The 57,054-nt window shown below is 56.7% G+C and carries 52 protein-coding genes (2 of these 52 only partly in view); 28 read left to right on the top strand and 24 right to left on the bottom strand.

What is annotated here, in order from left to right; translation table 11 throughout:
* Positions 1 to 234 carry the 5' portion of a hypothetical protein gene (locus tag HMJ29_RS03720; RefSeq protein WP_171590228.1) on the bottom strand. Its footprint begins 171 nt before the window's first position, so the window shows 234 of its 405 coding nt (coding positions 1–234); the start codon lies at positions 232 to 234; its stop codon lies beyond the left edge, outside the window.
* A gap of 191 nt (positions 235 to 425) precedes the next feature.
* Here HMJ29_RS03720 and HMJ29_RS03715 point away from each other — a divergent pair, with 191 nt between their 5' ends.
* A complete protein-coding gene (locus tag HMJ29_RS03715; protein ID WP_171590227.1) occupies positions 426 to 851 on the top strand; it encodes a hypothetical protein in 426 nt (141 codons plus the stop codon).
* A gap of 116 nt (positions 852 to 967) precedes the next feature.
* The gene (gene amaB / locus HMJ29_RS03710) at positions 968 to 2,563 is read left to right on the top strand and encodes an L-piperidine-6-carboxylate dehydrogenase (protein ID WP_171590226.1); all 1,596 of its coding nucleotides are present in this window, start codon (positions 968 to 970) and stop codon (positions 2,561 to 2,563) included.
* Between the two features lie 72 nt (positions 2,564 to 2,635).
* Here amaB and HMJ29_RS03705 read toward each other — a convergent pair whose 3' ends face one another.
* Positions 2,636 to 3,166 carry a hypothetical protein gene (locus tag HMJ29_RS03705; protein WP_171590225.1) on the bottom strand — a complete coding sequence of 177 codons (531 nt, stop codon included), beginning with the start codon at positions 3,164 to 3,166 and terminating at the stop codon, positions 2,636 to 2,638.
* Between the two features lie 319 nt (positions 3,167 to 3,485).
* Between HMJ29_RS03705 and HMJ29_RS03700 the strand changes: the two genes are divergently transcribed.
* The 5 genes from HMJ29_RS03700 to HMJ29_RS03680 all read left to right on the top strand — a co-directional run bounded on the left by HMJ29_RS03700 (position 3,486) and on the right by HMJ29_RS03680 (position 7,457).
* Positions 3,486 to 4,055, top strand: coding sequence for an RNA polymerase sigma factor (locus HMJ29_RS03700; RefSeq protein WP_171590224.1), 570 nt, complete (start codon positions 3,486 to 3,488; stop codon positions 4,053 to 4,055).
* Positions 4,056 to 4,174: 119 nt separating this feature from the next.
* A complete protein-coding gene (locus HMJ29_RS03695; RefSeq protein ID WP_171590223.1) occupies positions 4,175 to 4,939 on the top strand; it encodes a hypothetical protein in 765 nt (254 codons plus the stop codon).
* A 3-nt stretch (positions 4,940 to 4,942) separates the two neighbouring features.
* Positions 4,943 to 6,193 (top strand): DUF4097 family beta strand repeat-containing protein, encoded by a 1,251-nt coding sequence (locus HMJ29_RS03690; RefSeq protein ID WP_171590222.1) that lies wholly within the window; start codon positions 4,943 to 4,945, stop codon positions 6,191 to 6,193.
* Positions 6,194 to 6,321: 128 nt separating this feature from the next.
* Positions 6,322 to 6,870 (top strand): PPC domain-containing DNA-binding protein, encoded by a 549-nt coding sequence (locus HMJ29_RS03685; protein WP_171590221.1) that lies wholly within the window; start codon positions 6,322 to 6,324, stop codon positions 6,868 to 6,870.
* A 74-nt stretch (positions 6,871 to 6,944) separates the two neighbouring features.
* The gene (locus HMJ29_RS03680) at positions 6,945 to 7,457 is read left to right on the top strand and encodes a PaaI family thioesterase (RefSeq protein WP_171590220.1); all 513 of its coding nucleotides are present in this window, start codon (positions 6,945 to 6,947) and stop codon (positions 7,455 to 7,457) included.
* A 78-nt stretch (positions 7,458 to 7,535) separates the two neighbouring features.
* Here HMJ29_RS03680 and HMJ29_RS03675 read toward each other — a convergent pair whose 3' ends face one another.
* On the bottom strand, positions 7,536 to 9,092 hold the full coding sequence (locus tag HMJ29_RS03675) for a DNA integrity scanning protein DisA nucleotide-binding domain protein (protein WP_171590219.1): 1,557 nt from the start codon (positions 9,090 to 9,092) through the stop codon (positions 7,536 to 7,538).
* 171 nt (positions 9,093 to 9,263) lie between these two features.
* Positions 9,264 to 10,052, bottom strand: a complete 789-nt coding sequence (locus tag HMJ29_RS03670; RefSeq protein ID WP_171590218.1) for an energy transducer TonB — start codon at positions 10,050 to 10,052, stop codon at positions 9,264 to 9,266.
* A gap of 123 nt (positions 10,053 to 10,175) precedes the next feature.
* Between HMJ29_RS03670 and HMJ29_RS03665 the strand changes: the two genes are divergently transcribed.
* The 8 genes from HMJ29_RS03665 to HMJ29_RS03630 all read left to right on the top strand — a co-directional run bounded on the left by HMJ29_RS03665 (position 10,176) and on the right by HMJ29_RS03630 (position 20,599).
* Entirely contained in the window at positions 10,176 to 10,607 is a 432-nt protein-coding gene (locus HMJ29_RS03665; protein WP_171590217.1) for a RidA family protein, read from the top strand.
* Positions 10,608 to 10,786: 179 nt separating this feature from the next.
* Entirely contained in the window at positions 10,787 to 12,631 is a 1,845-nt protein-coding gene (locus tag HMJ29_RS03660) for a MutS-related protein (RefSeq protein ID WP_171590216.1), read from the top strand.
* Between the two features lie 190 nt (positions 12,632 to 12,821).
* Complete coding sequence (locus HMJ29_RS03655; RefSeq protein ID WP_171590215.1) at positions 12,822 to 13,790, top strand: bestrophin family protein; 969 nt, start codon at positions 12,822 to 12,824, stop codon at positions 13,788 to 13,790.
* Between the two features lie 206 nt (positions 13,791 to 13,996).
* Positions 13,997 to 14,350: a hypothetical protein gene (locus tag HMJ29_RS03650; RefSeq protein WP_171590214.1), complete on the top strand. Its 354-nt coding sequence runs from the start codon at positions 13,997 to 13,999 to the stop codon at positions 14,348 to 14,350.
* 84 nt (positions 14,351 to 14,434) lie between these two features.
* The gene (locus HMJ29_RS03645; protein ID WP_171590213.1) at positions 14,435 to 15,997 is read left to right on the top strand and encodes an FAD-dependent oxidoreductase; all 1,563 of its coding nucleotides are present in this window, start codon (positions 14,435 to 14,437) and stop codon (positions 15,995 to 15,997) included.
* A 62-nt stretch (positions 15,998 to 16,059) separates the two neighbouring features.
* Entirely contained in the window at positions 16,060 to 16,953 is an 894-nt protein-coding gene (locus HMJ29_RS03640; RefSeq protein ID WP_171590212.1) for a cyanophycinase, read from the top strand.
* Positions 16,954 to 17,108: 155 nt separating this feature from the next.
* Positions 17,109 to 19,259, top strand: a complete 2,151-nt coding sequence (locus tag HMJ29_RS03635) for an FUSC family membrane protein (RefSeq protein ID WP_171590211.1) — start codon at positions 17,109 to 17,111, stop codon at positions 19,257 to 19,259.
* A gap of 53 nt (positions 19,260 to 19,312) precedes the next feature.
* Positions 19,313 to 20,599 (top strand): MFS transporter, encoded by a 1,287-nt coding sequence (locus HMJ29_RS03630; RefSeq protein WP_171590210.1) that lies wholly within the window; start codon positions 19,313 to 19,315, stop codon positions 20,597 to 20,599.
* Here the strand turns inward: HMJ29_RS03630 and HMJ29_RS03625 are convergent.
* On the bottom strand, positions 20,596 to 22,527 hold the full coding sequence (locus tag HMJ29_RS03625; RefSeq protein ID WP_171590209.1) for a sensor histidine kinase: 1,932 nt from the start codon (positions 22,525 to 22,527) through the stop codon (positions 20,596 to 20,598). The two genes, HMJ29_RS03630 and HMJ29_RS03625, sit on opposite strands and share 4 nt — an antisense overlap.
* Before the next feature lie 143 nt (positions 22,528 to 22,670).
* Positions 22,671 to 24,725, bottom strand: a complete 2,055-nt coding sequence (locus tag HMJ29_RS03620; protein ID WP_171590208.1) for a S9 family peptidase — start codon at positions 24,723 to 24,725, stop codon at positions 22,671 to 22,673.
* 216 nt (positions 24,726 to 24,941) lie between these two features.
* On the opposite strand from HMJ29_RS03620, the gene HMJ29_RS03615 reads away from it, so the two are divergent.
* From HMJ29_RS03615 to HMJ29_RS03590, 6 genes are all read left to right on the top strand, one after another.
* The gene (locus HMJ29_RS03615; RefSeq protein WP_171590207.1) at positions 24,942 to 25,835 is read left to right on the top strand and encodes a LysR substrate-binding domain-containing protein; all 894 of its coding nucleotides are present in this window, start codon (positions 24,942 to 24,944) and stop codon (positions 25,833 to 25,835) included.
* A 101-nt stretch (positions 25,836 to 25,936) separates the two neighbouring features.
* Positions 25,937 to 26,962 (top strand): YeiH family protein, encoded by a 1,026-nt coding sequence (locus HMJ29_RS03610; protein WP_171590206.1) that lies wholly within the window; start codon positions 25,937 to 25,939, stop codon positions 26,960 to 26,962.
* A gap of 392 nt (positions 26,963 to 27,354) precedes the next feature.
* The gene (locus HMJ29_RS03605; protein ID WP_171590205.1) at positions 27,355 to 29,970 is read left to right on the top strand and encodes a hypothetical protein; all 2,616 of its coding nucleotides are present in this window, start codon (positions 27,355 to 27,357) and stop codon (positions 29,968 to 29,970) included.
* A 12-nt stretch (positions 29,971 to 29,982) separates the two neighbouring features.
* Positions 29,983 to 31,251, top strand: coding sequence for a hypothetical protein (locus HMJ29_RS03600; protein ID WP_216634085.1), 1,269 nt, complete (start codon positions 29,983 to 29,985; stop codon positions 31,249 to 31,251).
* 49 nt (positions 31,252 to 31,300) lie between these two features.
* Positions 31,301 to 31,582 (top strand): hypothetical protein, encoded by a 282-nt coding sequence (locus HMJ29_RS03595; protein ID WP_171590204.1) that lies wholly within the window; start codon positions 31,301 to 31,303, stop codon positions 31,580 to 31,582.
* A 46-nt stretch (positions 31,583 to 31,628) separates the two neighbouring features.
* Positions 31,629 to 32,897, top strand: coding sequence for a hypothetical protein (locus HMJ29_RS03590; RefSeq protein WP_171590203.1), 1,269 nt, complete (start codon positions 31,629 to 31,631; stop codon positions 32,895 to 32,897).
* An 83-nt stretch (positions 32,898 to 32,980) separates the two neighbouring features.
* On the opposite strand, the gene HMJ29_RS03585 is transcribed toward HMJ29_RS03590, so the two are convergent.
* Positions 32,981 to 33,163 (bottom strand): hypothetical protein, encoded by a 183-nt coding sequence (locus HMJ29_RS03585; protein ID WP_171590202.1) that lies wholly within the window; start codon positions 33,161 to 33,163, stop codon positions 32,981 to 32,983.
* Positions 33,164 to 33,309: 146 nt separating this feature from the next.
* On the opposite strand from HMJ29_RS03585, the gene HMJ29_RS03580 reads away from it, so the two are divergent.
* From HMJ29_RS03580 to HMJ29_RS03565, 4 genes are all read left to right on the top strand, one after another.
* The gene (locus HMJ29_RS03580) at positions 33,310 to 33,555 is read left to right on the top strand and encodes a hypothetical protein (protein WP_171590201.1); all 246 of its coding nucleotides are present in this window, start codon (positions 33,310 to 33,312) and stop codon (positions 33,553 to 33,555) included.
* 38 nt (positions 33,556 to 33,593) lie between these two features.
* On the top strand, positions 33,594 to 34,328 hold the full coding sequence (locus tag HMJ29_RS03575; RefSeq protein WP_171590200.1) for a glutathione S-transferase family protein: 735 nt from the start codon (positions 33,594 to 33,596) through the stop codon (positions 34,326 to 34,328).
* Between the two features lie 32 nt (positions 34,329 to 34,360).
* Positions 34,361 to 35,581 (top strand): SHOCT domain-containing protein, encoded by a 1,221-nt coding sequence (locus tag HMJ29_RS03570; RefSeq protein ID WP_171590199.1) that lies wholly within the window; start codon positions 34,361 to 34,363, stop codon positions 35,579 to 35,581.
* Between the two features lie 83 nt (positions 35,582 to 35,664).
* Entirely contained in the window at positions 35,665 to 36,723 is a 1,059-nt protein-coding gene (locus tag HMJ29_RS03565; RefSeq protein WP_171590198.1) for a DUF3089 domain-containing protein, read from the top strand.
* An 88-nt stretch (positions 36,724 to 36,811) separates the two neighbouring features.
* On the opposite strand, the gene tsf is transcribed toward HMJ29_RS03565, so the two are convergent.
* The 4 genes from tsf to rplM form a co-directional block, all read right to left on the bottom strand.
* Positions 36,812 to 37,651 (bottom strand): translation elongation factor Ts, encoded by an 840-nt coding sequence (gene tsf / locus HMJ29_RS03560; protein WP_171590197.1) that lies wholly within the window; start codon positions 37,649 to 37,651, stop codon positions 36,812 to 36,814.
* Between the two features lie 141 nt (positions 37,652 to 37,792).
* Positions 37,793 to 38,560, bottom strand: a complete 768-nt coding sequence (gene rpsB / locus HMJ29_RS03555) for a 30S ribosomal protein S2 (RefSeq protein ID WP_171590196.1) — start codon at positions 38,558 to 38,560, stop codon at positions 37,793 to 37,795.
* A gap of 21 nt (positions 38,561 to 38,581) precedes the next feature.
* Positions 38,582 to 38,968 (bottom strand): 30S ribosomal protein S9, encoded by a 387-nt coding sequence (rpsI, locus tag HMJ29_RS03550; RefSeq protein ID WP_171590195.1) that lies wholly within the window; start codon positions 38,966 to 38,968, stop codon positions 38,582 to 38,584.
* Positions 38,969 to 39,005: 37 nt separating this feature from the next.
* Positions 39,006 to 39,458 carry a 50S ribosomal protein L13 gene (gene rplM / locus HMJ29_RS03545; RefSeq protein WP_088844202.1) on the bottom strand — a complete coding sequence of 151 codons (453 nt, stop codon included), beginning with the start codon at positions 39,456 to 39,458 and terminating at the stop codon, positions 39,006 to 39,008.
* Between the two features lie 204 nt (positions 39,459 to 39,662).
* On the opposite strand from rplM, the gene HMJ29_RS03540 reads away from it, so the two are divergent.
* A complete protein-coding gene (locus HMJ29_RS03540; RefSeq protein WP_171590194.1) occupies positions 39,663 to 41,168 on the top strand; it encodes a glycosyltransferase family 39 protein in 1,506 nt (501 codons plus the stop codon).
* Positions 41,169 to 41,247: 79 nt separating this feature from the next.
* On the opposite strand, the gene HMJ29_RS03535 is transcribed toward HMJ29_RS03540, so the two are convergent.
* From HMJ29_RS03535 to recA, 5 genes are all read right to left on the bottom strand, one after another.
* Complete coding sequence (locus HMJ29_RS03535; RefSeq protein WP_171590193.1) at positions 41,248 to 41,961, bottom strand: RluA family pseudouridine synthase; 714 nt, start codon at positions 41,959 to 41,961, stop codon at positions 41,248 to 41,250.
* A gap of 117 nt (positions 41,962 to 42,078) precedes the next feature.
* Positions 42,079 to 43,161 carry a sensor histidine kinase gene (locus HMJ29_RS03530; protein WP_171590192.1) on the bottom strand — a complete coding sequence of 361 codons (1,083 nt, stop codon included), beginning with the start codon at positions 43,159 to 43,161 and terminating at the stop codon, positions 42,079 to 42,081.
* Between the two features lie 157 nt (positions 43,162 to 43,318).
* Positions 43,319 to 44,017: a response regulator transcription factor gene (locus HMJ29_RS03525; RefSeq protein ID WP_244679353.1), complete on the bottom strand. Its 699-nt coding sequence runs from the start codon at positions 44,015 to 44,017 to the stop codon at positions 43,319 to 43,321.
* 249 nt (positions 44,018 to 44,266) lie between these two features.
* Positions 44,267 to 45,094, bottom strand: coding sequence for a DUF3108 domain-containing protein (locus tag HMJ29_RS03520; RefSeq protein WP_171590190.1), 828 nt, complete (start codon positions 45,092 to 45,094; stop codon positions 44,267 to 44,269).
* Positions 45,095 to 45,296: 202 nt separating this feature from the next.
* Positions 45,297 to 46,385 (bottom strand): recombinase RecA, encoded by a 1,089-nt coding sequence (gene recA, locus HMJ29_RS03515; RefSeq protein ID WP_171590189.1) that lies wholly within the window; start codon positions 46,383 to 46,385, stop codon positions 45,297 to 45,299.
* Between the two features lie 200 nt (positions 46,386 to 46,585).
* Between recA and HMJ29_RS03510 the strand changes: the two genes are divergently transcribed.
* Positions 46,586 to 47,755 carry a lipid A deacylase gene (locus HMJ29_RS03510; protein ID WP_171590188.1) on the top strand — a complete coding sequence of 390 codons (1,170 nt, stop codon included), beginning with the start codon at positions 46,586 to 46,588 and terminating at the stop codon, positions 47,753 to 47,755.
* Between the two features lie 31 nt (positions 47,756 to 47,786).
* Here the strand turns inward: HMJ29_RS03510 and HMJ29_RS03505 are convergent, their stop codons facing one another.
* Positions 47,787 to 48,365 (bottom strand): GNAT family N-acetyltransferase, encoded by a 579-nt coding sequence (locus HMJ29_RS03505; protein ID WP_171590187.1) that lies wholly within the window; start codon positions 48,363 to 48,365, stop codon positions 47,787 to 47,789.
* Positions 48,366 to 48,557: 192 nt separating this feature from the next.
* Here HMJ29_RS03505 and HMJ29_RS03500 point away from each other — a divergent pair, with 192 nt between their 5' ends.
* A complete protein-coding gene (locus tag HMJ29_RS03500; RefSeq protein WP_171590186.1) occupies positions 48,558 to 49,442 on the top strand; it encodes an SDR family NAD(P)-dependent oxidoreductase in 885 nt (294 codons plus the stop codon).
* Between the two features lie 97 nt (positions 49,443 to 49,539).
* On the opposite strand, the gene HMJ29_RS03495 is transcribed toward HMJ29_RS03500, so the two are convergent.
* The 7 genes from HMJ29_RS03495 to HMJ29_RS03465 form a co-directional block, all read right to left on the bottom strand.
* A complete protein-coding gene (locus HMJ29_RS03495; protein ID WP_171590185.1) occupies positions 49,540 to 49,977 on the bottom strand; it encodes a hypothetical protein in 438 nt (145 codons plus the stop codon).
* Positions 49,978 to 50,082: 105 nt separating this feature from the next.
* On the bottom strand, positions 50,083 to 51,051 hold the full coding sequence (locus HMJ29_RS03490; RefSeq protein ID WP_171590184.1) for an AAA family ATPase: 969 nt from the start codon (positions 51,049 to 51,051) through the stop codon (positions 50,083 to 50,085).
* 121 nt (positions 51,052 to 51,172) lie between these two features.
* Positions 51,173 to 52,561: a peptidylprolyl isomerase gene (locus HMJ29_RS03485; protein ID WP_171590183.1), complete on the bottom strand. Its 1,389-nt coding sequence runs from the start codon at positions 52,559 to 52,561 to the stop codon at positions 51,173 to 51,175.
* A gap of 264 nt (positions 52,562 to 52,825) precedes the next feature.
* Entirely contained in the window at positions 52,826 to 55,147 is a 2,322-nt protein-coding gene (locus HMJ29_RS03480; RefSeq protein ID WP_171590182.1) for a peptidylprolyl isomerase, read from the bottom strand.
* A gap of 181 nt (positions 55,148 to 55,328) precedes the next feature.
* Entirely contained in the window at positions 55,329 to 55,742 is a 414-nt protein-coding gene (locus tag HMJ29_RS03475; RefSeq protein ID WP_171590181.1) for an ATP-binding protein, read from the bottom strand.
* A 23-nt stretch (positions 55,743 to 55,765) separates the two neighbouring features.
* On the bottom strand, positions 55,766 to 56,095 hold the full coding sequence (locus HMJ29_RS03470; RefSeq protein WP_171590180.1) for an STAS domain-containing protein: 330 nt from the start codon (positions 56,093 to 56,095) through the stop codon (positions 55,766 to 55,768).
* Positions 56,096 to 56,109: 14 nt separating this feature from the next.
* Positions 56,110 to 57,054: the 3' portion of a GAF domain-containing SpoIIE family protein phosphatase gene (locus tag HMJ29_RS03465; RefSeq protein WP_171590179.1), read on the bottom strand. It continues 1,155 nt past the right edge of the window; the window shows 945 of its 2,100 coding nt (coding positions 1,156–2,100); its start codon lies off the right edge, out of view; its stop codon occupies positions 56,110 to 56,112.

Here is a 57,054-nt window from a genome sequence, read left to right as displayed (position 1 = left end):
AAGCTGAGCGGCCTCCGGAAAAAATAGGTGGGTGGTCCAGTGGCCTAGCTCCGGGGCAAGCTGGTCGCGCCGCCGTACATCCAGCAGCCACCGCCACACATTATGCTCTTGAGCCGTGGCTAGCAGAGCGGAAAAATCACGCTGCAGCTGCGGATAGGGGGCATTTTCGGCCCAACGAGCCACCAGAATACCCAGGTCGGGGCGGGGAGTAAGAGTGAAAGATTCGGTGGGCATAGGGAGGCAATTGAAAGAGGCGTCAGCGGTTGGAAAGCACGGCTACTGGAAAATCAGGTGGCCATGAAGTGGCGAAATTTGCATAAGTAGCAGCACCGGGCAAGGGCAGAGCAGTAGGCCAGTGACGCCGAAACCTGCAACCACGGCTGGTACGTTAGCAAAAATTAACCAAGTCCCCTCAGCTGTACAATATGCGAGTTTCTAAACATACAGATTTACGTGACGGCAGTAGCTGCGAGCTGGAGTTTAATGAAGAGGAGGGGTGGCTGCGAGCAATTTGGTTAGGGCACGTTGATCCCATGGAGGCCTATAATGGCGCCGAAATGTTCTTGAGCACCATGCAGAACTTGCACTGCCCATATCTGCTTAATGATAACAGCCGGCTCTCAGGGCCCTGGTTTGACTCGGTGGAATGGCTGCGCAGCGTATGGATGCCACGGGCCCTGCACTTGGGACTGCGCTACATTGCGCACGTGGTGCAACCTCATGATTTGCTGGACCAAGCCGCTACATTGGGTGACTGCTCACCCAACGACGAGTTGCGCCTGCAGCTTTTTGATGATGTGCCTACCGCCGAGGAATGGTTACGCTCGGTGCGCATCAGGCAAGAGGCCTAGGGTGCGAAACAGGTGGCGTATGTAGCGGAGGAGCATAGAAAGGGGGCCAAGCCTATTTTAGTAGCTTTGCCAAAGAGTTTCCTTCGCTTTCCCACCCATCCCCATATCCTTCTAGCATGAAACAAGCCCTCGAAGAAGCGGCCGCCACTGGCACCGACGTACAGGACCACGACCACCACGGCATCCGGCAGGTACTGCAGGAGCTGGGCGTAGAAGCCCAAAGCGCCGCCTGGAGCACTGGCCTACGCTGGGGTAGCAGCACCGAAAATGCCCGTGCCATTCACTCCCCCACCGATGGCCGCCTGATTGGCTCCGTGGCCTTTGCTACCACCGCCGACTACGACCAGGTGGTGAAAACCGCCCAAGAAGCGTTCCAAACCTGGCGCCTGGTGCCCGCCCCCAAGCGCGGCGATATTGTCCGGCAAATTGGCAACAAGCTTCGCCAGTACAAGGAGCCCCTGGGCAAACTGGTAAGCTATGAGATGGGCAAGATCCTGCAGGAAGGTCTGGGAGAAGTTCAGGAGATGATTGACATCTGTGACTTTGCCGTGGGCCTCTCGCGCCAGCTCACCGGCTACACTATGCACTCAGAGCGGCCCGCCCACCGCATGTATGAGCAGTATCACCCGCTGGGCGTGGTAGGCATCATCTCGGCCTTTAACTTCCCGGTGGCCGTGTGGAGCTGGAATGCGATGCTGGCCGCCGTGTGCGGTGATGTGTGCATCTGGAAACCCTCTGAGAAAACGCCGCTGGTAGCCGTGGCCGTGCAGCACATCCTGAAAGAAGTGCTTCAGGAAAATGAGCTGCCGGAGGGCATTTTTAACCTGATTATTGGCGATGCGGAAATTGGCGCCGCCATGGCCGCCGATGGGCGCGTGCCGCTGGTATCGGCTACGGGCAGCACCCGCATGGGCAAAAAAGTAGGCGAAGTAGTAGGTGGCCGCCTCGGGCGCGCACTGCTGGAGCTGGGCGGCAACAACGCCATCATCCTCACTGAGCACGCCGACCTGGACATGGCCATGCGCGCCGTGGTGTTTGGCGCGGTGGGCACGGCCGGGCAGCGCTGCACCACCACTCGCCGCCTCATCATCCACGAGAGTATTTTTGAGGATGTGAAGGCCCGCCTGCTAAAAATCTATCCTAACCTGCCCATCGGCCACCCCCTGCAGGACGGTAACCTGGTGGGCCCGCTCATTGATAAAGCAGCAGTAGAAGGCTTCACCAAAGCTCTGGAAGCTGTGCAGCAGGAAGGTGGCAAGCTCCTGATTGGCGGCGAAGTACTGGAAGGCGCTGGCTACGAAACCGGCACCTACGTGAAGCCTGCACTCGTAGAAGCCCGCAACGAGTACCACACGGTGCAGGAAGAAACCTTCGCGCCCATCCTGTACCTCATCAAGTACAGCGGCGGGGTGGAAGAGGCCATTGCGGTGCAAAATGGCGTACGCCAAGGCTTGTCTTCGAGCATCTTCTCGCTGAACATGCGCGAAACGGAAACCTACCTCAGTCACGCCGGCTCCGACTGCGGCATTGCCAACGTAAACATTGGCACGAGTGGTGCTGAGATTGGTGGCGCCTTCGGGGGCGAGAAGGAAACCGGCGGCGGCCGTGAGTCTGGCTCCGATGCCTGGCGCATTTACATGCGCCGCCAAACCAATACCATCAACTATTCCAATCAGCTCCCGCTAGCTCAGGGTATCAAGTTTGACGTGTAAAGTGGCTTAGTGGCCTAGAAACAAAACGCCCGGCTGGTTTTCCAGTCGGGCGTTTTGTTTCTAGGCCACTTTCTAAGAGCCAATCTTAATGTCGCCGTGGCCTTTTAGGTACAGGATTGCCGGAGCCTTTTGGTAAATGAGGTAGTACACCCGGTACGTGGTATTGGGCTGGAATTTATCGGCGGGAAAATCAAAGCCGAAGAGCACTTCGGAAACGCTGAAGGGGCCATACTCGAGCTTCTCCACCACTTTATAGTTTTTGTCAACAAAAACCATAGACCAGGTAGCTCCATTAGGAATGCCATAAAAGCCGTAGGCGCCTTTCTTAGTAGTAGTGGGGTTGGGGAAAAACTCTCGCGGCTGAATGCGCAGCGGGAATGGTGCATTTAAGTTGAAGGGAACAGTAAAGAGCTTTTGTTCCTCTTTAGTCCAGGTCTCGTCGGCGGTCCAGTCAGTGGTATCAATGGTGCCGTAGAGGCGGTTACTGGCGTCGCGTTGGGTAATACCATCATGGGGGCCAAAGTCGATGGTTGGCTTGGCGTCTTTTTTATCACACGCAGTTACACTGGCCAGAAGGCATGCGCTAAAAATACGTTTTTTCATTAGCTGATATAAGTAGGTAACGGGGCAGTAAGATGCGCCAGAAAACATAAATATTTAATTGGCGGGCCATCTTATTGATCAATACATCAACGGCTGAGCCCATCTGCCAGAAAAGTGGCAATGCTACACCGCCTGAGGTGAGCAGCGCTGGCCAATGAACAATCTTGAATTGACGGGTGTCTTGGAAAGAGAGTGCAACCTCGCGGGTCTAGGCCTGTCTTTCACCTGCTTACCCGATAGTACTCGCCGATTTAGCCCGGAAAAGTTGGATATTTACGATTCACACCTTTCCGAATCCCCGCCAACCCAGACCCAACCCATGGAGGCATTTGCATACACTGACATCAACGCTCCACTGGTGGAGCGCTGCCGCCTGGGTGACCGGCGGGCACAGGCTGAAATCTACAAGCGCTACTCAAAAGCCATGTTCAACGCTTCGTTGCGCATCACCGGCAACTTTGCTGAGGCCGAGGATGTGTTGCAAGAGTCTTTCCTGAGTGCCTTCCGGGAGCTGCACAGCTACAAGGGCGACTCATCGTTTGGCTCCTGGCTGAAGCGCATTGTTATCAACAAAAGTATTAACTGCCTGCGTAACCGGCGCCTGCAACTAGTGCCGCTGGCTGAGCAACACGACGGGGCTGCTTTCGACCACGACGACCACGGCCTGGGCCTCGACTCAGAGGACCTTTCGTGGCGGGCCGATGTAGTACGGCGCTGCGTGCAGGAACTCCCCGATGGCTACCGTGTGGTGCTGTCGTTGTACCTGCTGGAGGGCTACGACCACGCCGAAATAGCCAGCATTTTGCATATCACTGAATCTACTTCGAAGTCGCAATACAGCCGGGCTCGCAAGAAATTACTTGAATTGGCCCGCCAACACGGCCTGTAACACGTATTCGACAGCGTACCAGACTCCGCCTGATTGTTTTTAGCCTGCGGCCTAGTATCGCCCACCACCCCTTCCAGACGATACCGGGCATAGTGGCCTAGAGCGCTTCACCACCTGACATGAACGAGAAGAAAACCGGACTTGAATCCTTTGTTGAGCGCCACCGCGCCGACTTTGACGCGTTCGAGCCGCGCCCCAACTTGTGGGACGACATCGAACTAGACCTTACCGCACCAGCGGTTTCCTCTGAGGAAGAAGCGCCGTTGCGGATCGTAGCCCTATACCCTGAAGAAGCGTTGGCGCCGCTGGCGCCTGTGGCCCCCACTACGCCGCCCGCTGCCCGCACGGCCTGGCCCTATGGCATTGCCGCTTCCGTGGCTGCTATTGTAATGGCCGGCTATTTCTGGCAAGCCCAGCACCCCGCCACCATCTGGACGCGGGCAAGCGCTACAACTTCTGCCTTGGCCGCTCAGATAACACCGGATGCTCAGGAAAGCCAGACCTTTTACAAAGGCCCAGGCCTAACTGCCACGGCTGCTACCGATGGCCCCGAGCAACGCCTGGGAGGTGCCGTACAACGCATGGAGTCTTACTACGCCGCCCAGATTACGGAGCGCCAGCAGGAGCTAACCACCCTGGATGCCGAAATGCCCGCCGCCCCGCGTGCCGATTGGCGCCAGGAGCTTACCTCCCTCGACTCAACGTATCGGCAGCTGAAAGTAGAGCTTTACCGCAACCCCGAGCCAGATGTAGTGCTGGAAGCCATGAACCGCAACCTGCAGATCCGGTTGGATCTGCTGACCCAGCAGTTGCGCACGCGGGAAAGAATCCGTGATTATCACAATCAACCGTACATGGTGGCTGACAGCCGCCGGATGCCGTAAGCTATGAGCTCCCCTCGTAATAGTGCTGTACTAAGTTTGTGGCCGTGGCGCCTGCTGTCAATAGTGGGGCTACTGGCCGTGGTGGCGGGGCCGGTAGGGGCACAGACTGCATCTGACCCCGCCATGGGACCGGCGGTGCATTACTACCCTCAGCCCAAAGACACGGCTTGGCCCCAAGGCCAGAGCGGCCCCGACAATATTTGCCAGGGCAGCACCGCCCAAGGCCCCCAAGATGATGCCCAGGCCCCCACGGTAGAGAAAGTCCGCAGGCTTAGCCGGACGTTCAAGGCCATGGGTAAGCCTTATACCCTGGATACCCGCTATGGTCGCGTGCAGGTAAACGTGTGGAGCCGCAACGAGGTGCGGACTGATGTGGATATCATTACCCGCTCCGACACGGAAGAAAAAGCTCAGCAGCTGCAGGAAATGATTAACGTGCAGGTAGCTGAAAAAGACCCTGCCACCGACGGCATCAGCGTGAAGTCGCGCTTTGGTGCTATGCCGCGGGAGTGCTGGAGCCGCACCAAGCTCTACGAGGTGAACTACACCGTGTGGGTACCCAAAAATACGCCCCTGCACCTGCATAACAGCTTTGGGGAGGTAATTCTGACCGGTGACGTAAGCGGCATTACTGACCTGGCCGTAGAGTATGGCACCCTGCGCACCGCCCGGCTCGAGGGCAGCCGTAACCTGGTGCGCGTAAATAACGGCCAGTGTGCCATGTCGTATGTGCGTACCGCCAGCATTGATGCTTCCTACTCCAAGCTGCGCCTGACGGCAGGCGACGTAGTAGACCTGCGCAACAACTCCTCGGACATTGACATTGGAACGGTAAAAGACCTCACCGTACACAGCAAGTACGGCGACGTGGCCCTGGGCAACGTAAGCAACTTGCGCGGCACCTCGGGCTATTCCAAGTTCAGCGTTGATAAGCTCAGCAACCAATTGGATATGACCGTGCAGTTCTGCCCCAATTTCGAGGTGCGCAGCACGGGCAAAAACTTCCGCCAGATCAACGTAGACGGAGGGTACAGCACAATCCAGCTGAATTTCCCCGACGAGGCCGCGTTCAAATTTGATGTAAACACCGAGCACGGCAAGCTGCTGGTAGATAAACGCTTGGTGCGGGTAGATTCAGAAGAAAGCAGTGCCTCATCCAGTGACATGCAGGGCAGCTTTGGTAGTGTGCCAACCCGCGCGGGCGGCAACGTGAACATTAAAGTGCGCTACGGCAACGTAAGCTTCAATAAGTAAGCACCTAGCCTCAAGTGCCACTATACAGCAAAGCCCTCCTTCTAACTGCCCAGCCTAGGGCAGTTAGAAGGAGGGCTTTGCTGTAGCTGGAAAGATGGGGTAACCCATAGGGAAGCTACCTTGGCCTCATGATTCAATTTTTGTTGACGGGGCTGCTGGCACTGCAGGTGTTGGTTGCCTCGGCTCAATCTGCTCCTGCTATGTCTGCTAGGCCACTTGCCGTTTCCAGTGCTTCTTCACCCATGCGGGCTCATGCCCTGCGCCTGCACCCCGGCGACGATTTACGCCAGCAGCTACTACGCTTTGTGGAAGGGCAGCACCTGAAAGCCGGTGCGGTGTTAACCTGCGTGGGGAGCCTGACTACCACCACGCTACGCCTGGCTAACCAAGAGGGACCCACAGTGTACCACGGCCACTTTGAGATTGTGTCGTTAGTCGGGACGCTGTCGGTGAATGGCAGCCACTTGCATCTATCCGTAGCTGACTCCACGGGCCGAACTATTGGCGGGCATCTGCTGGATGGAAACATCATTTATACCACCGCCGAAATAGTGCTGGGAGAACTTCCTGAGCTGGATTTCCGTCGGGAAACCGATGCCACCTACGGCTACAAGGAACTCAGCGTGCATCCAGCCGACGACAAACCCCGCAAAGCACCGCGCGCTGGCCGCAAGTAGTGGCCTACCGAAGAGTAGAAAGAGGTAGAAAGTAGGCTTGCCTAACAACTTCACCTAATTCGGTATATTTCGGCATGACCTCCCAGCCAACTCCCGCTCCCGCTGATACGCCCCGCATGGAGCAATTTCGTCGGATCATCCAGAATCCGTTGAAGCTGCGGCTGTTTATGCTGCGCAGCCTGCCCATGGCGTATCTGGCGGGCTTGCGCATCCGGAGCATAACCGTGCAGGAGGCTACCGTGACGGTGCCGTTTAAGTACCTCACAAAAAACCCGTTTGGCAGCATTTACTTCGCTTGCCTGAGCATGGCCGCCGAAATGGCCAGTGGCCTACTGGCCATGATGCACGTGCAAAGCGGCTCGCCTACCTCCATGCTGGTAGTGGGCCTGGAAGCTGAATTCACTAAAAAAGCCGTGGGCCTTATTGCCTTCACCAGCACTGATGGCGCCGCTATTGCGCAAGCCATGGCAGAAAGCCGCGCAACGGGTGAAGGGCGCACCGTAGTGTGCACCAGCACTGGCCTAGACCAAGCCGGCGACGTAGTGGCCGTATTCCGCATCACGTGGTCGTTTAGGGCAAAGAAGTAAATGAGGTGATGTAAAAAGGGAAGAGGTGAGAAGTAGGGCAACTTACTTCTCACCTCTTCCCTTTTTACATCACCTCATTTACTCCTCGCGCAGGCTTTCTTTGGTAACCACATCTACTAGGCCGTCTTCACTTACCACAATGGCAATGCACGGGTAAGGAGAGCTGTCTACGTAACGGACCGCGGAGTTGAAACGGGCGCCGCGGGTGCTGTTGCCGTGGCCGGAGGCTTTGCCATCCAGGATTACGCCAATAGAATAGCAATATGCATCGGGGTCGAGCAAGACGGCGCCATCAATGGCTGTTACCAGGCTCGTGATGAGCGGGGTGAGGGGAACTGGCTCAATGAGCGTGCATTGTAGCTTAAGGCGGTCGGCCTCGGCTAGTGCTTCCGTGGTAATAACCAGCAGCGTGCCGTGCTTTTGGCGGCTGGCTTCCTGCACCACATCCCAAAGGCGCTCCACCTTATCCAGGTCGGTGAGCTGGAAGGTCCGCTTAAGGTCACGCCGGAATTTGTTGCGGTTGAGGTGGGTACGCGGCAAACTGGGCAAGCCGTAGTGGGCCCGCATCAGCACATGCCCATCATGCTGAAACTCCCAGGCGTAGTGGTTCACGAAGTTGATGACGAACAGGTCTTCGCGGGTGGTATCGTAGTGGCCTACCTGGCGGCCCAGCGCATACACGTTCTCGGCGTCGGCCAGCAGGCTTACGTCCTCGGTCGTCATTTCGAGAAGCTTGCGCACCGCCCGGTAGTCGGTGAGCGGAGTAGGGCAGGTGAGGGCAAATATCTCCGTGAGATTAGGGTGGCCGCGCCGGGCCAGCATCATCTTTCCTACCCCTTCAGCCCCCTCATAGCGCAACGACGAGATAGTGTTGCAGGTGGCAAACAGCTTGGCCATGGAAGGGTTCATGCCGATATCCTGGGCGGGAGTATCCATGAACAGCTGGCCCGCGGCCCGTATCAGCTCATCGGTATCACGGGGGCGTACCAGCAGGCCCGAGCCCGGTTCCGGCTCCGTCAGGGACTTCAGGCACTCCTCATTAAAACGCACAATGGCGGCCTTCAGCAAAGAGTGCGGCAGAACCCGGCCATCGGTATAAAAACGGTTAGGCTGCAACGTGGGGTAGCTGTTCATCACCTTGCGGTTGAGCTGCAGCACCGGAATCACGAAGTGGCGGTCTATCTGAATAGGGAAGCCCGCAAACGAGACGCGTTTGCCCTGGTTATCTAGCTCCTCGAGAACTTCCTGCACAGAGCGGCGCAGCCCCATGGCGTGCTGGCGGCGCTGAATTACCGGCTCGGGCATCACCTCTGGGTCGGAGGGGGCCCATTCAGAAGTGAGCTGCAAATACTGGCCCCGGGCAATGGCTCCCGTAAAAGCTGCGGCATCAAAGCCACAGTCTTCCGGCTCCAGGCACACCGTGGTAGTTTCCTCATGCGGATCGGCTGGAATGGCCAGCAGCAGCACGTAGGGGTCCAGGTCGTCATCCAGCGCCTCAAAAATGCCAGTAGCTACCACCTGCGCTGCCTGTCGGAAACGTGCCTGGTAGGGCCAGATAGAATAACTATCGGGCAGCGGCAGCGGATGGCCAAAGGCGACGGGCGGGGCCGAAATAAGAGGCAGGGGCGACAGCATCGGAAGGGGCAGAAAGAATGGCAGGAGCGGAGGAACCGGCGGGCCACTAACTCATCAGCCGGTAGTACAGTAGTATACTGGCAGACGAGTAACGAAAGGATATATTTTAAAAGAGTTCCTAAAACCTGCCTGCGTTGCACTACACGCAAGTTTTAAGTGCCCAAGGGTAGGCTATAGCTGGAATACAACAGGCAAAACCATTTTTTGCTTCATAGGCTGGCCCTTATACGTAGCGGGCTCCCATTTGGGGGCCGCTTTGATGAGGCGAATGGCTTCTTCATCGAGGCCGGAGCCCATGCGCTTAATGGGCTTTATTTCAGCAAGAGAGCCATCTTTCTGTACTATAAACTCCATCATCACGCGGCCTTCTACCTTACGCTGGCGTGCTAGGGCAGGGTACTTCTGGTTTTGCTGGATCCACTCAAAAAACGCATCGGTGCCGCCTACTGGCCTGGCGGGTTTATCGGGCGTTACAACCTGGGTGGTGGGGCCAGCCCCGGCCGCTGGGGCAGCTCCGGCCGTTCCGCCCTCCGCGCTGGCCGGAATCTGGAACGTAATAGGAATAGAAACGCGCTGGCGCACTACACCGCCCCGGTGCTGAGCGGGCGTCCAGCGCGGGCCAGCCTTAATCAGGCGGATGGCCTCGGCATCCAGCTCCGGCGCTACGGGCTGGGCCACGGTCACGTTGGAAATAGAGCCGGTTTTCTCAATTACAAAGGTCACATTTACGGTGCCCTGCGTGCCGGCCTGGAGCGCCGCGGTGGGGTATTGCTGCTTGTCGGCAAGGTACTGGGCGTAGGCGTCCAGGCCACCCAGAGGCACGGCGGGCTTCTCCACGGCGTCATAAATCTCGGCGGCGGGCTGCTTGGGGTATTTAAGTTTTTGCTGGGCGAAGGCAGATGCGGAGGCCACGGCGCTCAGAGCCAGCGCAAGCGTAACACGGCGGAAAGTGGGCGTCATGAGAAAGATAGAAGAGAAGAAGGAGCTAAAATACCGGGTTGGGCGTACGTCAACAACCGCACCAGCCCCGGTTCAGGTTCGTTGGCCATGCAAAAAGCGCCGCATTTCGGTAGATTTGGCGGTATGGCATCTGACGCAACTTCCTCGGCCCACAACTCCAGCCGCGCCCCCGAGCCGGTAGGCCTCTATCCGCACGCCCGGCGCGCCGGTAATCTGCTATTCCTATCTGGCGTGGGCCCACGCCAGCGCGGCGAGAAACAGGTGCCCGGCGTGGAGCTGGACACCGCCGGCCGCATAGTGGCCTACGATTTTGAGCGCCAGTGCCACGCCGTGTTTCAGAACGTGCGCTACATTCTGGAAGAAGCCGGGGCCCGTTGGGAAGACCTCGTGGACGTAACCGTGTACCTCACCAACATGCGCAACGACTTCCCGACCTATAACCGCCTCTATGCCCAGTATTTCCAAAGCAACCAGCCCTGCCGCACCACTGTGGAAGTCAACTGCCTGCCCACACCCATTGCCATTGAGCTGAAGTGCATTGCGGTAATAAGCTGATTTACTCTATTGAGTAGAAAGCATGTCAGGGAGTATGTGGCTATTATAGGGCCACTGACGGGGCGAAAGGCCTTGGCTTCACTTGGCAGAGTGAGTAACAGGCTCAGGCACGGTGCAGTTTAAGCTAGCCTGGCCTAGGCCACCTTGCGTACCTTCGTGGTTTCATTGAATCTGCTGCCGTGCCTGTTTCCCCTGCCACTCGTACCCTATCTGTTTCGCCCGCTGAGCTTTTCCAGGAAAACCTGGCCCATTACACTGAGCGTGAAGCCTACTTCGCGGGCCGGCACCGCCTAGTGGCCTTGGTGCGGCTGCTGGTATTTGGGGGCGCGGCAGTAGGAGCATGGCTACTGTTCAGCAATGGGCAAGTGATGGCGGGCTTCGGACTGCTGTTTGCGGCCTACCTCGTGTTTCTGGGCCTAGTGCGCTGGCATACTACCGTGGGCTACCAGCGGGAGCATCATCGCCTGCTGGCCCAGCTCAACCGCGACGAGCAACTACGCCTGGGGGGCAAGCTCACGAGCTTTGACCCCGGCCTGCGCTACCTTGACACCCAACACCCCTACGCCGCCGACCTCGATGTGTTTGGCAGCCATTCCTTGTTCCAGCTACTCAACCGCAGTACCTCCCGGCTAGGGCAGGATTGGCTGGCCGGGTGGCTGCTGGCCCCCAGCCCGGCCGCGGCGGTGCGGGAGCGGCAACAGGCCACCGCCGAGCTGGCCCCCGACGTGGCCTGGCAGCAGGAGTGGCAGGCCCGCGCCTGGCACTACGCCCGCCAGGAGTCAGACCCGCGCCAGTTTGCGGCCTGGCTGCAGCTGCCGGACTTTTTTGCGGGCAAGAGCTGGCTGCTGCCGCTGCTGGTAGTGCTGCCTCTGCTCACGGTAGGTGGCCTGGTGGCTTTGCTGAACGACTATGGCCCCTGGTACCTGTTCGGTGGCTTACTGCTGACTACTTTCCTGAATTCCAGGTTTAAGGAGCAGCGGGCAGCGTATTATCAGCAGGCCACGGCCATGCGTGATGCGCTGCGGGCGGCGCACGATCAGCTGGCGCTCTTTGAGCAACGTGACTGGCAAGATGCCGGCCTGCGCCGCCTTCACCGCACGCTGCAGGTAGCAGAGGGCGTTACGGCCTCACAGCTGCTAGGCTGGCTGGCGCGCATTGCGGGCTGGTTTTCATTGCGCCAAAACCCGGCCGTGGCGGGCACGGTGAATGGGCTGCTGCTCTGGGACCTATGGGGCATGTGGCAGCTGGAGCGCTGGAAGCGCCGCCTTGGGGGTAAGCTGGAGCCGCTGTTGGAGGCTGCTGCTGAGCTAGATGCCCTAGTGAGCCTGGCTGCCTTCAGAGCTGCTAACCCTACCTACGCCGAGCCTGGCCTGAGCCCGGAGGCGCTGGAGGTTTCTGCCGAAGCGCTAGGCCACCCACTCATCTTCGACCACCAGCGCATCACCAACGATTTCCGGTTGAGTGGCCTGGGCCAGACGGCTGTTATTACGGGCTCAAATATGGCGGGCAAAAGCACGTTTCTACGGACGGTGGGTCTGAATATGGTGCTGGCCCAGGCCGGTGCCGTGGTAGCCGCCCACAGCTTCCGGTGCAGCCCGGCACAAGTGTATACCGCCATGCGCACCAACGACAACCTCGCGGAAAACACATCCTCCTTTTACGCTGAGCTTAAACGCCTGCGCCTGTTGCTGGATCTGGCCGAGGCGCCCGAAGCCGCCCAGTTGCCGGTGTTTTACCTGCTCGATGAAATCCTGAAGGGCACTAACTCCCAGGACCGCCACCGCGGGGCCCGCGCCCTGGTACACCAGCTGCACAAGCGCCCCGCCAGCGGCCTTATCAGCACTCACGACCTGGAGCTGGCCGCTCTGGAGCAGGAGCTGCCGGGTACCGTCAGCAACTTTAGCTTCAACAGCTTCTTGGAGCCCGATGGCACCCTACGCTTCGACTACCACCTCACGCCGGGCGTATGCCGGGCCTTCAATGCCAGCCAGCTGATGCGCCTAATGGGTATTATGTTGGAATAGACGCAAAGGCAACAAGAGCAACTGAGCAGGTAATTGCGAACGGTGAGTAGCGGTGCACTGGATGGTATGCGTAAAGCAGCTGCATAGTAGCGTGCAGGCCACTTTAATGTGAGGTTAATGTGGCGCACGTACTTTGCAATGCTCCGGGTTACTGGGAGCCTTCTTTCATCTGCTCCTTAACACCCCCTCCGTGTACGTACGTAGTAATCTGCGCTTGCGCGTAATCTGGAAGTATGCCTGGAAAAGCCTCTTGGTTTTTACCGCCTACTCCGTGTTTGTATGTTTTGTATATGGCCCCCTAAACCTGCACTCGGTATCCATTCCGTGGCAACCGGTTGCGCTATTGGGTACGGCCGTGGCCTTTTACATCGGTTTCAAAAATAACGGCTCCTATGAGCGTTTCTGGGAAGGCCGTAAGCTTTGGGGCGGTATCGTGAACAGCAGCCGCACGTTTGCGGTGGAGGCTTTGGAGTTTGTGACTTCCGTGGTTGATGCGCCCAACGTAGATGCCCCCGCGGCCTCGGCCCAGGAGCTTTCGGTGCGGCACAAGCGCATGGTGTACCGCCAGATTGCGTGGTGCAACGCGTTGCGCCTGAACCTGCGGCGCCAGCCCGAGCAGTGGGATGCCGCTGTGGCCCCTTTCCTGGATGAGGAAGAATCAGAGAGGCTGCGGCAGATGGGCAACCCCCCGGCTCACCTGATCCGGCAGCAGGCCGCCGATTTGCGAGTGCTCCGGGAGGAGCGTGGTCTGCTCAATGACTTCCAGCACGTGCAAATGATTCGTACTCTAGAAATTCTGTATGACCTGCAGGGCGGGTGCGAGCGAATCAAAAATACGCCTTTCCCGCGCCAATATGCCTTCTTCAGCTACGTCTTCATCTGGATTTTTGTGGCCCTGCTGCCGCTAGGCCTCATTGGCGAATTTGCCAAAATGGGCCCCGACCATATCTGGCTGACCGTGCCGTTTTCCGTGCTGGTGTCGTGGGTGTTTAATACCATTGAGGTGGTAGGCCACACCAGCGAGAACCCCTTTGAAAACGAAATGAACGATGTGCCCATGACGGCCATCTGCCGCACCATTGAAATTGACCTGCGCCAGATGCTGGGCGAAACCGAGGTGCCTCCGAAACTGGAGCCCGTAGATGATATTCTGTACTAGCGTATAGCGCCCGCCAACCCCTACTTTCTTATCCGGCCAGTGCCGCCCGCCCTAGTAGCAACCGCTGACAGGGTGGGCGGCACTGGCTTGTTGGCGCTAGGCCACCAGGAAGCTGGGGAGGTCTTTCTGCCGGCAACCTGCAACCTCACTGGGGTGAGCAGGCTCTCCTGAGTAGAACCACCCCAGCTACCCTCTTAATCTATACTATGCGGAATCAGATTGCATTGCTACTCATACTGGTGGCCGGAGCCTCGGCCTGTGATAAGGAAGAAACGGAGCCAGGCCCAGCCAACCCCGTCACCGTACGCTACGCCCAAACCAACTGCGCCGACCCGTGGGCTACTACCGCGCCCAACACCACCACCGATGAGGGCTTTCAGCAAGCCGTGCAGCAATACGTTGAGCAGAAAGGCGTGAAGCTGTACGGTATCAAAATCAGCAACAGTGCTTCGCAGGTTACGTGCCGGGCTTGCGCTTGCCCTACGGGGAAGGTATTAGAAGCTAAAGTAGAGGCCACGGAGGTAGCCACCGTAAAGCAAATAGGCTTTAAGCAGCCGTAAGGCTTTCGGGGCGGGGTAAGCTCAACCTTAACCCGCCCCGAAAGCCTGGCGTAGAGAGAAGCTCATCTTTTTCGATCTGCTGCTATGGCCTCTACCCCTAACCCTGCCCGTACTTCTGGCGCTACTACTACCTCGTGGTTTGGTACTGCTGGCCCGCTAACTGCCTTTAAGCCCCTGAAAAAGTCTACTTCTACTGATGTGGTGGTAGTAGGGGGCGGCATTGCGGGCCTTACTACCGCGTACTTGCTGGGTAGGGAGGGGCTCAAAGTGGTAGTGCTGGAAGATGGGGACCTGGCTAGCGGCGAAAGCGGGCGCACCACCGCCCACCTCTCCAATGCCCTCGATGACCGGTACAGCACCCTGGAGCAGCTGTTTGGGGAGACCGGTGCCCGCCTGGCGGCCGAGAGCCACGGTATGGCCATTACGCGCATTGAGGAGATTGTGCAGCGGGAAAACATCGACTGCGACTTTACCCGCCTCGATGGCTACCTGTTTTTGCCCAAAGATGGCGACCCTAAAGAACTGGACGACGAGCTAGCGGCTGCTCATCGGGCAGGCTTGAGCGGCGTTGAGCGCCTCAAGGATGCCCGCGTAAAAGGGTTTCATACCGGCGAGTGCCTGAAGTTTCCGAGCCAGGGACAGTTTCATATTCTGAAGTATCTGGAAGGGCTCACCCAAGCCATTGTGCGGCAGGGTGGCCAGATTTATACCCACACCCACGTAACGGATGTGCAGGGTGGCCCCAAAGCTCGCGCCGTCGTTTCTGATGAGGTGGATGTGCAGGCCCGGGCCGTGGTAGTAGCCACCAACACCCCCTTCAACGACCGGGTGGTGATGCATACCAAACAGAGCCCTTACCGCACATATGCGCTGGCGGCCCGCGTGCCTAAGGGCTCAGTAACTAAAGCCCTGTACTGGGATACCGCCGACCCCTACCACTACATCCGGCTGCAGGAAATCACAGATTCAGCGGCTGACTATGACCTGCTGTTGGTGGGCGGCGAGGATCATAAAACCGGCCAGGAGGACAACCCCGAGGAGCGGCTGCGCTGCCTGGAGGAGTGGACGCGTGAGCACTTCCCGGCGGTGCAGAGCATTGAGTACCGGTGGTCGGGGCAGGTGATGGAGCCTGTAGATAGCTTGGGCTATGCGGGCCGCAACCCCCTCGATGCCGAGAATATGTATATTATCACCGGCGACTCAGGCCACGGGATGACCCACAGCACGCTGGGCGCCCAGATAGTCACCGACCTGATCCAAAACCGCCCCAACCCCTGGACCAGCCTCTACGACCCCGGCCGCGTGACCGTTCGCCCGGAGTCAGTGAAGGAGTTTGTGCGCGAAAACCTCAATGTAGTTGCGGAGTACACCGATCTGCTCACGGGCGGCGACGTGAGCAAGGAAGCAGAGATAGAGCCCGGTACGGGGGCGGTATTGCGGCGGGGCATCTCGAAGGTGGCTGTGTACCGTGATGCCGCCGGCCAAACTCACGAGTGCTCTGCTATCTGCCCCCACCTGGGGTGCGTGGTGCACTGGAATGGCCTCGAAAAAAGCTGGGACTGCCCGTGCCACGGCTCGCGCTTTACCCCATTTGGTGAGCTGCTAAATGGCCCGGCCAATTCCAACTTGGCACCTGTAAAAGAATAATCAGCGCTTACCGTCACGCCGTGGTCGGCCAGGCCAGGTTAGTTGTTGTACTACATTGTTGTATGCCAGCATCCTCTAAAAAATCCGTTGCCAAGGCAGGCGGGCAAGCGAGCTGCCCACACCCCCAGGGAATATTAATTCCTATTGGGGGCCATGAGCGTAAAGAGCAGCTCCCCGAAAGTGAAACCAGTGAAATACCAGATATAGCGCCAGCGCTTATTCTGCAACGCGTAGTAGATGAGCTGGATGGTAAAGGCCCCATTGTGGTGATACCAACGGCCTCAGAGGATGCGGAGCAGGCAGGCGAGGAATACGTGGAAATATTCCGGAAGCTAGGGGCCAGCCGGGTAGAGGTGCTCAACATTCAGACCCGGCAGCAGGCTAATGACGAAGAACTGGTGAAGGTGCTGCAGAAGGCCCGGGGCGTAATGTTTACGGGTGGCGACCAGCTGCGGCTGACCGCGTTGCTGGGCGGCACTCTGCTGCAGCAGGTTATTAAGCAGCGCTACACCCATGACCAGTTTCTGATTGCGGGCACCAGCGCGGGAGCCACGGCCATGAGTACGCCCATGATCTACCAGGGCCGCAATGATGCCGGCATGCTCAAGGATGAAATTCATATTACCACTGGCCTAGAGTTTCTGCACAACGTGGCCATTGATACGCACTTTGTAGCCCGGGGCCGCATTGTGCGCATGGCCCAGATTATTGCCACCAACCCCGCCTGCATTGGGCTGGGGCTGGAGGAAAATACCGGCGTAGTTATTACCAAAGGCTGCGAGCTGGAAGTAATTGGGGATGGTATCGTGATTATAGTAGACGGCATGCAGTGCTCCTCTACCAACATTCATGAAATAGCCCCTGGCACTCCCTTCACCATGCGCGACTTGCGCGTGCACATGCTGGCCCGGGGTGAGCGATATACGCTGCCCATACTGGAGCAAATGCACACCTGAGAGGTGACCTAGCCGAGACTTACCACAAAACAAAAGCCGGGTCTGCGCAACGTAGGCTCGGCTTTTTTCTGGTAGCTTGGCCCAAGCGTCAGAACCCGTCCGTAGGGCGCGTACATCCGTATAGCCGCCACGAACCTGCCCCGCAGCCTGCTGCAATGAATGATCATACCCGCAATTTTCAGTACTTCTTCTCCAGCCAGGACTTTTCTGATGGCCTGCGCACCACGCTTTCCATTCTGATTCCGGGGGTGGCGCTGGGCTTGCTAGGCCACCTTGATGCCGGCCTGACCGTATCGTTGGGGGCTTTGTGTATTAGCATTACTGACTCGCCGGGGCCGGTGGTGCACAAGCGCAATGGCATGCTGGCAGGCCTGGTACTGCTGCCGCTGGTGGCCCTGCTCACGGGCCTGGCGCAGCCTTACCTGTGGCTGCTGGGCCTGGAGGTGGTGGTGCTCAGCTTTGTGTTTACGCTGTTTCTGGCGTACGGCAACCGCGCTGCCTCTGTGGGGACAGCCGGCTTGCTATTACTCATTCTGATGATGGACCGGCACCTGTCGTTTTTACAGCTGCTGCAGTATGCGGGACTGGTTGCGGCTGGGGGCCTCTGGTACATGGCCATTAGCCTGCTGACCTACCAAATTAGGCCCTACCGGCCGGCCCAGCAGGCCTTGGGGGAGTGCATTAGGTCAATTGCTGATTTCCTGCGGCTCAAGGCCGATTTTTACCGCACCCGCACCAGCCTGGAAGAAGACTACCGCCGGCTGGTGGCTCAGCAGGTAACCGTGAACGAAAAGCAGGATGCCGTGCGCGAGCTGCTATTCAAAACCCGCCAAATGATTAAGGAGTCAACGGGCAATGGGCGGCGGCTGGTGCTCACCTTCGTAGATGTAATTGACCTCTACGAGCATATTACGGTCACGTACTACGACTATGCCGCCATCCGGACGCAGTTTGGCTCCTCTGGGGTGTTAGAAGCAGTGGCCGATGTGGCCGACCTGATGGCCGCTGAGCTGGAGAACATAGGATTTGCCATTCAGGCCAACCACGGTTTCCGGTCGCGCGCTAACCTCACCAGTGGCCTAGAGCAGCTCAAAGCCCGCATCGATGCCCTCGATGACCCCAGTCAGCCCGGGAGTACGCTGGTGCTGAAAAAGATTCTGGTAAACCTGCGCAACCTCAACCAGCGCCTGCAGGATATTCAGGCCTACTTCAATGCCAGCGCCCCCACACTCGGTGGCAACGAGCTGGAGTTTGGCCGGTTTGTAGGCCACCAAAGCTTTGGGCTAGAGCAACTGCGCGACCATCTAACCCTGAACTCCGGCGTGTTCCGGCACGCGGTACGCATGATGCTGGCCTGCCTGGTGGGTTTTCTGGTGGCCAAATTGCTGCTGCCCGGCCACCATAGCTACTGGATTCTGATGACCATTACCTACATGCTCAAGCCCGCGTTCAGCCTCACTAAGCAGCGCAACGTGCAGCGGGTGCTGGGTACGTTGGTGGGCGGCGTAGTAGGCGGCGTGGTACTCTGGCTGGTGCAGGATAAAGCTACCCTAGTGGTGCTGCTAGGTCTGTTTATGCTTGCCTCTTTCAGCTTCACGCGCAGCAACTACGTGGTGGCTGTTACCTTCATGACGCCCTTCGTGCTTATCCTGTTCAGCTTCCTGGGGCTCCATTATCTGCAGGTGGTAGAAGAACGCGTGATTGATACCATTACGGGTTGTGTGCTGGCCTTTGGCGCCGCGTATCTGCTGTTTCCGCGGTGGGAGTCTGACCAGTTGCAGGACTACATGAAACAGGTGTTGCACGCCAATCTGCGCTACCTCCAAACCCTGTTTGAAACCCTAAACGGGTCAGCTGTGGCGGTGGTAGATTACAAGCTGGCCCGCAAGGAGGTGTATGTAAGCTCAGCTAACCTGGCGGCCGCTTTTCAGCGCATGATGTCGGAGCCCCGCGCTAAGCAGCACCGCCCCAATGAAGTGCACGAGTTTGTGGTGCTCAACCACATCCTGTCCTCCAATGTGGCCTCCATTACCTCGGCAATGCTCACGGGCAGTCGTCGGCCGCCGCAGGTGCCCAGCCTGCTCAAGCCCGTTCGTCAGGCTCAGCAGTCGTTGTACCGGAGCTTGCGGGCGCTTAACCCCCAAGAGCCCGAGCTACCTAACGTGCCCGATAGCACTGGCCTGACCACCGAGGCCACCGTTGATCCGCAGCTAGTAGAGCAGCTTGATTTCATTCAGAAGGTCAGCACTGATATTCGTAAGGTGACGGAAGAAACCCTCAGCAGCGAACCGACTGGCAGTAAGTAGCCGAGATGACCTGCGGTGCCTTATATTGGCACCTTAACTAGCGCACGTATAATGTGAAGAGTCTGGTATTGCGGGAAAGCGCGGGGCTACGCTACGGTACGTTCTTTTATTTATATGGAATGCAGGGCATTCCGGCGGGGTTTGGTCTTACGGCTATGGTTAACTACCTCAACGCCCAGCATCTGCCGGTGCAGGCGGTAGCTACCTTCACCGCCATGGTAGGCCTGCCCTGGACGGTGCAGTTCGTGTGGGGGCCGCTGATTGATAAGTATCAGTACTCCGTTATTGGTCACCGCAAGCAGTGGGTGGTGCTTACGCAATTGGTAGCGGTGTTGGCCTCGCTGCTGCTGCTGCTGGTGCGGGAGCCCGTGGCGCAGCTTTCTCTGCTTACCACGGCTTTTGTGGTGCACAGCATCTTTGCTTCTATTCAGGATGCCAGCGTTGATGCCATTGCAATATCCGTAGTGCCGGAAGCCGAGCGAGGACGCGTGAATGCCTGCATGCGCGGGGGCTTCCTGTTAGGAATTTCCGCCGGGGCAGCGGGACTCTCGTGGCTGCTGCACCGCTATGGATTTTTTTGGGCTGCGTTGGCACAGTCGGCGGCCTTGCTGGTATTTACCATTGTTACCTTTTTCATTCGTCTTGACTCGACGGATCAGCTCCTGCCCAGCCGCAGCCAGCGCCGCGTAGCCCTAGCGCAGAATGCTGATAATCCATCCGTACAATGGCTGTTTAAGGAGCTGTTTCGGGCCATTAGCGAGCCTCGCTCACTGCGGCTTTTCGGGGGCATTGCCCTGGCCTATCTGTGCTTTAGCGTATTTGGATGGGCGTATTCCTTTCACCTCATTCGGGAGCTGCACTGGTCAGACAGCAAGCTCTCTATGCTGCAGGGTGGGTGGGGTAGCCTCAGTTCTCTGGTTCTGATTGGGGCCGGCGGCATGGTAGCCGACCGCATTGGCCCGGCCCGGCTGCAGCGCTGGGTGCTGGGGGCGCTGGGTACCTTTCTGCTCCTGTTCTGCAGTCTGAGTTTCTGGTGGCACCGAGAGGCCTTGGCTACCCTGGGCCTGCTGGTCTGGAACCTCGCCGACCCTAGCCTGAGTGTGGCGGCGCTGCCCTTGCTTATGACGCTGTGTCGCCCCCAGATTGAGGGCTCTCAATTCACGACCTACATGGCGTTAGTGAATTTAAGCGGAGTATGTGGCTCGTATATTACAGGCTGGGTGCTGCAAGTGGCCAGCGCCCCCACCTTGGGTTTGGGGTGTGGCCTGGTGGTGCTTGGCCTGTGTTGGTTGTTAGGGCGAAGGCAACAGCAAGTGCTGCCTGTTGTTTCTGCCCCTTAGCAGGGCAATACTACCGTAATCTGGCTGCCGTGGTCTGAGCTGTTGATGAACATTTTACCGTGGAGGTAATCGGCGCGGGCCCGCACGCCACGCAGGCCAATACCGGAGCCCGGCGTGTGGGGGGTAAACCCCCGGCCGTTGTCTTCTACCACTATTTCAAGGGTGGCAGGCTGGCGCTGCAAACGCACGGTTACCTCAGTAGCGCGGGCGTGGCGCACGGCGTTGTTCAGTAGCTCGGCGGCAATGCGGTAGGCGGCCTGCTGCACCACGGGCGGTAGCTGTTCCAGGCCATCGTCGCAATGAACGTGCACATGGGGGCTCCCATACAGGTTGAGCAATTCCCCCAGCGCCGCCACCGAGTCAGTTAAGCTTTCCTGGCCGGGCTCCGCGGGCAGCAGGGCGTGGCTGTAGGTGCGCACCTGGTCGCGGAGGTGACGCAGCAGCAGCTGGGTTTGCTTGCCCGCAGCGGCCGCCTCCGACGAGCTATCCAGCACCTTCTTAATGGCCGGGCTTTGCCAGGCCAGATTCAGGGCGGCCAGGTTAGGTCCCAGGGCATCGTGAAGCTCCCGCGCCAGCTGGGTGCGCTCTTCTTCCTGGGCTTCAATCAGGCGCGCGCCCAAGGCATTGCGCTGCCGAAGCTGGCGCACCCGCAGCCGGGCATTTTGGCGCAGCGTATGCCGGAAACGACCCGTAAGCAGCGCACTCAGCACCAATAGCTCCAGAAACAGACCCCAGGCCAGGGGGTTGGGATAAATGGGATTAAAGCTGCTCAGGCCCGCATGATTGCTCCAAAAAATGGCAAAGCCCACCGAAAAGAAAAAGTAGGTAAGCGCATAGTAAGCGGCCAGCTGGCGCCGTGGCTTAGAGCGGGCCACGAGGCCTAGCGTCGTCCAGCTGTATAAAAACAGTGAAAGCAGCACTAGCTCGCGGGTGGTATTAAGCACCTGCAGAAACGATAGGCTATGGCGTACGGCCCATGGGAACAGCGCCGCATATACCACTACAAACCCCATGGCTAGGCCCGAGAGCCAGTACCCAGTGCGGTGCAGCCGCGGCCACCTAGCCCGCAGCCGCAGAAACAGCAGCATAATATGAATGCCAGCCGCCGCCGCCAGCATGGTGAAATTGAACTGCCCCACCGTCCAGATCAGCCGGTAAGCGCCGGTGGGCAGGAGCATGGCATCCAGGCCATCTTCCATCATCAGGAAAATAGATAAGCACAGCACGTAGGCCACATACCAAATGTGAATTCGGTCGCGCAGGAAGGTGAACAGCACCAGGTTAAACAGGGCACTACTAAAGTAAAAGCCCAGCAGCCAGACCCAATGCCTCTCAAACGGGAAGTTCATTTCCCAGGCCAGAAAGTGCTCAGCGGTTTCAATGTAGGTGGGCAAGTACAATGCCCCAGCGTGCAGGTCAATGCGCAGCAGCAGATCGGCGGTTTCGTGGGGGGCCAGTGTAAAAGGCAAGCTCAGGGAGCGGGCCGGGAAAGCGCGCTCAACCGCCGGCACCCAAGAGCTAGCCGCTCCCAGTTGAGTAAACCTGGCTTCTCCCTGGCGGCGGCAGTACAATGCGGCGCTATCCGTGAAGTTAAAAATGCTCCACAGATACCGCAGGCGTTGGTCCTCGGTGTTACGCACGGTTAGGCGCATCCATACCCGCTCATGCAGGAGCCCTAGGTTTAGGGTTTTGTGCCAGGGCCCGGACCGAAATTTGCCCAGGCGCCACTGAGCCTCGGCGCGTTCAGGGTTGGGCGCAAGCGTAAAGGGCTCCGTGTAGTAGCGGTAGGCCTCTGATATATGCGGGCCTTTGGGGTCTTTCAGCAGGAGCGTGTCGCGGACGATGTGTGGCGGTTCTTCAGGCCCTACTGACTGGCCTAGCGCCAGCTGAGTGCCCAGCAGGAATACAATTAGTAGTCGAAGCCACATAAGTAGGTGCGTGAGTGGGAGGCGCTGCTCTGGTAAATAAATACAATTTAATGAGGTTAAAAAAATACTTTCCCCTGCACCTCAACCGTAAGCAACAGCTGAAATGCAGGGGAAAGGAAGGGGTAGGAGCAAGCTAAAGGTGGTTATCGGGCCGCCTGCCCATCAGGCTTTAGCGTCCGGCTAAGCCAGTCAAAGAACACCCGGTTCCAAAGCACGGCGTTCTGCGGTTTGGTAATCCAGTGGCCCTCATTAGGGAAATACAGGAAACGGCTCGGAATGCCGCGCAGCTGCGCCGTACCAAAGGCCTCCATGCCCTGGCCCTCGGGCACCCGGAAATCTTTGCCCCCATGAATCACCAGGATGGGCGTATCCCAGTTCTTGGCAAACTGCTGGGGGTTGAAGTCGATGTAGCTCTTGTTGAGCGTAGCATCCCAGGGCGTGCCACCCATGTCGTGCTTGGCGAAGAACATTTCCTCGGTGCTGGGGTACCAGCTCGTGAGGTCGTAGAGGCCCGCGTGAGCAATAAAGGTCTTGAAGCGGCCCTCGTGCTTGCCGGCCAGTTGGTACACTGAGTAGCCGCCGTAGCTAGCACCCACGCACCCTAGGCGGGCTTTGTCAACGTAAGGCTCCTGGCTCACGGCATCAATGGCGGAGAGGTAATCGCGGATGGGCTGGCCGCCCCAGTCGCCGCTGATGCTGTTGTTCCACTCCGTACCGAAGCCTGGCAGGCCGCGGCGGTTGGGTGCCACCACAATGTAGCCGTTGGCCGCCAGCAGCTGGAAGTTCCAGCGGTATGAGAAGCTCTGCGTAATGGGGCTTTGCGGGCCACCCTGGCAATAGAGCAGGGTAGGATACTTTTTGCTGGCATCGAAGTCGGGTGGGTAAATAACATATACCTGCATCTGCTTGCCATCGGTGGTTTTCACCCAGCGCGCCTCACTCTTGCCGGTTTTCACGCCAGCCAACTCCTGCTGATTAATATTCGTGAGCTGCGTTTCGCGGCCGGTTTTCAGGTCTATCCGCACTAAATCGGCGGGCTGGGCCTGGGTGGTTTTGTTGGCAATGGCTACGTTGGTGCCGGCCAGCTCAAAGCTGTTGTAGTTCTGGGCACCTTTCGTCAGCTGCTTGATTTTGCCGCCCTTACTCGGCACCGAAAATAGCTGCTCAGTGCCTTCCAGCACGCTCACAAAGTAAATGGTCTTGCCATCGGGGCTCCAGCGGATATTGGCGGCAGCCTGCTCTGAGCCCTGTGTAATGTCCTCGCGCTTCTTCGTCTTGAAATCGTACACCACAATGCCATTGCGGTCGGCCTCAAAGCCCGGCGTAGCCATGCTCAGCCAGGCTACCTTCGAGCCATCTGGCGAGAAGATAGGCTCGGTATCGTAGCCATCCATCCCTTCGCTCAGGTTCTGAGTTTTCCCTTCCCTAATGTCGTAGAGGTAAATATCGGAGTTGGTGCTTTCGGCCTCGGCCTTGCCGTAGAGCTTGCGCGAGGTGTAGGCCAGTCGGTATCCGTCCGGCGAAAACGCCAGCTGTTCTGAGCCGCCCAGGGGCTGCAGTGGGGCATCAAACTTCTCACCAGGCATTACGTCTTTGCCGTAGCCGGTGGGGCGGCCATCGTCGCCTACGGGCTGGAAAAACACGTGGCTCGACTTAAAGTCGTCCCAGGTATTCCAATGGCGGTAGTTTAGGTCGTCGATGAGCTTGGCGTCGGCCTTGGGCAGATCCGGGTACCAGTCCTGCACCGACTTGCCGGTTTTCACGTCCTTCGTGTAGAGGATAAAATTGCCGGTAGGCGCGTATCTGAGGTTGGCGAGGCCCTCGTCGGGAAACTCGCTGAGCTTCTGCTTACCTGAGCCGTCGGCGTTCATCACGTAGAGCTGATCGGTGCCGCCTTCTCCCGAGAGGAAAGTCAGCTTACCATCGGGGCGCCAGTTGATAGTATTTTCGGAGCCGGGGGTATTGGTGAGCTGCCGGGCTGCCCCGCCCGCCACGGGCACCACCCAAATATCGGTATTGCCCTTGTTCTCGCTCAGATTATAGCGCGTTACGGTGTAGGCCACCGTTTTGCGGTCTGGTGATACCTGCATCTCGCCCAGTCGGCCGAGCTTCATCAGCAGCTCAGGGGTGTACACAGATTGTTGCGCTGAAGCGGCCAAGGGCAGCAAGGCCAGCGCAGTCAGAAAGGTTTTTCTCATGGGGAATTCAAGTGGGAAAGAAAGGAGCAAGTTAAGCAGATCAGGCCTAGGCAGCCGCGGGATGTAGCCCGAACAAACAGTGGAGCTATTCATGCAGTAACCAGAGGCCTAGGGCCTTCCTCCTGGCCTCATAACGCTGTTGCTTCTTCTGGGCAATGTGCTGGGGCAACTGCGAGTTTCATTTCCTTACGTCCGGCGGCCCCGTACCTTGCAGCCATGCCTGATTTTCGTCTGCGAGTTTTTCAGTCGGTAGCCCGCCACTTGAGCTTTACCAAAGCGGCTCAGGAGCTATTTATCACTCAGCCCGCCATTACCAAGCACATTCGGGAGCTAGAGCGCAGCTATGCCCAGCGTCTGTTTGAGCGGCGAGGCAACCGCATTAGTCTCACTGAGGCCGGCCAGCTCCTGCTGCAACACGCCGATGCCGTAGAGAACCTGCACCAGCAGCTCACTGAGCAGCTGCACTTGCTGCACGGAGCAGCCCGGGGCCGCTTGCGGCTGGGAGCCAGCACTACACTCACTCAATACGTGTTGCCGCCCCTGCTACCCGCTTTCCAGGCCCGTTACCCCCACATTGAGCTTACCCTGCTCAATGGTAACTCCGAGCAAATTGCCGATGCCCTCCTGCAGGGCCACCTCGACTTAGGCTTCGTGGAGGGCCGTAGCAAAAGCCGAGACCTGCACTACGAGCTGCTCCTGGAAGATGAGCTGGTTGTGGTGCGTAGCCCTGATGCTACTCAGCCCGCCACCCTTACCGTAGCGCAATTTGCCCAGCATCCGCTAGTGCTTCGGGAGCGAGGCTCCGGCACCCTGGAGGTGCTGGAATATGCCCTCAAGGCCCACCAGCTAAAGCTCTCGGAGCTGCAGGTGGCCTTTTACTTCGACAGCACCGAAGCCATAAAGCTTTACCTGGCCGCGGCGCCGGGCTGCCTGGGGGTGGTGTCTGGGCGGGCTTTGGTGAAAGAAGTAGCGGCCGGGGAGCTGGAAATTGTGGAAGTGCCGGAGCTACAGCTGGCCCGGCAGTTTGAGGCCGTGTGGGTGCAAGGAGAGCCATTGTCGCCGGCCGCTACGCGCTTTCTGTCCTATGCGCACAAGCACTATGAGCAGTAGTCGTTTAACAGTGTCTATAACTTGAAGTAATAACCTATAACAATTATTGGTTATCCAGCGAGAGGGGAGTAGCGTACCTTTGGGCATAGTTACCACCCCTTATGAAAACCACCCTTTCTCGCTCTTCTCATCCCACGCCGCCCGACGGTCTTGCTGCCGGGTTTTGGGAATCCTTTCGTCAGCCCCATCAGCTGCTAGGCCACTCGGTTACGGGGCAGCAGGTGCTGTTTTTTCTTTTCCTGCTGTTCTGTCTCACGCCTTGGGCCTCACCACCTGTGGCCCTGGCGCTAGGCCTGGTACTGGCCCAAACAGTAGGCAACCCCTTCACCACCCAAACACGCGCTCTCACGGCCAAACTGCTGCAATACTCCGTAATAGGCCTGGGCTTTGGCATGAATGCACACGCGGCGGTGCAGGCCGGCCAGCAAGGAATTTTGTTTACGGTGGCTTCCATTACGGGCACGCTGATGCTCGGGTACTTTGTGGGCCGCTGGCTGGGGCTAAGCCGCCACGTTACTCACCTTATTTCTTGTGGTACCGCCATTTGCGGTGGTAGTGCCATTGCGGCGGTAGGGCCCGTATTGCGGGCTAAGGAGGAAGAGCTATCGGTGGCACTGGGCACGGTGTTTATCCTAAATGCTATTGCCCTGTTCGCCTTCCCGCCGCTGGGCCACTGGCTGCACATGACCCAGAACCAGTTCGGCCTCTGGTGCGCCATTGCCATTCATGATACCAGTTCCGTAGTAGGGGCCGCCGCCGCTTACGGTGACCAGGCCCTGCAAGTAGCTACTACCGTAAAGCTGGCCCGCGCCCTCTGGATTATTCCCGTGGCTCTGGGCACGGCGCTGGCCTTCAAGCAGAAAGATGTGAAGGTGAAGATTCCCTACTTCATTCTGGGTTTCATTGTGGCCATGCTGCTCAATACCTACGTGCCAGCCCTGCAAGTAGCCGCGCCCACCGTAGTACACCTGGCTAAGCTAGGCCTGACCGTTACGCTGTTTTTTATTGGGGCGGGCCTCTCTGGCAAGGCCATCAAAGCAGTTGGGCCCAAGCCATTTGTGCTGGGCGTATTGCTCTGGACGGTGATATCCGCAGCCTCGCTCTACGTGATTCTGCACACGATATAGGCCTAGGCCACTCCATCAGGCACCCCGGCAAATCCTTGCGGCGGCTCACTATATGAGTTTGCTCCACTACTTGTATCTATAAGCTTAGCAGCTCAAGGATAAAATGCGGGAATTGTTTGGAAAATATAAACAATATATATTACCTTAATAATACTTAACAACAGTAGCCGAAGTAGGGGCGAAGGGTGCACTACGGTGTGGGGCAGTTATGAGCAACTGCTCATGGGAAAGGCAGCGGAGTACCGCGCCTTCTGCAATTGACGTCGGCCGCGTTAGCGAAACCGAGCCACTGGATGCCTGCCTGATTAGGGAGCAGCACTCGTGCGCTTTTCTGGGTTTTGGCGGCCTGCTAATGATTCAGTCAGTTAGTCAGTACCCAAATCTGAGTGGCTATGAATACCTATTTCCCATCCCAGAATGGTGAGCGAGTAAACGATTTGCTGTCCAGTAGTCCTTTTGCCGACGAGTCAGAGGAGGAGTTTGCCGACGTCCGGTACGAAGAAATGCTGCCCTTGCAGGAAAGCTTCGGGGTAGATATGGAGAGCCCATTTATCTCAGAGTTGGAAATCACGGGGGAGGCACGGCCTACAACCAACCCGCTGGCCGAGCAAATGGTGAGCATGCTGGCCGAGCTGCACGACCACGAGTTCAACGAAGCCTTGTTTGAACTGGCTAATGAGTTTGAGGACGTAGCCGCTACCCGGTTTGCCAATGAAGCCGGCGAGTACAGCCTGCGCACAGTATCCGAGTTGCGCAACCACGCCGCGCCCCTCATCTATGAGCTGGAAACCATGATCAATAACATGGCCACCGAAATGGAGCGGGAGGACATGGGCAGTAAGAGCGAGGCCGAACTAGAACAATTCTTCGACCGCTACCTAGTAGATCATGAAGGCTTTTCGCCGCGCTTTGAGCAGTTCTTCGGCAAGGTTTTCCGGGTGGTAAAGAACGTGGCCAGAAAGGCCATTGACATTGGGAAACAAGGCATTGCAGGCGCTGTAGATCTGGCCAAGAAGGGTGTTGCCTTCGCGGGTAAATTCCTGCCCATCGGTGTGATTATGAAGAAGCTGAGGGCCTTGGTAAAGCCCCTGGTGCATAAGGTTATCAACTTTGCCATCAACCGTTTACCCATCTTTCTGCGGCCTATTGCCAAGCAGTTCGTGAATAAGCTCATGAACCGCGAGTCGTTTGAAACGGAGGGCAGCTACGCGGCAGAAGCCTACGAAACCGAGGCGGAAACCGAGCAGCCCACAACTTACGAGATCAACGAAATTCAGATGGAGTTTAACGCGCGGGTTACCAACCTGCTGTTTGCCGAAACCGAGCAGGAAAGCGAGGCTACGGTGAACAACTACCTCCAGGAAAACGAGCAGCCCCAATCAGAAGACGAGGCCAGCTCCCTGGATGCTGCCCGTGAGCGGTTTGTACAGGAACTCAGTGAGCTGAAAGATGGGGAAGACCCCACCCCGGCCATTCAGCGCTTTATTCCGGCGCTGCTGCCCATTCTGAAGGTGGCCATTACCGTCATCGGGCGCGACAAAGTGGTGAACTTCCTGGGTGGCCTAGTGGCGCAACTGGTAGGAAAAATATTGGGCAATACGCTCAAAACCCACCACCGGGCTTTAGGCAACGCCATTGCGGACATTGGTATGTCGATGATTTCCTTGGAAAGCCCCCTGCAAAACCAGGAGCGGCTGGGCTATGAGGCCTACGCCTCTACGGTAGAAGAAATTTTGACGGAAATAGGGAGCCGGCCCGAGAACTACACCGCCGAGCCGGAAGTAGTCCAGAGCTTGGTGAGCGAGGCCTTTGAAACGGCCGTGGCCAACAACTTCCCGGCCGCTATGATTAAGCCGGCCCTGCGCCAGGCGTCCGGTAATGGCATGTGGTACAAAATGCCACGCGTGAAGCGCTTTTACCGCAAGTATTCCACCGTTTTCCCGGTGGTAATTGATGCGCGCACGGCCCTGCAGGTGAAATCCTTCAAGGGGCAGTCGTTGGCAAGCTTCTTCAAAGACAAGCTGGGGCTGCCCATGGGTAAGCCCGTGCAAGCCAAGGTGCACCTCTACGAGGCTATCCGCCACACCAAGCTCTCTGTCATTTCCCGGATGGAAAAGCTGCCTGGCCTAGGTAGCTCCAACTGGTCGGCGTATTGCCAACTGCACCCGCTTACCACCTCGGCCGCCGCCATGCTGCTCAAAGAGCCTGGCCTAGGGCGTGACGTAGATGCGCGGTTCCTGCAGTCGCGCGACCTGATTAGTACCGGGCAACGGTTTTACTTCCTGGAAATTCCGGGCGCCAAAGTGCATCCGCCCTACGGGGCCGGAAAGGTGAACCGCCCACCTGTGCCAGTTACGCCCGGCGCCCCCTGGACGCCCCCCAAAGTAGAGCCTGTTATTCCGCGCTCCAGTGATGCGCAGTGCGTGCTGAACTTTCTCAAAAGCGAAGTCCGCTTTAACTTCTTCTTTAGCGGGGAAGATGCCCGCGCCATCGGACAGAAGCTAGGCAGCGGCGACTACCTCTCGGCGGTGGGTACCATCCGGAACGTGGTGCGGGATATTCTCACAAATACACTTGTGCGCAACGTGCCCCACAAAGTCAAGTTTGTGCATGAGGCCATGCCCGAGCTGTATCTGGAGAACTTCGAGCCCGCGCAAGAGCAATTTCTGGGTGGAGTGGCCCGAGCGGCTGGCGGCGCGCTGGTCAAATTCGGGAAGGATGCGCTGGTGAAGGTAGTAGAGAAGCTCATCAACAAGTTTGCCGACGTTGTCTACAACTCCATCATCACCTACCTAAAATCGCGCAAGCAGGAGTTTATCACGGCATCAGCTAACCAGAGCGGGGTTACAGTGAAGGCCATTTTCACCAATGTGCCCATTATGTCGAAGCTGCGCTTGGTGATCAGTGCCATGAAGGGCACCACCAATCTGGGCGACTTGGCCGACTTTGTGCTGCCATCTCTCCCCACACCCAGCGTGGTGATAGTAGGCGGACGGCAGTTTGATTAAACCACGGGCGCCATGATGGTACACACGCCTCCTCTTGTCAGCACGAAGCCGCTTATCCGGCGGCAAATTGGCCACTGGCTTCAGGCTGCCACGCGGCTGGCAGCCTACGAGCAGTTGGCCTCGCCGGGGGCTTGGGCCGGGGTAGACCAAGCCATAGGCCTAAAGATTCGGGCGTTTCTAACGCAGTCTATTACCAACCTGCTGCTGAGCGGCAAGCAGCTGCAAATGCAGCTAGACCAAGCCACTACCGAGGCAGCGCTACTGGAAATGCGTAAGCAGGTAATTCAGTTTCGGGGCCAGTACGTGAAGTGCGAAACCACCGTGCATCTCTACACTGATGCCATCAACTCGCGCACTACGCCTCAAGTAGCGGCGCTGCTGCGAGCCTGCGACGCGCTCTGCGCCCAAAGTATGCAGGAGGTGCTGAGCAAAGTGAACAACCAGCCGGTACCCTCTGTGCTCACTTACATCGATAAAGGCCTTGGGGCATCTATCATGAAAGCGGGGCTGCGGCTCTGGGACAGCTCTACCAGCCCCGTGGCCGTCATCAAGATTACCCGCCATAACCTGTTGCGCCCCACCTCGGCCATCCACGAAACCGGCCACCAGCTGGCGCATATTCTGGACTGGAACGAGGAGCTGGCGCGGGGCCTACGGACTGGCCTACAGGCAAAATCAGGCCTGGCGGCCGACGAGTTTGCAGGCTGGGCCTCAGAAATTGCCGCTGATGCGTTTGCCTTTGTGCACACGGGCTACGCGGCTGTAGCAGCCCTACACGATGTAATGGCCGGCGAGACCTGGAGCGTAGTGCAATATAACCTCGGCGACCCGCACCCCATAAGCTACCTGCGCGTGCTGCTAGGCACCGAAATGTGTCGGCAGTGCTTTGGCCTAGGCCCCTGGGATGATTTGGAGCGGGCTTGGGTCGACTTTTACCAAGTCAAAAACAGTGGCTCTCATGCGGCCCTTGTCATTCAGGCCTGCCTCTCGGTGCTGCCCCAGGCCGTGGAAATTATTCTGAAGCAGCGCTTCCGCGCCTTCGGGGGCAGGGCCCTCACGGAAATTGTGAACCCACTACGCGTGCGGCCCGATGAGCTGGCTAAGCTGGAATATGTAGCCGGACCGGCCCTGTTTACCAACCACGCCTGGATCTGGAAGGAATGCCTGCGCCTGTTGGCCCTGAGCGGCCTTAAAATTGCCACCGCCGATGACCCCGCGCCCGAATACCAGCGCCAGGAAGAATGGATGCAGCGCCTCGGCTGGTCTGTGAATTTGAACTGATACCCGTGCGTGTCTCGGCACACCCCACCCACTTTTATTGCCCCAAGTCATGAGAAACCAAAAAGGACCTTTTGAGTCGGAGGAATCACAGAATACGGAATTCAACGGAAGCCCCGATTCTGGCCCCGACGTGCTGATTATTGAAACCGCTTCCCGCCAGGAAGTAGAGGAAGTTCGGGCCGAAATGGCCCGCTACAAGCAGGAACTGCATGATCTGAAGCGCCGCATGAAGGGCCGCAAAAACGGGGAGGACGCACCGCTGTCTACCACGCCTGATTTTCAGAGAAGGCTGGAAGTGCTGCTGCGGTCCTACGTCAAAACCCGGGTGTAGCTATTTCTCGTCGTTGCCTATCGTTCACCTTTAACCCTTCGCCACCATGTCAGCTACTCTAAGGTTGATCAAGGCGTATAACACGCTGTATAGCTACAACAATGCTGAGCGGCCCTATGCTCTGCCCAACTTTCGCAACGACGGCACGCCGGTAAATACGCCCATTATTAAGCGCTGGACGTTCCCCGGGCAGTTTGGGGCCGATGTAGCACCCGGCCCACCCGATTCCTTCAATATCGACCTGAACAAAGACGACACGGAAGCACCCAATGCCGACTCTATCCGGGCCTTCGTGTCGATGCCCGATGCAGGTGTGCTCGAAAACTGCATTGGCTACCACTGGTATGAGCTGATGTACAACATTAAAGGGGCCAACGTACCTGCCGCAGATAAATTTCCGCCCTACCACCTCATCTTCGCCTACCTCATCGAGCACTCGCGCATCTTCGTCATCTTCGAGCGCCTGATTATGAAGTTCAAGACAGGCGAAGATCTAGGCCACCCCAGCGCCTTCACCCGCGAGTGGATTCGTAACACGGAGGACCTGTTTTATAAGGATGTGCATATTCCGCAGTTCCGCTCCGTGGTAACGGCGCTGGCCCCGAGCTTCGATGCTACCCGCCGCAATGCCTACTACCGCCTTTTTGGGCTGGAGCTAGGCCACGGCAGCCAAGCCAATACGCCGGTCAGCTTCGTGAAGCCCACCCACGCCAACCTGAATTTTGTGGCGCTCTTGGAGCACTTCCTGCGCGAAGTTTGGCAGGGCGTCATCAACCACAAAAACACCAGCGGCGTCAACACCACCGATATCATCTTTATTTCAGAGCTGGCGCTGCAACTTAAAGATAGCCTGCTTTCCCGCCGCAACGCCGATAAAAACCTTGAGTTTTATGAGAGCAGCAGCCTCTCGAAGGAAGAGTTCTTGTCGGTGATAATGGCCGAATGGTACTACCAGGTTATTGCCACCAACACGGAGCTGGTACGGGAGCTGAACGCTGAAGCCGTTACGCCCTATGAGCGCCTGGCCAAGCTCGGTAAGCTGGTAGGCGTCACGCCCCACTCCAAAACCCACGACATCTTTGAGCTGGCGCCCTTGCTGGCTATTCTGCTGCGGATGGTGGAGGAAGGCAAGTTTGATATAGCCGCCAACATTCAGGGTCTGTTCGACCCAAGCGCGCCCGGCAATACCTTTGCCCAACAGATTTCGCTCATTATCAATTTGTGGCAGAAAACCACGGGCTCCAACCTCAAGCAGATGCCCAACACAGCCCTGCAGAACGGCGCACCGAAAAATCGTACCATTGCCCTGACCTAGTGTACGCACTCTCCTAGAACACAAAAGCGGACGACTCATGAGAGCCGTCCGCTTTTGTGTTCTGGAATATTCTAGGGGGAGTGCTATTCAGATTTCTTACGGCCCGAGCCGCTCTTTTTGCCGCCACCATCGTTTTTATTAATGGTAGCCCAGGCGCGCTTTTCGGCTTCTTCTTCCGAAACGCCGCGCTTTTCGTATCCTTTTTCAATGTGTTCGGCCTGCCGCTTTTGCTTGTCGGTGTAGGCCGATTTATCTCCTTGTGGCATAAGTGAAAGGGAGGGGAAAAGGTGGAAGATAAAGTAGGGGAGAGCTAATGGGTTTTACGCAGGCCAAACGGCGCTGTTATGTTGAGCTTGCGCCGGTAAGCTTAACTACCACTACCTATCTTCGCCCTCTCAACGTTTTGCCTGCTATGCGCCAGTTAGCCATTATTCCGCACCCCGACGCCAAAATCACGCTCTTTTCCTGGAATGGGAAATATCTTATTAAGCTGGAAAAGGGCCCTTTTGAGCAAACCTATAAGGTAAGCGAGCTGGACTTAACCGGCGAGGAGGATGTGCATCTTCTCCTGGATAATGAGTTTGTGCAGGCCGCCGTGCGGCGCTTTGCTGGTATGCAGCAAGACTTGCAAGCGGCCTTCGACCGGCACGGTATCTGATAAGTCCGCTTTTGGGTTATTTCTCCCCCTTGAATAGTATGTCAATGAACCGTCTTCCTACTTTCCTGCTGGCATTTGTTGTGCAGGTTTTAGCCTCGGCCCCGGCGCAGGCGCAGCTGTATGATGCGCGCAACAGCAGCGTGAATTTTGAGCGCAAAGAGCGCGATGGGGTGAAGGTGCAGGTAGAAGGCACCGCCCAATGGACGCGCGACTACTGGCAGGCCTGGCTCAAGGATACCTACAACATAAAGCTGAAGGGTGATGGCGTGCTGGGCGTGGGCAAAAAGGACATACTGGTGGCTAAGCAGGCGCCTATGTCCAGTGTATCAGGGAAGCTGGTAGACCTGTACTCCTCCGTTACGGCTCCTTCTGATTCCGTGGCCGAGCTGTCGGTGTGGGCTGCGCTCGGCCCCGATGCCTTTATTACCTCCGGCGGCACGCCCTCAGAGTTTAGCTCTCTGCGCAACATTGCCCAGAGCTTTGCCGCCGCCGCCCGCGTAAAAGCCTACCGCGAGCAAATAGCCGAAGCTGAAAAACAATTCAAAGAGTCAGAGAAGGAGAAAGAGAAGCTGGAGAAAGAACGGACCTCACTGGCCGCCACCACGCAAAGCAACCTGACCAAAATTGAGCAGCTCAAACAGCAAAACGCCGACCATAAACTCAAGCTGGCCGAAGACTCTGTGAAGCTCCTCGACAACGCACGACTGCTGGAATTGCGTAAAGCCCAGGTGGAGCGCCGCCGCGCCCGGCTTACCAACCTCGACCGTAAATAACTCTGCGCTGCTTACGCTGCTGGCTTCTTGTCATGGAAAACGAACCTTCTCCCCTCGACACCCTGCGCCAATTAAAAGAGTGGCTGGATGCGGGCACTATTACGCCTCAGGAGTTTGAGACTCTGAAGCGCAAGCTGCTTTTCTCCGAAAACGCTGGCCCACCAGCTTCTACTCCACCTCCTGCCCCAGAGAAGCCTGCGGTAACAGCCGCCGACCAGATGTATCCTTCCCGCTCGGCCGCCACGCCGGCTCCCGAGCCGCCCAGGCCACCCGAAGCTGAGCAGACTTTCACTACCAGCGGCCCCGTTGAGGACCCGATGCTGCCGCCCATAGTGCCGCCAGTTACCACGGGGAGGGCAGAGGCTTCAGCAGTACCGCCCGTGTCGCCAGCGCCAGAGTTTTTGCCGCCCCAGGAAACAGTGCGTGCGCGTACCCCCGACCCGCAACATGATGAGGTATACCCGGCTGCCGGCACTCTGGAGGACGATACCCTGCCGGTACCCAACGACGCGGCCTCACGCAACCCATTAACCACGGTACTTATTGTGGGCGGCATTGTAGCGCTGTTAGCCATAGTGGCCTACCTCATGCTGGGCAACAAGGAGTCAGAGCGTCTGACGAGTACTACTATCACCGCCGCCGACACGCTTTCTACCCGCCCCGAAACGGGCCCTCAGGCTGAGCAGATTGACCTGCCCCCCGCTGCGGCTCCTGAAACTATTCGGGTGGCACCGGTAATACCAACAGCTCCTGCTACTGCTGATACAATAGGCCAGGCTGCTACCCCTGCCCTGGCGCCCGCTACTACAGCTCCGGCAGAAGAAGCCGTCACCACTCCCGACGCCGCTACCGATGCCGATGCGCAAACGCGTATTCAGGGCGTGTTAAACGCCTTCTATGAGGATATGCAGGCGCCGCCCTTCTCAGCTAGTACCTACCTGGCTCCCCAGGTAGAGCGATTTTACCTCATGCAGAATACCACCCCGGCGGCCATCGCCGAGGAAATGGGTAAGAGCTACTTTCCTGAGTTCCTGGAGGCGCAAAACCAGATAGAGCCGGGCTCCCTGAAAATCAGCCCGCCCGTTAACGACGGCTCCCGGGTGGCAACGTACATTGAGAAAATCCAGTCATTGCGGCAGTCTATGCAGAAGCATCAGCAAACCCGGGCCCAGGTGCGCGCACGCTTCGATAAGAACTTCAAGATCATTTATCTGCGCCGCGAGAGACTCCTTGAAAACACCTTCAATGAGTAACTTTACCGCCCCTGTATCTGTCCAGGCCTGTCTCGTGGAGTTGCGCGTCAGGCTGGGTACTTTCTCCCCTGCTCTTGCCTGCTGTGCCTGCCTATACTTCCCGCCCTCTGCACCTGCTAGCACCCCTGCTGCTGTTTTTGAGCTCCTGCTTAGGAGTCCTCCGGCCCAGTCACCAATTCACCCCGGTTAAAGACATTTCCGATGCGCCTGATTACCGCATGGAGGACAACTGGGCTGCCCTGCCCGACCGCCTCGATTCCGCCGATGCCGTGCCGATTGGCACTCTGCTCCGGGACCGGCAGCGCGATGCGCCAGTAGATGTCTTCTTCGTACACCCAACCACGCACCTGGGCCGCGGTCAGTGGAACGCCAGCCTCGAAAACAAGTCCCTCAATCACCTCACGGATATCACTACTATCCGGAAACAGGCGTCGGTATTTAATAGCACTGCCAGAATTTACGCACCTCGCTACCGACAGGCTACATTGTATTCCTTCTTTGATGAGAAGACCAGGAATGGGGATGAAGCCATTGAGGTGGCCTACAGCGACGTTAAAAACGCGTTTGAATACTACCTCAAAAACTATAACCACGGTAGGCCTATCATCCTGGCAGGGCACAGCCAGGGCACCCGGCACCTGACCCACATTCTGCAAGATTACTTCGATAACGACCCCAAGCTGCGGCATCAGCTTGTGGCAGCGTATCTCGTGGGGTTTAATGTGCCCGAGGACGCCCTGCAGGTTATTCGGCCCTGTGAGGACTCTACTCAAACTGGCTGTTACGTGACCTGGAACACCGCCGACTGGGGCCAGGAATACGCTCCGTATAAAAACAGCGTTGCTACTAACCCGCTTACTTGGTCACGTGATACCGCAACCGCTGAGGCTCGCCTGAACTTAGGTGGCGTACCATATTCTTTTAATCGGCGTGACTCCCGCGTAGTAGATGCCAAAGTCCACAACGGTATTCTGTGGGTGCATAAACCCATCCGCGACGGCTACCCCCGCTTTCTGCTACCCGGCCGCCCCGAACTGCGCCACTCCTTCCACATCGCCGACTATAGTCTGTTCTACTACAACATTCGCCAAAATGCCGAAGCTCGCGTGCGAGCTTATCGAATGAAGATGAGTGGGGGATAGGTTAGTAGGGAGAAAATATAGGCTGAATAAACAAAAAGCCCCGTTGGCATATGCCAGCGGGGCTTTTATGCAATAAGCGCTGAGCTGCTTAGCCTACGATGGCTACGCGCTTGAAGTCAGAGATGGTCAGGCCTTTCTGCGTCTTGTCGAGCAGCTGGGCGATGGTCACCGAGTTGTCTTTCACGAACTCCTGGTTGAGCAGGGTGTTCTCTTTGTAGAACTTGTTCAGCTTGCCCTGAGCAATTTTCTCCAGCATAGCCTCGGGCTTGCCTTCTGAGCGAGCCTGCTCTTTACCGATTTCGATTTCGCGCTCGATGGTAGCAGCGTCAACGCCATCTTTGTCAAGAGCAACCGGCTTCATAGCTACAATTTGCATAGCCACGTCGCGGCCAACTGAAGCTACGTCGGCACCGCCTACGTTCTTCATAGCTACCAGAACGCCCTTCTTGTTATCCGAGTGGATGTAAGAAGCAACTTTTTCAGCGGTTACGTTCTCGTAGGCCACTACGTCGAGCTTCTCGCCGATTTTGCCCATCAGGTCGGTGATGTGCTCCTGCAAGGAACGACCATCTTCCTGAGCAGCCGCCAGCAGCTCTTCTTTCGAAGCAGCGTTTGACTTCACGGCCGTAGCCAGGATCTGCTGCGCCAGGTTTTTGAAGTCTTCAACTTTAGCAACAGGCTCCGTTTCGCAAGCCAGCGCAATCAGTTTGCCGTTGGTGCCGTCTTCGCTAACAGCGGCCAGTACTACGCCTTCCGACGTGGTATTCTCAGCGCGCTTGTCAGCGATTTTCTGACCCTGCTTACGCAGAATGTCGCGAGCGGCTTCGAAGTCGCCTTCGGCCTCCGTCAGGGCTTTTTTGCAATCCATCATGCCCGCGCCAGTCATAGTGCGGAGCTTATTCACGTCTGCGGCGGTAATTGCTGCCATTGTTGTGAGGGTATATGAGGGTGTGAGGGTTATCTTACTTGGGGCCGCGTAGTGGCCTAGGCCAGTATCGGGCAGTTAAAGAAAAAGGGAACATCGGAGCCGAGCGCTTCGCATGTTCCCTTTTTTCAATGAACAGGCAGACTATTCGTCAGCGTTCTGTTTTTCCTGAATGCCTTCCTCTTCAGCTTGCTTCTTGTCGGCATCCTCCTTGTCGACTTTCCGCTCAGAGAGGCCTTCTTCGATAGCTTTGCCAATCACCCCAACGATGAGTTGGATCGACTTCGAAGCGTCGTCGTTAGCAGGAATTGGGAACTGCACCAGCTCGGGGTTCGAGTTCGTGTCGCAGATAGCAAACACCGGGATACCCAATTTCTGGGCTTCTTTCACGGCAATGTGCTCACGCTTCACGTCAATCACGAACAGAGCAGCGGGCAGACGGCTCAGGTCGGCGATGCCGCCCAGAACACGCTCCAGTTTCTCACGCTCACGCGACATCATCAGCTTCTCGCGCTTTGCGAGGGCGGCGTATGCCGTGTTTTCCTTCACCATCTTGTCGATGGTGCTCATTTTCTTCAACGACTTGCGCACGGTAGTGAAGTTGGTGAGCATGCCACCCAACCAACGGTCCGTTACGAACGGCATTTTGAGGCGCTTAGCCTCTTCCGTTACGATTTCCTGCGCTTGTTTCTTGGTAGCCACGAACATCACCTTACGGCCGCTCTTAGCGATGTTGCGGATAGCCGCAGACGCCTGCTCGAGCGAAACGAGGGTTTTGTTGAGGTCAATGATATGGATGCCGTTCTTCTCCATGAAGATGTACGGCGCCATTTTTGGATCCCACTTGCGCGTAAGGTGACCAAAGTGGGCACCGGCGTCAAGTAGTTCTTTATAAGTGGTGGTCTGAGCCATGATAGGGGTTCCTCTGGAAGATTAGCGTTTCGAGAACTGGAACGAACGACGAGCTTTACGCTTACCGAATTTCTTACGTTCCACCATGCGCGGGTCACGGGTCAGGAAGCCTTCTTTCTTCAAGGCAGGACGAACTTCTTCGTTGTCGCCTACGAGGGCTTTCGAGATGGCCAGACGGATAGCCTCAGCCTGAGCCGAGATGCCACCACCGCGCACGTTTACCTTGATGTCGTACTGCCCAACTTGTTCAACAGTAGCCAAAGGCTGGTTCACGATGTTTTCCAGGAGTTCATTACCGAAGTAAGTCTTCATGTCCCGGCCGTTGATAGTGATATTCCCTTGCCCGGCTTGCATGTAGATGCGAGCCACCGAGGTTTTTCTTCTACCAGAGGTGTTGGAAATTTCCATTAATAGAATGAGTTAGAAAATGGGGAAGCCGAGTGGCCTAGAGGTTGGTGAGTTCAACAGCTTTGGGCTGCTGAGCTTCGTGTGGGTGCTCAGCACCAGCGTACACGAACAGGTTACGGAATTGCTCACGGCCGAGACGGTTGCCTTGCAGCATACCCTTTACAGCGTGCTCAATAACACTGGCTGAGTTTTTAGCCTTTTTGTCGCGCAGGTTGATGCGCTTCTGACCGCCGGGGTAACCCGAGTGCGAGATGTAAATCTTGTCGGTCAGTTTTTTGCCGGTTACGCGCAGCTTGTCGGCGTTGATAACGATAACGTTGTCACCGCAGTCGGAGTTGGGCGTGAAGCTTGGCTTGTGCTTGCCACGCAGCATGTTGGCAATCTGGCTGGCCAGACGGCCCAGCGGCGCAACACTGGCATCAACCACAACCCAGGCCTTGTCGGCATTGGCTTTGTTGACGGATACCGTCTTGAAGCTCAGATGATCCATTGGGTAGGAGGATAAGCGTTTGGAAATGAGAGGAAACCGAACACGGGTTCGGGAAAAACGGACACAAAGTTACCGCCTTCCGCCGAATATTCAAAGCCATGCTCTAATAATTGTCCCTGAAACACTTACTGCGGCCTTCTGCCTACTTCCCGAAACCGCTTACCTTGCCGCCCGATTTCGCCGCCTATGCCGCCTACTTCCACTTTGCCCGCTTCTGCAGTGCCTCGGCAAGCTATTTGGTTGCGCCGGGTGGCATGGGCGATTCTGGTAGTAGGGGTTGTGCTGCGCGGCGTGATCTGGGCGCAGCAGCGCTCCTTATACCTTGATGAAGCCAACTTGCTGCGTAATTTCACGGAGCGGTCTTACCTGGGCCTGTTCCGCAACCTGGATTACGAGCAGTATTCGCCGCCGCTATTTTCGGTACTGATCAAAGGCTGCTTAGGTCTGTTCGGCAATAATGAGCTTTCAGTACGCCTAGTACCGGTGTTGGCAAGTATGTTCACGCTGGGCCTATTCTTTCGGCAAACGCAGCGTTGGCTTGCTCCGCCCGTAGCGGTGTTTGTCTTGAGCTTTCTGGCTTTCGGAAAGGTGTTTATCGACTATGGCACCGTCTGTAAGCAATACGCCACTGATGGCCTAGCCGCGCTGGCTCTTATTGAGGTGGCCTATTACGTGGGGCGTGGCCGGTTTGGAGCCCGTGAGGCGGCAATATGGGTGCTAGTTGGCTGCACCAGCATCTGGTTTTCTATGCCCACTGTGTTTGTGTTGGCGGGCATCGGTATATGGTACCTGCTGGAAGCTTGGCAGCGGCAACAGTGGCGCGCCGTGGGCTGGGTGCTGGGTACAGGCCTAGCGTGGCTGCTGGGCTTTGGGGTGTACTACCTGCTTCTGCTGCAAACCAACGTGAAATCTAACTACTTGCAGCAGTACCATCATGAGATGTTTCTGGCTTTCCCGCCTCACAATGTGGAGGAGCTACAGCTGCTTGCAAAGCAAGTAGGAGAGCTTATCAATAAAACGGTGGGCAAAACGGCCTTGGCAGCAGTGTTGGCTATACTTTGCTTCCCGCTAGGCCTGTACCAGCTGCTCAGGCGTCAGCGCTTTTTGGCCTGCGTACTGCTCGTGCCAATAGCCGCGTGCCTGGCCGCCTCTGCCCTGCATTACTATTCCCTCATGTCGAGGCTGGTGCTGTTTATGCTGCCGCTGTTGCTGCTAGTGCTAGGATACGGAGCGCAGTGGCTGGCGCGACAGCACAAAGGGGCCGCTTGGGGAGTAGCTATCCTCGGGCTGGTGGTGCTGGCCAACCAGCAGCAATTGCGCTACCTCGGTCAAGCATTTCAGAGTGATTATGCCGATGTGCGCTCCGCCTTAGAGTATGTTGCCCAACACCAGCAGCCCGGCGATGCCGTTTTTGCCTACTATAATGTAGCGCCGGTAGCCCGCTATTACACCCAGGAGCATACTCCTGGGCTGCCGTTAGCTAACCTAACACTCCAGGAGCCCGGCTCTCTGCCTACCGCGCAAGATCCTTTTGCCAACGGACTGCTCATGCTGCAGCAACAGGGTGTCCGCCGTATTTGGATAGTCTACGACCGCGAAGATGAAGGGCCCGCGCACCTGGCAGCCGCGCAAGGAAACATAGTGGCTCGCTACCCGGTGTACCGCGGCTATGCGCTGCTATATGAGTCTAAGGCTACTGTGCCACAATAGGCTTGGAGCCTTACTACGGCTCCAAAAAAACAAGCGCCCCTTCTTACTGCAAGAAGGGGCGCTGGCGTAGTAGATGGCTCTAGCGGTACTGCTGCATGTTTTCCACCAGCACCCGGAAGTCTTTGGGGTAGGGTGCCTCCACGGTTATCGGCTCCCCATTGAGCAGGCTGAACGTGAGCTGACGGGCGTGCAGCGCAAACCGCTTAATGAATGGCTGCTCCTCTTCACCCTGCTTCATGTTAAACTTCTTCTTCAACGATGATAAGTAGAAGTTGTCGCCTCCGTACATCGTATCGCCCACAATAGGGGCTTGCAGATAGGCCAGGTGCAGACGAATCTGGTGCATGCGGCCCGTAATGGGCTGGCACTCCAGCAGGGTGTGGCGGGCGTAGGTTTCCAGCGTGCGCACCAGCGTAACGGCCGGCTTGCCTTTGTAGGCCAGTCGGGCTTTGCCTTTGGTGGTAGTCTCAATGCTGCGGTCTACTTCTAGGCCTTCATACTCGTGTACCCCCCACGAAACGGCGTGGTACACTTTCTTTACTTGCCGGTCTTCAAACTGCATAGCCAGGTGGCGGTAGGCGGCGGGGTTCTTAGCCAGCGCCAGCGAGCCACTAGTTTCTTTATCCAGACGGTGGCAGGCCTGAATATCGTCGTACTGCTCACGGGCTAGGCGCAGGATATTCGGCGCGCCGCCGAAACGCTCGTCGAGGGTAGCGAGAAATGGTGGTTTGTTGATGACGACGTAATCTTCGTCTTCAAACAGAATCAGGTCTTTGAACTCAGGTAGCTTCATAATGAGCTACAAAGGTACGGAAGCCGAATTTGTGAACCGGTGATTAATAGCGGGGTGCCTGAGCGTACTACTAGCCCAGACCACACATACATCCGGCCACCCATGCCCGCAAGAGCCTCAACTCACAGCTTCGTCGCTTCGCAAATTCACTGCTTTGGGCTTAGCCAGTTTAAACTCAAGCGTGGTGCCCTGGCCGGGCTCACTCTGCACCCTAATGGCAGACTTATGCGCCTCCACAATGTGCTTGCTGATAGCCAAGCCCAGGCCTGAGCCTCCAGCTTCTCTAGACTCACGAGTCCGGCTTTTGTCAATACGGTAGAAGCGCTCAAAGATGCGATTCTGGTGCTGCTTCGGTATGCCTTCGCCATCGTCGCGGACGCTAACCCGCACGCTCTTAGCGTTTTCCGTGAGTTCTACGGTCACGTGCCCGTTCTCGCGGCCGTACTTAATGGCGTTATCAATGAGGTTGATGAGCACTTGCCGAATGCGGTTCCGGTCGGCCAGTACGTGTAGGCCACCCGCCGGAAACTCCGGGGGCGATAAGGCCAGCTGCACATTCCGGCGGACGGCCTTTAGCTCGAGCTGCTCAAAGATGTCGTGCACTAGCTGTACCAGGTCAAAGTTCTGGCGGCGCATGCGCACCACTCCTTTCTCCAGTTGTGATATCGTGACCAAGTCCTGTACTAAGGCATCAAGGGCATCGAGGCTGGAGGCGGCTTTTTGCAGAAACTTCTTGCGCGTGAACTCGTCCACATCGTCATCGTCGAGAATGGTGTGGACGAACCCTTGAGCCGCGAAGATGGGCGTTTTTAACTCGTGCGATACATCGGCCAGAAACTCGCGGCGCAGCACCTGCAAGCGCTTCAGCTCATCAATTTCCTGCTGCTTGCGCTGGGCCATGTCCAGAATCTCATCGCGCATGCGCTTGAGGGGCTCCGGCCGAAAGAGAAATTTGTTCGACATGCGCCGAAACTCCTTGCGCTTAATGTGCTCCAGCCCCTCATAGATGTTGTTGATCTCCTGAAAAATCAGGGCCTCAAACATGAGGTAGAGCAGCAGAAAGCATGCCGCAATAGTGATGCCAGCCACCAGCACGCCTTCCCGCAGTGGCAATGAAGGGCTCAGCCACGCCAGCAAGCTCAGAATGGTAGCTACCAGCAACGACAGAAGTACGGCAATGGTGCGAGACGAAAGTTTCATTCTCTAGAAGAGAGGCCGCGAAGAGCGAAGTAATAAGCAAATTAGCCGCCGAGCGTCAGGAAGAAAGGACCTTAGCCAGCTTGAACGACTGGCCTAGCCGCGCCGCGCTCAAACAGGTAAGATCCTTTCTTTCTCGGGGCAATGGGAAAAGTGAGGCTTAGTCGATATTAAACTTGTAGCCTACTCCTTTGATAGTCTGGATGTGATGGTCGCCGACCTTCTCGCGGACTTTACGCACGTGCACGTCCACGGTGCGGGCCAGCACAAATACATCGTTGCCCCAGATGTTCTGGAGCAGTTCGTCGCGGCCAAACACTTTGTGGGGCGAGGCAGCCAGGAAGGCCAGCAGCTCAAACTCCTTCTTCGGTAGGCTGATCTTCTTGCCATCCTGGTACACAGCAAACCCGGTGCGGTCAATCTTTAGGCCGTTAATCTCGATGCTATCGGTCTGGACTTGCGGGTCCTTGTCGCGGCGAACAAAGGCGGCCAGGCGGCTCATGAGGGCACGGGGCTTAATGGGCTTGGCAATGAAGTCATCGGCGCCAGCTTCGAAGGCAGCAACTTCCGAAAACTCCTCGGCGCGGGCCGTCAGGAAGATGATGTAGGTTTCCTTGAACTTCGGCATCTCCCGAAGCTGGCGGCAGGCCGCAATACCATCGAGATTGGGCATCATGACATCCAGCAGAATAATGTCGGGGCCGAACTGCGGGGCTACCTCCAGGGCCTTACGGCCATCGGGGGCGGAGGCCACTTCGTAGCCTTCCTTGCGCAGGTTGTACTCCAGCAGCTCGACGATATCAGGATCATCATCGACTACCAGGATCTTGTAAGCGTTGGGGTTGGCGGTTGGCTGCACGGAGCGAGGCGGTTTAGGGTAAAACAGAATGCGCGAATTCAAAAGTACCGCCGGCCGACGGGCGCGGCGTGTTACGTTTTCATTACTGCCACCCACGAGTTTTTGTGGCGCAGCAACGGTGGTGTCTTCTTCAGGGGATTCCGACCAAGAGGGTGCTGAGTGCCAGGTCGATTCGGTGAAATCCATACGGTGGAGGTGGAAGGTAAGACAAAAAAAAAGCGACCCGGACGGAGTCGCTTTTATGCAAAGTCAATTTTTAGCTACCAGATTCAGACGGTTTCGCAAGCCTTGATATTTGTACATATCAACTTTTACAGCCCCCAAAACCAGTTCTGCCTGAATCAGAACCGGAATTTTATTACGGTCGTCGGAGAGGTACACCGAAACGGCATTTTCTCCGCGGAAGAGTTTATTGTCGGGCATTTTCGGGACGAGCCGAATGGCGCGGATGGCCCCTGCCTTGGTTTCAACAGTTTCTCGGCCTTTGTAAATCACGTCCATGTTATAAACGTCTTCATCAAAGAACCCCTGCACCTTAATTACTTCTCCCACTCTGCGTTGGTCGTAGTTGAGAGTGCGCAGGTAGTAAAAGCCACTAACAATGTCCTGAACGTTATTCGGGATTTTGAAAGTGTTGCGCTTCACGTTGTTCTTGTCGCGCTTATGGCTTTCCACTGAAGCCATATCCTTGATGTGGTCGAAATCAACGGTTTCCTGCTTCCGGTAATTCTTCTCCTCAATATTGCGGAAAAAGCGCTGGGGCAAGATGCTGGTAGTATCAATATAAGACCGCCACGTGTCCCGAATGCGCAGGAAGTAGTCGAAGGAGCCTGTAGTGCGGCCCGTAACGGTAGCCCGAAAGCAGGGGCGCTCATTTACGCGGTGAATATTATCGGCCAGCTCAATAGTAGCTTCAGCTGCGTTAATTAGGCCGTAATGCACTTTGTATTGCAGCACTTCTCCTTTAGCAAAACTAGAATTAGGGACGGAGCGCGTCGCATCAGAAGGCCCGAAAGCCGTCAGCAAAGCCGCTAGCGGCAGTAGAAGCGAAGGAAACAGGTACCAGCGGCGAGTCATGTAATAGCGGCGAGATAAGGTATAGCCGGTGCCTTCTCAAATGCGATGCCAGCAAAGATAATGGATTCGGTCAGGGCACGGATACGTCTGTACGGAAAGCGCATAAAGAATGGTTTTAGCAATTGCAGACGAGCAAAATATACAACAAAAAAGCCCCACCGAATACTCGGCGGGGCTTGCTAAGTGCTCAAGCACAGGTAGCCTAGATTTCCACGGTGTCGTCGTCACCTATGGAGCGGTCTTCGGGAATAGCTGCCAGAGCAGCTTCCGGCTCACCTTTTACCATGGCCCGGATTTGCGCTTCAATTTTATCGGCTAGCTCGGGGTTGTCCTGCAGAATGGTTTTTACACCTTCGCGGCCCTGGCCCAGGCGGTTGCCGTCGTACGAGAACCACGAGCCCGACTTGGCAATAATGCCCATGTCAACGCCCAGATCAAGAATCTCACCTACTTTCGAAATGCCCTCGTTGTAGATGATATCGAACTCAATCACTTTGAAGGGAGGAGCCACTTTGTTCTTCACCACCTTCACCTTGGTACGGTTACCGGTTACGTTGTCCTTGTCTTCCTTGATCTGGCCAATCCGACGGATATCGAGGCGTACGGAAGCGTAGAATTTTAGAGCATTACCGCCGGTGGTAGTTTCGGGCGAGCCGAACATTACGCCAATCTTCTCACGCAGCTGGTTGATGAAAATGCAGCAGCAGCCGGTTTTGTTGATGGTACCCGTGAGCTTCCGCAGGGCCTGTGACATCAGACGAGCGTGCAGACCTACTTTGGAGTCACCCATGTCGCCTTCCAGTTCGCCTTTCGGCACCAGGGCAGCTACGGAGTCAATTACGATAATGTCGATGGCACCGGAGGAAATCAGCTGGTCGGCAATTTCCAGGGCTTGCTCACCATTGTCGGGCTGAGCAATTAGCAGGTTCTCTGTGTCGATGCCGAGCTTCTTGGCATACAGTGGGTCGAAAGCGTGCTCAGCGTCGATGAAGGCTGCGATGCCACCTTTCTTCTGCGCTTCGGCAATAGCGTGCATGGTCAGAGTCGTCTTACCCGACGATTCTGGGCCGTAGATTTCCACTACGCGGCCTTTGGGCAGGCCACCCACGCCCAGGGCAATATCCAGACCCAGCGAGCCGGTACTGATGACTTCGACGTCCATCACCTTGTTGTCGCTGAGCTTCATCACGGTGCCTTTGCCGTAGTTCTTGTCCAGCTTGTCCAGCGTCAGCTGGAGGGCTTTCATTTTCTCGGCATTGGCGTTGACGGCCTTGTCAGTGGTTGCAGCCATACTTGTATAGAGGGGGTTATTGAAAAATGCTTCTTAGGTTTGGTGAATGTAGCCCTTTTGGCTGGCTCGCACAATGCGGCGAGTGACCTAGCGGCGCTCCATTGCTGGCCCCTTTTCGGGCCGGCTCATGGTAACGCCGCCGGGCTATATTTTGTGCCCACAATGCTAAAAAAATTCGTCGGTTTTAGGATGTTTTTTCTGTGCTAAAATTTTTAGGAAAAGCCCCGGTTTCTACCGCCCTGATACTGACCTTAGTAGCCTGGTTAGGCAGCGTCGGGCAGAGTGTAGGCCAGTTAAACAACAGTGCCTTCACGCACGCATTACCCGTTGGGCCGGCCTACGACCATCAGCTCCGGCTTGATGTGCAGGGCTTTTTATTTAATAAAGACAACGAGTACTTCAACAAGATTGACCCCGGCCTGACCTACTTTGGCGCGCAGCTGGCGCCCAGGCTGGTTTACTTTCCCTCGGCCAACCTGCGGCTGGAAGCCGGTGTTTTTATCTGGAAGGACTACGGTACCCCCCGGTTACGGCAGGTGCGCCCCTTGTTTACCGTAAAGTACCAGCAGGGGCCACACAGCCTCTTATTCGGTAATATTCAGGGCAACCTGTACCACGGGTATATTGAGCCCCTGTTTGACTTTGAACGGGTAATAACCAACCGGCTTGAGGAAGGGGTGCAGTACCTGTATCAAACGCCCCGCACCCACCTAGATGCCTGGGTAAACTGGCAGCGGCAGCAATACCGGTTCAGCAATTTTCAGGAAGAAGTAGCAGGTGGCCTAGCTACGGAGCACCGCGTGCTCGGCGACTCTACGGGGTGGCTGCTGCGGGTGCCGTTTCAGTTTACCGCTACTCACCGCGGCGGCCAGCTCGATACCATTGATGTGCCGCTGCAAACGCTGTTTAACCTGGCTACTGGCCTACGCGTGCGAAAAGCTTTACCCTATGAGTTTGTGTCGGCGGTGCATTTTGATGGCTACGTCACGTATTTCAATGACTATTCCTTTACCAAGGCTCTGCCGTTTGAGAGTGGCACGGGCTTGTACTTGAATGCTGGGGTTGATACGCGCCTCTCTAACCTGCAACTGGCCTACTGGCACGGCAGCGGCTTTATTTCCCCACTTGGAGGGCGCTTATACCGTTCCATATCCGTTTCAACCGCCGACCCAGATTACGTGGAAAAGCAACGGCAGCTGCTCATTCTGCGCGTACTGCGCGACTACCGCCTGCCAGGTAACCTCATCCTGACTACTCGTTTTGAGCCCCTCTATGATCTTAATAATGGGCTCTTCGATTTTTCGTTTGCGCTGTACCTGAACTTCAACCAAAGCTTTTTGCTCAAGAAGCTGCGCCACGAAACGGAATAGACGGCCTTACGATGTTCCTCACCTGAGTAGCCTAGGTCAGGGACGCTTGCTTGCGGATGTAGTATAGAATGGAGCGGTCGGCGAAGGGCTGCAATAGGCAGGGGCGCGGCGGCAAAGGAGTAAAAGCCACAGATTCGGCTACGGCGCAGCTGCGAGGGTTGTCTGCGCGGCACCGGATGAGCAGGCGGGCAGCCCTGAGGGTTTCAAAGCCAAACGGCACCACGGCAGCCAGGGCCTCGCGGGCGTAGCCCTGGCCTTCGGCAATGGCCGCTAAGTAATAGCCTATTTCGGCGGTGACGGGGGCAGTCCAGTTGGGCTTGAGGCTAATGTCGCCGAGATAGGTGTGGCTCTCCGAGTGCCAGATACCGAACACGTATAATCGGCCCGCTTGCCAGTCTTGCTGAAACATAGCCAGCACGGACGCGGCATCGGCCAGGGTTTGTACGCTGGCTTCCCGGCTCGGGAAGGAGGGGCGGAGGCGTGGCCGGTTCTCATCAATAAGCTGAAAGAAAGCAGCTTGATCAGACGGCAAGTAGGGGCGTAGCGTGAGCCGGGCCGAACGTATGGGCGTGTGGGCCGGAGCCCGAAGCGGCGGTGAGGCGGCGTACATGATTTTGGGCAGTTGCCGGCCAAACGTCCGGTGAATGAGCCAAAGAGGGCGATAAGGTTTCCAAGGGGCCTACGCAACAAAAACCTGACTGGCTGCACTTCGTTCAGGAAAAGAGTTCAGCGCATCTTGTTATGCTGAGCTAAGCGTAGGCCAGTGGTTGCGCTTCATTTTATCACTCAATCATTTACTCCGATGAAAGGAAGACTGGAAAATAAAGTAGCTATTGTAACAGGTGGTGGTTCAGGTATTGGAGAAGCCATCAGCAAGAAGTTCGCCCGGGAGGGGGCCGCTGTAGTTGTCGTAGGCCTCGACTCAGACCCCGTGCGCGCAGTAGTAGATGAAATTCTGGCGGAAGGTGGCCGTGCCATTGGGTACCTCGCCGATATTGCCCTAGAAGAGGCCGCAGAATCTTGCGTAAAAGCCGCTGTGAAGGAGTTTGGCAAGCTGGATATTCTGGTGAATAACGCCGGGGCTTTCCCTGCTACTTCCACCATTGATAAGTACCCGCTGGAGGCATTCGAGTACATGATTAAGAATAACATCTACTCTAACTTCATGATGACCAAAGCGGCTATTCCGCACCTGCAGAAAACGCGCGGCAACATTGTGTCGGCGGGTTCGGAGGCTGGTCACATGGGAGAGCCGCAAAATACGCCCTACGGCGGTACTAAAGGCTTCATTCACGCTTTTCAGCGGGGGGTAGCCGTAGAGCAGGCCAAGTTTGGGGTGCGCTCTAATATCGTAGGCCCTGGCCCCATTGATACCGCCTGGACTCACAAAGAAACCGGCCCCATGGATGCCAAAATGGAGAAAATGACTACCCAAGGTGTGCCTATGGGCCGCCGAGGTACGCCGGAAGAAGTTGCTAACGTGTACGCCTTCCTGGCCTCCGATGAAGCCAGCTTTGTAACGGGCGCTATTTATTTCGTAGATGGTGGCGTAACCGTTTCTAAAGGCCCGCACGGTGATGAGGTGCCTAGCAGCCTCAAAAAGGAACCCACTGGTGAGCTAGAATTGAAGCACTCGAAAGAAGGCAATACCAGCGTACGTAAGGAAGCTCTGGCTTCCATGCAGTAGCGTGCTAGCTTCCAATAAATAAAACAAAAGCGCCTCTTCAGCTGAAGAGGCGCTTTTGTTTTGGGGTAGTCCGTAGTGTGGGCTAGGCCACTCCAACTTACTTCTGCAAAGCAAGGCCGTTGCCCGAGCGCGACTGGGGCGGGCTGCCTAATGCATGCTGGGTGCGCATTACGTTTACAAGGCGAGCAGCCTCGTTGAAAAACTCTAGACGACGAATCAGCATTTCTTTGGTGAGTACCCGGCCTTCCGGCGTGCGCATCATAGATTTCTTGTCTTCCAGGATACGGCGCATGGTAGCTTCAGTAGCCGAATCGTGCTGCAAATACTGGGCAGCAAACTCGCGCAACAAGTCTAGGCCCTGGGTAGTGAGGCGGAAGTTTTCACCACCTTGGTTTAGTACTTCGCACAGCACATATACCTCAATGGGTAATGAGGTGTTTAGGTGCGTGGTCCGAACATCAAGGCCTGCATCTAGCGCGTCAAGAATGATTTTTACGTTGCGCTCAAACTGCTGGTAGTAACCGGCTGCTTCCATTGTTGGGGGTCTTTGGTACTAGGGGTAGGGGGCCTGATGACGCTCGATTAGATGATGCTTTTACTAGCGAACATCGTCTGCGTCTCCAAGCTCATAAACCTTGGCTTATAAAAGTTCTTTTACAATCTGCTCTACGGTGATGCCTTCGGCTTCGGCCTTAAAGTTACGCACCAAACGGTGGCGCAAAATAGGCAGGGCCACGGCTTTCACATCTTCAATATCGGGCGAGTACTTGCCGTTAAGCAGTGCGTTGCACTTAGCACCCACAATGAGGTGCTGGGAGGCGCGGGGGCCTGCTCCCCACTCCAGCAACTGCGTGGCGCGGGCACCGGCCCGGTCTGTGTTCGGACGGGTTTTGTGCACCAGGCTTACGGCGTACTCTACCACATTGTCGGCCACGGGTACGCGGCGCACTAGGTGCTGGTAGGCCTGTATTTCGTCGGCGTGCAGAATCTTGGAAACCGTAGGCTTACTGTCCGATGTGGTGTTTTTCACAATCTGCAGTTCGGCCTCGTAGCTGGGGTAGCCAAGCTCAATATTGAACATGAAGCGGTCGAGCTGGGCTTCGGGCAAGGGGTAGGTGCCTTCCTGCTCAATGGGGTTCTGAGTAGCTAGCACGAAGAACGGCCGCTCCAGGGGATAGCGCTTGCCGGCCACCGTTACGGCGTATTCCTGCATACTTTCCAGCAGGGCCGCCTGGGTTTTGGGTGGGGTCCGGTTGATTTCATCCGCCAGCACAATATTGGCGAAGATGGGGCCGGGCACGAAGTGAAAGTCGCGCTGCTGATTCAGGGTTTCCGAGCCCACAATGTCGGAGGGCATTAGGTCGGGCGTGAACTGCACCCGGTTAAAGGAGAGGTCCAGCGAGTCGGCAATGGTTTGGATCAGCAGCGTCTTGGCCAGGCCAGGTACTCCTACCAGCAAGCAATGGCCCTGCGAGAATACGGCCGTCAGCACCAGCTTCACTACCTCTTCCTGCCCAATAATCACTTTGCCAATTTCCTGGCGCAACGTGCGGTAGGCCTGCGCCAGCGAGTCGGCGGCTTCTTTATCAGATGAGAATGTTTTAGCCATAAAGAGCGAAAGAGCAGAAGTGATGAGACGCCCACTATCGGGCAGAAGCTGCACAGGCAGCTTTAAAACACTGAAAGACATGAGAAGCCCTGCTTCCCATGTCTTTCCCTTCACTTCAACCTTAGTTAATAGAATTCAACACCTGGCAGTCGGCGTACTGCGGGTCTACTTCCAGGTATACCGTGTTACGGTTAGCCGCAAACCACTCATCCAGGGCCTTGTTCTTTTTCTCGTTGAGGGCGGCGGCGGCCAGCTTCTGGTAGTCGTCGTTGAGATTAGCCTGGTGCGGGGGCGTGTTCGACTTCAGCCACAAAATTCGCATAGCGTCCTTGCCATCATCGGTGCGGTACGGCATGGGGGGTGTAATGCTGCCCACCTTCATGGTATCAATGGCAAAGAAAATGGCGGGGTCCAGCTTATCGAGGGGTAGATAGGAACTACCATCCTGGCGGTTCGCAATCAGGCCACCGTTGCCGCTGGTGAGTTTGTCTTCGGAGTTATCCTTAGCGGCTTTGGCAAATGAAATGCTGTCGCTGAGAATGCGGCGGCGAAGCTTGGTGAGCTCCTGAGCGGCTTCGTTGGCATCGGCGGCGCCGGTTTCGGGCTTCAGCAGAATATGACGCGTGCTGAAGCTGTCGCCTTTGCGCTCAATCAGCTGAATGAGGTGAAAACCGAAAGGCGATTCTACTATCGGTGAAAGCTGGCCGGGCTCCAGGCGCAGTGCGGCGGCCTCATACTCCGGCACCAGCTCGCGGCGCTTAAAGAAGCCCAGGTAGCCGCCTTCAGCCGCTGAGCCGGGGTCTTGGGAAAACTGCTTGGCCAGCGTAGCGAAATCTTCGCCACCCTGAATACGGGCGCGTAGCTCATTGAGCTTGGCCTGGGCCGCTTGCTTAGCCTTGGTGTTGGTTTTCGCGAACCGAATGATCTGGCCTACTTCTACCTCCGTAGAGTAATAGGGCAGGCTATCCTTGGGAATGCGGTTGAAGAATTGGCGCACCTCGCGCGGAGTAACCGACACCTTGCCGGCAATTTTCTCCTGCATTTCCTGCTGCACCAACTGCTCTTTTACCTGCACGCGTAGCTCCTCCTTGAGTTGCTTCACGGGCTTGTTATAATACTCCTCCAGCTTCTTTTCCGAGCCAATCTGCTGAATGAAGTAAGCCATCCGGCGGTCTAGCTCGCTTTTCACCCGCGAGTCTTCTACCACCACAGAGTCCGTTTCGGCTTTGGCCAGCATGAGCTTGTTCAGGGCCAGGCTCTGCAGAATCTGGCAGCGCAGGTTGGGTGGCAAGGGCTTGCCTTCGGCGCGGGCTTCTTCCTGAGCGTAGAGTGCTTCCACATCGGAGCGCAGTACAATCTGGTTATCCACCTTAGCCACAATGCCATCGAGGATTTGACGCCCCACCGGGCGCCCTACGCCCAGCTGCGCGTAGCTAGCCGTAACTGATGCTGCCAAAAGGGCCGCACTCAGAAGCACCCCACGGGCCGACGTATGCAAAAATTGAATCATGGAATCTTTACCAAGTAATGCCCGCAGCAGCACGTAAGCTCCGCAGGCCAGACAGCAGACAAAACGCCAAAAGCTGCCCGTAAATTTCATCATAAATACTTTCTCCGGCAAAAACAACACCGGGCCCCGGCAGCGGCGGTGCGTTTGGGAGTAGAGCCCACAGACTGGCCTAGCGTTGCAAGGCCCGAGAAAGAAGATAGGAGCCTAAATGGTTTTCGATTCCATTCAAGCTCCTATCAGCTATTGCAGTGTGCTAGGCCACTATTATTTCGTTATCAGCTTGTCAACCTCAGCTTGGTTGATCTGCACGGGATATTTCTGGCGCAACTGGTTTACCCATTCTTTTTCCAGGTAATTCTGATAGTCGGAGGTAGCTTGGCCGCGGGCTTCGGCGAGGGTTTTAGGGCCAGCGGGTAGCAGCTTCTCTATCTGCACGGCGTAGTAGCGGCCATCTTGCTGGGTGGTGTAGGTGCCGGGGGCACTGGTCATGAACTGATCCACGGCCTTGTTATCACCCTTCTGGAAGTTGCGCTGCTGCACCTGTACCGACAACGGGTTCTGTTCATTCAGCAGGGCCTCCAGCGCGGCGGGGTTAGTGGTAGTAAGCTCAAACGTAACGTTGCTGGCAGCAGGGCGGGTTTCGGCGGTGGCCGTGAGGCGGGCAGCGTTGGCACCTTTGCCGCGCAGGTAGGCCACTATCCGGTCGGCACGCCGACGAGCCAGTGCCGGGCTTTCGCCCTTCTTGATGTGGCCTACCACATTCGTGCGGGTCAGGGTTTCATCATTGATCAGGCGGAAAGCCAGCTCATCCAGCGTCGGAACGGCGGAGGGCAGCTCGGCGGAGTTGGCTTTAAAAGGCACGGGAGCCGGTAGGCCACTCCTGAGCGGATAGCTACCTGCTTTCTGCAGTTGTTGGGCCTTGGCTAGCAGTTGCGGTGAGGCAGCGCTGATTACGGTAGCCTGCACGCGCGGCTCCCACTGGTACTTAGCCTGGTTAGCGGCAAAGTACTGCTGCAGCCCCACAGTGTCTTCCACCGCTTTGCTCCATACTTTCTCATCCATCAGCTGGAAAAGCAGAATACCGTCGCGGTACTCTTTCACCAGCATGCGGTAGTCTTCGTACTTATTTTCGAGGTTGGCCTTCTCGTATTCGGTTAGGCTCTCGTCCACAAACTGGTCGTAGAGCTGCTGAGCCACAAAGCGAGGATCGGCGCCAGGACGAGGCTTCTGGTTTTTCTGTACGTAAGCCAGAAAATCATCGGCTGTGTACGGCGTGTCCTTGATAGAGAACAGAACAGATTGCGCTGTACCCGTGGAGGTAGTTTTCTTGCCTGACTTTGTAGTTTTCAATTGGTAATCGGGAGCCACAAATTTATAGTGACCGGTTACCACTGAGGTATCTAGCCTGGCGAAGGCTTCCTCCTTATCCTTTGAAAACTCACGGAAGTTATTTTCAGTCCGCACGCGCTTCAGGAAGGCGGCGCGGTTGAGCTCAGCCCGCGAGTCTTTGGCTACCTTGCTTTTCAGCGTGGGCTCCATGGCCTCAAAAGAAGGAATGGGCTGCTTCTCAAGCAAGCGGATAATGTGCCAGCCATAGGGCGTCTGCACGGGCTTAGATAAGTCGCCGGGCTTCTGGAGCTTAAAGGCGGCCTCCTCAAAGCTCGGAATCATGCGGCCCGTGCCGAAGGGGGGCAGCTCCCCGCTGTTGGCTGCTGAGCCAGCATCTTCAGAAAACTGCGCCACCAGCTTTTCCCAGTTCTCTTTGCGCTGGGTGAGGCGGTTGTAGAGCTCATCTACCTTCTTTTTTGCCGTCACCGAGTCGGCCTTGGGCATGCCGGGCGTAGTCCGGATCATGAGGTGAGCTACCTTGATTTCGCCCTGGGCGGGGCGCATGTCGTTCACCTTAATAATGTGGTAGCCATAGCGCGTGCGCACCGGCTGCGACACCTGGCCTACGGGCGTGTTGTAGGCCACCGACTCAAACGGATACACCATTTGCATGGCCGTGAAGTAGCCCAGCTGGCCGCCATTGTCGCGGGCTGAGGGGTCCTCTGAGTTCTCACTGGCCACTTTGTTGAAGTCTTCGCCGCTTGTCACGCGCTGGCGTAAGGCTAGTATGCGCTGGTACACGGCCAGCGTGTCCTTGGGGTCGGCGTCGGGCTGCACGCGCAGCAGGATGTGCGAGGCGTTTACCTCCTTGCTCATGCGGTCGTAGGCCTCCCGCACCAGCTTGTCCGTCACGCTTTTTTCGGTCAGGTAAGGCTGGGCCAGCTGCTGTTTGTAACCCTCCAGCTCCCGCTTAAACGCCTGGGTGGTATCCAGGCCGCGCTGCTCCGCTTCCAGCACCTTCAGCTTGAAATTGGTATAAAGGTCTAAGTACTCGGCTACGCTGGCCTTAGTGCCAAACTCCGGGGCCGAGCTGTTGTTCTTGCGATACACATAGCTAAACTCCGATGTTGGAACCTGGGTGGTGCCAAGGGTTTCTACAACGGGCTGTTTGGTAGTAGCAGTAGTAGGTTTTGTGGTTTGGCAGCCAGCTAACAGCGCAGCGGCAGCCGTGCCAGCAAACAAAAAGCGGTTGTGCATACGGGAGGAAAGTATTCTTCTAAGCGCTCAGGCCGGCCGGAGTGTGCCCCGGACATGGACGGCTGGCTAACGCAATTTTACGGATTTTTTTCCGCCGCGCGGAGTTTAGCAATTTGCCAGACAGGCATAAAAAAAAGCACCCGGTAGTTAGGGTGCTTTTCTTTCTATTGCTAAACGAAACTTAGGCTAGTTTCTTGTACAACCGACAAATATTATGAACCCCTTGGGTAGAAAACTCTACCCGATCCATAATGCGGTTTACTAGCATCATGCCTACGCCGCCTTTCTTGCCAATCCTGACGAACTCTTGTAAATCTGGTTCCCGGTAGCTGGAAGGGGAGTAGGAGGTAGAGCTTTCGTCTTCCAACTCAATGCCAAACTCCTTGCCTTGCATGGTGAGGCGCACATCCAAAAACCGCGACTCATCTTCACTGTTGCCGTGAATAATAAGATTGGCCACTACTTCATCAACAGCCAACACAACTTGATTGATTTGTAGCTCTGAGAGCTTGTAGTGTTCCAGAAACTCGCTCACAAAGTCACGCACTACCTTTAGGTTGCGGCGAGTGCAGCTGACTCTTATAGCGTTTTTCATTCCCTGCTTGTAGTCCCGTAGGGTTAAATAGCGGTGGCCTCAGCTTGCGATGGCACAATTGTGAGCAGTGAGTCCAGGCCTAGAATTTCAAATACATTGTGCACTTTCTCCTGCATGTTAAAGAACACCAGTTTTACGTTGGCATCCTGAAAGCGCTGCAAATGAGAAATAAACACGCCTAATCCGGCAGAGGAAATGTAGTTCAGCTTCTGGCAATCAATCAGAACTTTCTGGTACTCCAGAATAGATGGTTGGTTCAGCTCCGTGTCAAGTAATACGGAGGAGCTGGCATCCAATTCGCCATCCAGAACTAGGGTGAAGGTATGGTCGGTGGTGTGTTGGTTGATTTTCATATCCCAAGGCTACGTTAAAGGGGAATATCGGGTTGGGACGCTCGGAATTTAATGACGAGCAGCGTTTGGTCGTCGTGCATGGGCTGCCCGCGACTGAACTCTTCTAAATCAGCCAGAATCTTCTCCTTAATAACGGCCGCATCCATGTAATAGGTGCGTTCCAGCATAAGCAAAAGGCGATTTTCGCCGTACTCTTCCCCGGCCGCATTGCGGGCTTCCACAATGCCATCGGTGTAAATCACCATTACATCGCCGGGGTTGTAATCATAAAACTGGTTTTTGATGTGCTTTTCATAGGAATCATTGCGGATGATGCCTAAGCCCAGGCCTGCCGTATGGAAGTATGATACCTCTTCCTTAATAGAGTGGTAGTACAACGTGTGGCAATGGCCGGCACGGGCAAACACGAAGCCGCCGTGCTCATAATCAATAATGTAAAGAGAGGCCGTGATGAAAGCCGCCTTTTCTAGACAGCGAGCCAGGGCGTTGTTGGCCTGGGCCATAAACTTGCTGGGCACCGGAAACTTCTCCCGTTCGTTGCGCGCCAAGGGGTTTTCCTGCATTAGGGCATGAAAAATACCCTTCATCTGGGCCACGTGGAAGGCCGCCGTAATGCCCTTACCCGAAACGTCGCCGATGAGCACCGCCAAGCGCCGGCCGGGTAGGTGCAGGAAGTCGTAAAAGTCGCCCCCTACTTCTTTGGCCGCCTGCGCGTGAGAGCTGATTTCAAACCAGTTGTCAATCGGCAGATCCTTCGGAATCAGACTATCCTGCACCGAGGAGGCAATTTTGAGCTCTTCCTGCACCAGTTGGTTCTGGATGGATGCCTGCATCAGCTGTAGGTTCTCAATGCTGAGTACCGTTTGGCTGGTGAAGGTTTGCAGGATGCTCAGGTTCTCACGGTCGAAGCCCTGGCGCTGCTCCTTGAGCATATACAGCGCGCCGTACTGGCGTTTGCT

The organism is Hymenobacter taeanensis (assembly GCF_013137895.1).
Classification (GTDB): Bacteria; Bacteroidota; Bacteroidia; order Cytophagales; family Hymenobacteraceae; genus Hymenobacter; species Hymenobacter taeanensis.
Note: the sequence above shows the minus strand (reverse complement) of the source record. Positions and strands in the feature narration are given on the sequence as shown.

Excerpts from the sequence above, each read along its gene's own strand:
- HMJ29_RS03490 (WP_171590184.1), bottom strand. The coding sequence starts at position 51,051 with ATGGCTAAAACATTCTCATCTGATAAAGAAGCCGCCGACTCGCTGGCG.
- HMJ29_RS03610 (WP_171590206.1), top strand. The coding sequence starts at position 25,937 with ATGAAAACCACCCTTTCTCGCTCTTCTCATCCCACGCCGCCCGACGGT.
- HMJ29_RS03535 (WP_171590193.1), bottom strand. The coding sequence starts at position 41,961 with ATGAAGCTACCTGAGTTCAAAGACCTGATTCTGTTTGAAGACGAAGAT.
- HMJ29_RS03665 (WP_171590217.1), top strand. The coding sequence starts at position 10,176 with ATGGCATCTGACGCAACTTCCTCGGCCCACAACTCCAGCCGCGCCCCC.
- HMJ29_RS03695 (WP_171590223.1), top strand. The coding sequence starts at position 4,175 with ATGAACGAGAAGAAAACCGGACTTGAATCCTTTGTTGAGCGCCACCGC.
- HMJ29_RS03485 (WP_171590183.1), bottom strand. The coding sequence starts at position 52,561 with ATGATTCAATTTTTGCATACGTCGGCCCGTGGGGTGCTTCTGAGTGCG.
- HMJ29_RS03715 (WP_171590227.1), top strand. The coding sequence starts at position 426 with ATGCGAGTTTCTAAACATACAGATTTACGTGACGGCAGTAGCTGCGAG.
- HMJ29_RS03605 (WP_171590205.1), top strand. The coding sequence starts at position 27,355 with ATGAATACCTATTTCCCATCCCAGAATGGTGAGCGAGTAAACGATTTG.
- HMJ29_RS03495 (WP_171590185.1), bottom strand. The coding sequence starts at position 49,977 with ATGGAAGCAGCCGGTTACTACCAGCAGTTTGAGCGCAACGTAAAAATC.
- HMJ29_RS03680 (WP_171590220.1), top strand. The coding sequence starts at position 6,945 with ATGACCTCCCAGCCAACTCCCGCTCCCGCTGATACGCCCCGCATGGAG.
- amaB (WP_171590226.1), top strand. The coding sequence starts at position 968 with ATGAAACAAGCCCTCGAAGAAGCGGCCGCCACTGGCACCGACGTACAG.
- HMJ29_RS03640 (WP_171590212.1), top strand. The coding sequence starts at position 16,060 with ATGCCAGCATCCTCTAAAAAATCCGTTGCCAAGGCAGGCGGGCAAGCG.
- HMJ29_RS03705 (WP_171590225.1), bottom strand. The coding sequence starts at position 3,166 with ATGAAAAAACGTATTTTTAGCGCATGCCTTCTGGCCAGTGTAACTGCG.
- HMJ29_RS03475 (WP_171590181.1), bottom strand. The coding sequence starts at position 55,742 with ATGAAAAACGCTATAAGAGTCAGCTGCACTCGCCGCAACCTAAAGGTA.
- HMJ29_RS03670 (WP_171590218.1), bottom strand. The coding sequence starts at position 10,052 with ATGACGCCCACTTTCCGCCGTGTTACGCTTGCGCTGGCTCTGAGCGCC.
- HMJ29_RS03700 (WP_171590224.1), top strand. The coding sequence starts at position 3,486 with ATGGAGGCATTTGCATACACTGACATCAACGCTCCACTGGTGGAGCGC.
- HMJ29_RS03685 (WP_171590221.1), top strand. The coding sequence starts at position 6,322 with ATGATTCAATTTTTGTTGACGGGGCTGCTGGCACTGCAGGTGTTGGTT.
- recA (WP_171590189.1), bottom strand. The coding sequence starts at position 46,385 with ATGGCTGCAACCACTGACAAGGCCGTCAACGCCAATGCCGAGAAAATG.
- HMJ29_RS03675 (WP_171590219.1), bottom strand. The coding sequence starts at position 9,092 with ATGCTGTCGCCCCTGCCTCTTATTTCGGCCCCGCCCGTCGCCTTTGGC.
- rpsB (WP_171590196.1), bottom strand. The coding sequence starts at position 38,560 with ATGGCTCAGACCACCACTTATAAAGAACTACTTGACGCCGGTGCCCAC.
- HMJ29_RS03480 (WP_171590182.1), bottom strand. The coding sequence starts at position 55,147 with ATGCACAACCGCTTTTTGTTTGCTGGCACGGCTGCCGCTGCGCTGTTA.
- HMJ29_RS03600 (WP_216634085.1), top strand. The coding sequence starts at position 29,983 with ATGATGGTACACACGCCTCCTCTTGTCAGCACGAAGCCGCTTATCCGG.
- HMJ29_RS03570 (WP_171590199.1), top strand. The coding sequence starts at position 34,361 with ATGGAAAACGAACCTTCTCCCCTCGACACCCTGCGCCAATTAAAAGAG.
- HMJ29_RS03585 (WP_171590202.1), bottom strand. The coding sequence starts at position 33,163 with ATGCCACAAGGAGATAAATCGGCCTACACCGACAAGCAAAAGCGGCAG.
- HMJ29_RS03625 (WP_171590209.1), bottom strand. The coding sequence starts at position 22,527 with ATGTGGCTTCGACTACTAATTGTATTCCTGCTGGGCACTCAGCTGGCG.
- HMJ29_RS03575 (WP_171590200.1), top strand. The coding sequence starts at position 33,594 with ATGTCAATGAACCGTCTTCCTACTTTCCTGCTGGCATTTGTTGTGCAG.
- rpsI (WP_171590195.1), bottom strand. The coding sequence starts at position 38,968 with ATGGAAATTTCCAACACCTCTGGTAGAAGAAAAACCTCGGTGGCTCGC.
- rplM (WP_088844202.1), bottom strand. The coding sequence starts at position 39,458 with ATGGATCATCTGAGCTTCAAGACGGTATCCGTCAACAAAGCCAATGCC.
- HMJ29_RS03595 (WP_171590204.1), top strand. The coding sequence starts at position 31,301 with ATGAGAAACCAAAAAGGACCTTTTGAGTCGGAGGAATCACAGAATACG.
- HMJ29_RS03615 (WP_171590207.1), top strand. The coding sequence starts at position 24,942 with ATGCCTGATTTTCGTCTGCGAGTTTTTCAGTCGGTAGCCCGCCACTTG.
- HMJ29_RS03620 (WP_171590208.1), bottom strand. The coding sequence starts at position 24,725 with ATGAGAAAAACCTTTCTGACTGCGCTGGCCTTGCTGCCCTTGGCCGCT.
- HMJ29_RS03590 (WP_171590203.1), top strand. The coding sequence starts at position 31,629 with ATGTCAGCTACTCTAAGGTTGATCAAGGCGTATAACACGCTGTATAGC.
- HMJ29_RS03505 (WP_171590187.1), bottom strand. The coding sequence starts at position 48,365 with ATGTACGCCGCCTCACCGCCGCTTCGGGCTCCGGCCCACACGCCCATA.
- HMJ29_RS03520 (WP_171590190.1), bottom strand. The coding sequence starts at position 45,094 with ATGACTCGCCGCTGGTACCTGTTTCCTTCGCTTCTACTGCCGCTAGCG.
- HMJ29_RS03470 (WP_171590180.1), bottom strand. The coding sequence starts at position 56,095 with ATGAAAATCAACCAACACACCACCGACCATACCTTCACCCTAGTTCTG.
- tsf (WP_171590197.1), bottom strand. The coding sequence starts at position 37,651 with ATGGCAGCAATTACCGCCGCAGACGTGAATAAGCTCCGCACTATGACT.
- HMJ29_RS03500 (WP_171590186.1), top strand. The coding sequence starts at position 48,558 with ATGAAAGGAAGACTGGAAAATAAAGTAGCTATTGTAACAGGTGGTGGT.
- HMJ29_RS03645 (WP_171590213.1), top strand. The coding sequence starts at position 14,435 with ATGGCCTCTACCCCTAACCCTGCCCGTACTTCTGGCGCTACTACTACC.
- HMJ29_RS03650 (WP_171590214.1), top strand. The coding sequence starts at position 13,997 with ATGCGGAATCAGATTGCATTGCTACTCATACTGGTGGCCGGAGCCTCG.
- HMJ29_RS03690 (WP_171590222.1), top strand. The coding sequence starts at position 4,943 with ATGAGCTCCCCTCGTAATAGTGCTGTACTAAGTTTGTGGCCGTGGCGC.
- HMJ29_RS03580 (WP_171590201.1), top strand. The coding sequence starts at position 33,310 with ATGCGCCAGTTAGCCATTATTCCGCACCCCGACGCCAAAATCACGCTC.
- HMJ29_RS03530 (WP_171590192.1), bottom strand. The coding sequence starts at position 43,161 with ATGAAACTTTCGTCTCGCACCATTGCCGTACTTCTGTCGTTGCTGGTA.
- HMJ29_RS03635 (WP_171590211.1), top strand. The coding sequence starts at position 17,109 with ATGAATGATCATACCCGCAATTTTCAGTACTTCTTCTCCAGCCAGGAC.